General features: G+C 65.9%; 53 protein-coding genes (1 of these 53 cut by a window edge). 31 read left to right on the plus strand and 22 right to left on the minus strand.

The window, feature by feature from the left end; translation table 11 throughout:
- Positions 1-135: 135 nt before the first annotated feature.
- Positions 136-603 carry a hypothetical protein gene (locus IG178_RS02540; protein ID WP_193210931.1) on the minus strand — a complete coding sequence of 156 codons (468 nt, stop codon included), beginning with the start codon at positions 601-603 and terminating at the stop codon, positions 136-138.
- Positions 604-719: 116 nt separating this feature from the next.
- Here IG178_RS02540 and IG178_RS02545 point away from each other — a divergent pair, with 116 nt between their 5' ends.
- A complete protein-coding gene (locus tag IG178_RS02545; protein ID WP_343225916.1) occupies positions 720-1058 on the plus strand; it encodes a DMT family protein in 339 nt (112 codons plus the stop codon).
- 9 nt (positions 1059-1067) lie between these two features.
- Here the strand turns inward: IG178_RS02545 and IG178_RS02550 are convergent, their stop codons facing one another.
- Complete coding sequence (locus IG178_RS02550) at positions 1068-1841, minus strand: C1 family peptidase (RefSeq protein ID WP_193210932.1); 774 nt, start codon at positions 1839-1841, stop codon at positions 1068-1070.
- A gap of 160 nt (positions 1842-2001) precedes the next feature.
- Between IG178_RS02550 and IG178_RS02555 the strand changes: the two genes are divergently transcribed.
- The 3 genes from IG178_RS02555 to IG178_RS02565 all read left to right on the plus strand — a co-directional run bounded on the left by IG178_RS02555 (position 2002) and on the right by IG178_RS02565 (position 3704).
- On the plus strand, positions 2002-2628 hold the full coding sequence (locus IG178_RS02555) for a hypothetical protein (RefSeq protein ID WP_193210933.1): 627 nt from the start codon (positions 2002-2004) through the stop codon (positions 2626-2628).
- A gap of 17 nt (positions 2629-2645) precedes the next feature.
- Positions 2646-3113, plus strand: coding sequence for a GNAT family N-acetyltransferase (locus tag IG178_RS02560; protein WP_193210934.1), 468 nt, complete (start codon positions 2646-2648; stop codon positions 3111-3113).
- A gap of 75 nt (positions 3114-3188) precedes the next feature.
- Positions 3189-3704 carry a tetratricopeptide repeat protein gene (locus IG178_RS02565; protein ID WP_193210935.1) on the plus strand — a complete coding sequence of 172 codons (516 nt, stop codon included), beginning with the start codon at positions 3189-3191 and terminating at the stop codon, positions 3702-3704.
- A 19-nt stretch (positions 3705-3723) separates the two neighbouring features.
- Here IG178_RS02565 and IG178_RS02570 read toward each other — a convergent pair whose 3' ends face one another.
- The 4 genes from IG178_RS02570 to madL form a co-directional block, all read right to left on the minus strand.
- Positions 3724-6816, minus strand: a complete 3093-nt coding sequence (locus IG178_RS02570) for a GDSL-type esterase/lipase family protein (RefSeq protein ID WP_193210936.1) — start codon at positions 6814-6816, stop codon at positions 3724-3726.
- Between the two features lie 772 nt (positions 6817-7588).
- Complete coding sequence (locus IG178_RS02575; protein WP_193210937.1) at positions 7589-9103, minus strand: AMP-binding protein; 1515 nt, start codon at positions 9101-9103, stop codon at positions 7589-7591.
- Between the two features lie 33 nt (positions 9104-9136).
- A complete protein-coding gene (gene madM, locus IG178_RS02580) occupies positions 9137-9922 on the minus strand; it encodes a malonate transporter subunit MadM (protein ID WP_193210938.1) in 786 nt (261 codons plus the stop codon).
- Position 9923: 1 nt separating this feature from the next.
- Entirely contained in the window at positions 9924-10295 is a 372-nt protein-coding gene (madL, locus tag IG178_RS02585) for a malonate transporter subunit MadL (RefSeq protein ID WP_193210939.1), read from the minus strand.
- 122 nt (positions 10296-10417) lie between these two features.
- On the opposite strand from madL, the gene IG178_RS02590 reads away from it, so the two are divergent.
- Genes IG178_RS02590 through IG178_RS02600 form a run of 3 tightly spaced genes read left to right on the plus strand, consistent with a single transcriptional unit; the run spans position 10418 to position 13543 of the window.
- Positions 10418-11086, plus strand: a complete 669-nt coding sequence (locus tag IG178_RS02590; protein WP_193210940.1) for a GntR family transcriptional regulator — start codon at positions 10418-10420, stop codon at positions 11084-11086.
- A gap of 38 nt (positions 11087-11124) precedes the next feature.
- On the plus strand, positions 11125-12858 hold the full coding sequence (locus IG178_RS02595; RefSeq protein ID WP_193210941.1) for a metallophosphoesterase family protein: 1734 nt from the start codon (positions 11125-11127) through the stop codon (positions 12856-12858).
- 46 nt (positions 12859-12904) lie between these two features.
- On the plus strand, positions 12905-13543 hold the full coding sequence (locus IG178_RS02600; RefSeq protein ID WP_193210942.1) for a hypothetical protein: 639 nt from the start codon (positions 12905-12907) through the stop codon (positions 13541-13543).
- 6 nt (positions 13544-13549) lie between these two features.
- Here IG178_RS02600 and IG178_RS02605 read toward each other — a convergent pair whose 3' ends face one another.
- Complete coding sequence (locus IG178_RS02605; protein WP_193210943.1) at positions 13550-15001, minus strand: DUF1501 domain-containing protein; 1452 nt, start codon at positions 14999-15001, stop codon at positions 13550-13552.
- 17 nt (positions 15002-15018) lie between these two features.
- On the minus strand, positions 15019-18243 hold the full coding sequence (locus IG178_RS02610) for a DUF1553 domain-containing protein (protein ID WP_193210944.1): 3225 nt from the start codon (positions 18241-18243) through the stop codon (positions 15019-15021).
- A gap of 191 nt (positions 18244-18434) precedes the next feature.
- Between IG178_RS02610 and IG178_RS02615 the strand changes: the two genes are divergently transcribed.
- Both IG178_RS02615 and IG178_RS02620 read left to right on the plus strand, forming a co-directional pair.
- Positions 18435-19877, plus strand: coding sequence for an SLC13 family permease (locus IG178_RS02615; RefSeq protein ID WP_193210945.1), 1443 nt, complete (start codon positions 18435-18437; stop codon positions 19875-19877).
- Positions 19874-20422 (plus strand): hypothetical protein, encoded by a 549-nt coding sequence (locus IG178_RS02620; protein ID WP_193210946.1) that lies wholly within the window; start codon positions 19874-19876, stop codon positions 20420-20422. Before IG178_RS02615 ends, IG178_RS02620 begins: the two co-directional genes overlap by 4 nt.
- Before the next feature lie 10 nt (positions 20423-20432).
- Here IG178_RS02620 and IG178_RS02625 read toward each other — a convergent pair whose 3' ends face one another.
- Both IG178_RS02625 and IG178_RS02630 read right to left on the minus strand, forming a co-directional pair.
- Complete coding sequence (locus IG178_RS02625) at positions 20433-21209, minus strand: TatD family hydrolase (RefSeq protein ID WP_193210947.1); 777 nt, start codon at positions 21207-21209, stop codon at positions 20433-20435.
- 16 nt (positions 21210-21225) lie between these two features.
- A complete protein-coding gene (locus IG178_RS02630; RefSeq protein ID WP_193210948.1) occupies positions 21226-21684 on the minus strand; it encodes a RidA family protein in 459 nt (152 codons plus the stop codon).
- A 303-nt stretch (positions 21685-21987) separates the two neighbouring features.
- On the opposite strand from IG178_RS02630, the gene IG178_RS02635 reads away from it, so the two are divergent.
- Positions 21988-24240 carry a vWA domain-containing protein gene (locus IG178_RS02635; protein WP_226894654.1) on the plus strand — a complete coding sequence of 751 codons (2253 nt, stop codon included), beginning with the start codon at positions 21988-21990 and terminating at the stop codon, positions 24238-24240.
- A 72-nt stretch (positions 24241-24312) separates the two neighbouring features.
- Here IG178_RS02635 and IG178_RS02640 read toward each other — a convergent pair whose 3' ends face one another.
- Together IG178_RS02640 and IG178_RS02645 are read right to left on the minus strand one after the other, a co-directional pair.
- Positions 24313-25335 carry a M23 family metallopeptidase gene (locus tag IG178_RS02640; protein WP_193210949.1) on the minus strand — a complete coding sequence of 341 codons (1023 nt, stop codon included), beginning with the start codon at positions 25333-25335 and terminating at the stop codon, positions 24313-24315.
- A gap of 7 nt (positions 25336-25342) precedes the next feature.
- On the minus strand, positions 25343-25828 hold the full coding sequence (locus IG178_RS02645) for a SecDF P1 head subdomain-containing protein (protein ID WP_193210950.1): 486 nt from the start codon (positions 25826-25828) through the stop codon (positions 25343-25345).
- Positions 25829-25960: 132 nt separating this feature from the next.
- Here IG178_RS02645 and IG178_RS02650 point away from each other — a divergent pair, with 132 nt between their 5' ends.
- Positions 25961-27406, plus strand: a complete 1446-nt coding sequence (locus tag IG178_RS02650) for a nitrilase-related carbon-nitrogen hydrolase (RefSeq protein WP_193210951.1) — start codon at positions 25961-25963, stop codon at positions 27404-27406.
- A gap of 3 nt (positions 27407-27409) precedes the next feature.
- Here the strand turns inward: IG178_RS02650 and IG178_RS02655 are convergent, their stop codons facing one another.
- The gene (locus IG178_RS02655; RefSeq protein WP_193210952.1) at positions 27410-28321 is read right to left on the minus strand and encodes a nucleotidyltransferase family protein; all 912 of its coding nucleotides are present in this window, start codon (positions 28319-28321) and stop codon (positions 27410-27412) included.
- A gap of 97 nt (positions 28322-28418) precedes the next feature.
- Entirely contained in the window at positions 28419-28784 is a 366-nt protein-coding gene (locus IG178_RS02660) for an MGMT family protein (protein ID WP_193210953.1), read from the minus strand.
- A 120-nt stretch (positions 28785-28904) separates the two neighbouring features.
- On the opposite strand from IG178_RS02660, the gene IG178_RS02665 reads away from it, so the two are divergent.
- From IG178_RS02665 to IG178_RS02705, 9 genes are all read left to right on the plus strand, one after another.
- Positions 28905-29936, plus strand: a complete 1032-nt coding sequence (locus IG178_RS02665) for a thiamine pyrophosphate-dependent dehydrogenase E1 component subunit alpha (protein WP_343225917.1) — start codon at positions 28905-28907, stop codon at positions 29934-29936.
- Positions 29933-30901: an alpha-ketoacid dehydrogenase subunit beta gene (locus tag IG178_RS02670; protein ID WP_193210954.1), complete on the plus strand. Its 969-nt coding sequence runs from the start codon at positions 29933-29935 to the stop codon at positions 30899-30901. The genes IG178_RS02665 and IG178_RS02670 overlap by 4 nt, the downstream gene beginning before the upstream one ends.
- Positions 30902-31006: 105 nt before the next feature.
- The gene (locus IG178_RS02675) at positions 31007-32236 is read left to right on the plus strand and encodes a dihydrolipoamide acetyltransferase family protein (protein WP_343225918.1); all 1230 of its coding nucleotides are present in this window, start codon (positions 31007-31009) and stop codon (positions 32234-32236) included.
- A gap of 62 nt (positions 32237-32298) precedes the next feature.
- Positions 32299-32649 (plus strand): hypothetical protein, encoded by a 351-nt coding sequence (locus IG178_RS02680; RefSeq protein ID WP_193210955.1) that lies wholly within the window; start codon positions 32299-32301, stop codon positions 32647-32649.
- Between the two features lie 307 nt (positions 32650-32956).
- A complete protein-coding gene (locus tag IG178_RS02685; protein ID WP_193210956.1) occupies positions 32957-33886 on the plus strand; it encodes a hypothetical protein in 930 nt (309 codons plus the stop codon).
- Positions 33887-33962: 76 nt separating this feature from the next.
- A complete protein-coding gene (locus tag IG178_RS02690; RefSeq protein WP_193210957.1) occupies positions 33963-34583 on the plus strand; it encodes a redox-sensing transcriptional repressor Rex in 621 nt (206 codons plus the stop codon).
- 27 nt (positions 34584-34610) lie between these two features.
- Positions 34611-35207: an RNA polymerase sigma factor gene (locus IG178_RS02695; RefSeq protein ID WP_193210958.1), complete on the plus strand. Its 597-nt coding sequence runs from the start codon at positions 34611-34613 to the stop codon at positions 35205-35207.
- Positions 35204-36469, plus strand: coding sequence for a VWA domain-containing protein (locus IG178_RS02700; RefSeq protein ID WP_193210959.1), 1266 nt, complete (start codon positions 35204-35206; stop codon positions 36467-36469). Before IG178_RS02695 ends, IG178_RS02700 begins: the two co-directional genes overlap by 4 nt.
- 32 nt (positions 36470-36501) lie before the next feature.
- Positions 36502-36936, plus strand: coding sequence for a deoxycytidylate deaminase (locus tag IG178_RS02705; protein ID WP_343225919.1), 435 nt, complete (start codon positions 36502-36504; stop codon positions 36934-36936).
- Between the two features lie 13 nt (positions 36937-36949).
- On the opposite strand, the gene IG178_RS02710 is transcribed toward IG178_RS02705, so the two are convergent.
- The 4 genes from IG178_RS02710 to IG178_RS02725 all read right to left on the minus strand — a co-directional run bounded on the left by IG178_RS02710 (position 36950) and on the right by IG178_RS02725 (position 40404).
- Entirely contained in the window at positions 36950-37723 is a 774-nt protein-coding gene (locus IG178_RS02710; RefSeq protein WP_193210960.1) for a tetratricopeptide repeat protein, read from the minus strand.
- A gap of 56 nt (positions 37724-37779) precedes the next feature.
- Positions 37780-38364, minus strand: coding sequence for a nicotinate (nicotinamide) nucleotide adenylyltransferase (gene nadD / locus IG178_RS02715; protein WP_193210961.1), 585 nt, complete (start codon positions 38362-38364; stop codon positions 37780-37782).
- Entirely contained in the window at positions 38361-39104 is a 744-nt protein-coding gene (locus IG178_RS02720; RefSeq protein ID WP_193210962.1) for an AraC family transcriptional regulator, read from the minus strand. The genes nadD and IG178_RS02720 overlap by 4 nt, the downstream gene beginning before the upstream one ends.
- A 268-nt stretch (positions 39105-39372) precedes the next feature.
- Positions 39373-40404 (minus strand): glycosyltransferase family protein, encoded by a 1032-nt coding sequence (locus IG178_RS02725; protein ID WP_193210963.1) that lies wholly within the window; start codon positions 40402-40404, stop codon positions 39373-39375.
- 108 nt (positions 40405-40512) lie between these two features.
- On the opposite strand from IG178_RS02725, the gene IG178_RS02730 reads away from it, so the two are divergent.
- Entirely contained in the window at positions 40513-41547 is a 1035-nt protein-coding gene (locus IG178_RS02730) for a glycosyltransferase (RefSeq protein ID WP_193210964.1), read from the plus strand.
- A gap of 42 nt (positions 41548-41589) precedes the next feature.
- Here the strand turns inward: IG178_RS02730 and IG178_RS02735 are convergent, their stop codons facing one another.
- Positions 41590-41964, minus strand: coding sequence for an AlbA family DNA-binding domain-containing protein (locus IG178_RS02735; protein WP_193210965.1), 375 nt, complete (start codon positions 41962-41964; stop codon positions 41590-41592).
- Between the two features lie 63 nt (positions 41965-42027).
- Positions 42028-43614: a family 43 glycosylhydrolase gene (locus IG178_RS02740; RefSeq protein WP_226894657.1), complete on the minus strand. Its 1587-nt coding sequence runs from the start codon at positions 43612-43614 to the stop codon at positions 42028-42030.
- A 170-nt stretch (positions 43615-43784) separates the two neighbouring features.
- Between IG178_RS02740 and IG178_RS02745 the strand changes: the two genes are divergently transcribed.
- From IG178_RS02745 to IG178_RS02780, 8 genes are all read left to right on the plus strand, one after another.
- Positions 43785-45374 carry a glycosyl hydrolase gene (locus IG178_RS02745; RefSeq protein WP_193210967.1) on the plus strand — a complete coding sequence of 530 codons (1590 nt, stop codon included), beginning with the start codon at positions 43785-43787 and terminating at the stop codon, positions 45372-45374.
- A gap of 97 nt (positions 45375-45471) precedes the next feature.
- Positions 45472-46212 (plus strand): RDD family protein, encoded by a 741-nt coding sequence (locus IG178_RS02750; protein ID WP_193210968.1) that lies wholly within the window; start codon positions 45472-45474, stop codon positions 46210-46212.
- Positions 46209-47177, plus strand: coding sequence for a stage II sporulation protein M (locus IG178_RS02755; protein ID WP_193210969.1), 969 nt, complete (start codon positions 46209-46211; stop codon positions 47175-47177). The genes IG178_RS02750 and IG178_RS02755 overlap by 4 nt, the downstream gene beginning before the upstream one ends.
- On the plus strand, positions 47167-48600 hold the full coding sequence (locus IG178_RS26095) for a DUF4129 domain-containing protein (RefSeq protein ID WP_193210970.1): 1434 nt from the start codon (positions 47167-47169) through the stop codon (positions 48598-48600). Before IG178_RS02755 ends, IG178_RS26095 begins: the two co-directional genes overlap by 11 nt.
- Positions 48597-49703, plus strand: a complete 1107-nt coding sequence (locus IG178_RS02765) for a DUF4350 domain-containing protein (protein ID WP_193210971.1) — start codon at positions 48597-48599, stop codon at positions 49701-49703. Before IG178_RS26095 ends, IG178_RS02765 begins: the two co-directional genes overlap by 4 nt.
- Positions 49700-50689: an AAA family ATPase gene (locus tag IG178_RS02770; RefSeq protein ID WP_193210972.1), complete on the plus strand. Its 990-nt coding sequence runs from the start codon at positions 49700-49702 to the stop codon at positions 50687-50689. The genes IG178_RS02765 and IG178_RS02770 overlap by 4 nt, the downstream gene beginning before the upstream one ends.
- A gap of 7 nt (positions 50690-50696) precedes the next feature.
- Entirely contained in the window at positions 50697-52001 is a 1305-nt protein-coding gene (locus IG178_RS02775) for a DUF58 domain-containing protein (protein ID WP_193210973.1), read from the plus strand.
- A gap of 50 nt (positions 52002-52051) precedes the next feature.
- Positions 52052-53656, plus strand: a complete 1605-nt coding sequence (locus tag IG178_RS02780; RefSeq protein WP_193210974.1) for an esterase/lipase family protein — start codon at positions 52052-52054, stop codon at positions 53654-53656.
- Here IG178_RS02780 and IG178_RS02785 read toward each other — a convergent pair.
- Positions 53616-54233, minus strand: coding sequence for a hypothetical protein (locus tag IG178_RS02785; RefSeq protein WP_193210975.1), 618 nt, complete (start codon positions 54231-54233; stop codon positions 53616-53618). The genes IG178_RS02780 and IG178_RS02785 overlap by 41 nt on opposite strands.
- A gap of 98 nt (positions 54234-54331) precedes the next feature.
- On the opposite strand from IG178_RS02785, the gene thiD reads away from it, so the two are divergent.
- Positions 54332-55147 (plus strand): bifunctional hydroxymethylpyrimidine kinase/phosphomethylpyrimidine kinase, encoded by an 816-nt coding sequence (thiD, locus tag IG178_RS02790; RefSeq protein ID WP_226894658.1) that lies wholly within the window; start codon positions 54332-54334, stop codon positions 55145-55147.
- Here thiD and IG178_RS02795 read toward each other — a convergent pair.
- A complete protein-coding gene (locus IG178_RS02795; protein WP_193210976.1) occupies positions 55134-55997 on the minus strand; it encodes an endonuclease/exonuclease/phosphatase family protein in 864 nt (287 codons plus the stop codon). The two genes, thiD and IG178_RS02795, sit on opposite strands and share 14 nt — an antisense overlap.
- 94 nt (positions 55998-56091) lie before the next feature.
- Here IG178_RS02795 and IG178_RS02800 point away from each other — a divergent pair, with 94 nt between their 5' ends.
- Positions 56092-56932 carry the 5' portion of a ThuA domain-containing protein gene (locus IG178_RS02800; RefSeq protein ID WP_193210977.1) on the plus strand. Its footprint extends 56 nt past the window's final position, so only the first 841 of its 897 coding nucleotides appear in the window; its start codon is at positions 56092-56094; its stop codon lies beyond the right edge, outside the window.

The following is a 56932-nucleotide window of genomic DNA, read 5'->3' on the forward strand; positions in this document are numbered from 1 at the left end:
CCTTATGAACGCGTTCCGGGAGATTTGGGTTTAGTGAATTAGACGCGTGAAACGTAACCGTCACACTCCGCCCGCTTCACCGGGATGCAAGGAATCGATGGGTGTCGGGGATCCGGCCGATGTCGATGGCCCGGCCTATCGCTTCGTTATTCTACGCAGCCGGGACCTCACGACCGTGCCGTCCGCCAGGACGATCCGGTGAGCGGTCGTTCCGTCCACCGAGAGTTCGATCAGGTGAAAAGCGGGGGCCTTCCGGAGCTCCGGCGGCCTCGTGCCGGAAGGTTCGTTGTTCAGGACTTCGATGCGGACGACCTCCGCGACCTTGTTCCCGTATTCCCCGGCGACATCGGCCCTGGCCGCGGCGATCGCTTCTTCCGCGGACAGTGTTCCGGGCCGGCCGCTTTCGTCGAGTTTGTTGAACTTGCCCAACTTCCCAAGGTCCACCGCGAACTCCCGCACGAAGGTGATGTCGGGATCCTTGCCGAGGCCGTTCAGGCTTTCCAAGCCGGGGGTCGTGAATTCCGGACCGGTGTGGAGAATGACCTCGTCTCCGGCAAATGCGGCCAGGATTCCTGCCACCCACGCGCAAAGAAACCATTTCATTCTCCAGTCCTGTTGGAGCGGCCGGGGGACGGCAAGGTCTTTCGGGGGCCGTTCGCCGCGTGTTCGCGCGTTGCGATGGGGCTTGCCAGTGCCTGCGGCCGGGCTAGCTGTGCGGCGTGATCGGATTCAAAACGGTGCTCCTGTTGGCGATGTCGAACGTCTTCATGACCTTCGCGTGGTATGCCCACCTCCGCGAATTGCGGGCCAAGCCGTGGCTCGTGGCGGTCGTGGTGTCGTGGGGCATCGCCTTCTTTGAATATCTCATCCAGGTTCCGGCCAACCGGACCGGCTACCAGGTGTTCAATCTGGCGCAGCTCAAGATCCTGCAGGAGGTGATCACGCTTTCCGTCTTCGTGCCCTTCGCCATCTTCTTCATGAAGGAGAAACTCACCTGGAACTACGCGGGCGCTGCGCTCTGCCTCGCTGGGGCGGTCTTCTTCATCTTCCGCAAGTAGCCGGCGATTTCAGGGCTGCCAGCCGATCCACAGCGCGTCGTTCATGAATGCTTTGGCGAAGGCATAGGGCATCGCCCGGTCGACGCCGCTGGCGGAGTCGCGGATGAGGAAGACGCCGCCGCCCGCCTGCGACGGGTCGTCGCGGAAGCCGGTGAGCAACACGCTGTGGCCGTCGAAGACCTCGTCCGGGCCGCACATCCTCAGGATCCCGAGTTCCCACTTCGCGTGCTTGGGCCAGCGGAAGCCGCCGCAAACCGGCCAGCCGGCGGCGAGGGTCCGCTTGATCGACCGGAACTCGTCGCCGCTGAGCCCGGTGCGGGGATCCCACTTCTTCAACCAATGCCGGGTCAGCCCGAGCGAGAGATTCCTGGCGGCCGAGGCGGCGGCTTTTTCGTCCGGTCGGCGGTCGGCGTCAAAGGTCGCGCGATAGGGCATTTCATCTTCGGCGCATACCCCGTGACGGGCGTAGCCGCGCCACATGTCGGAAAAGAACCCGCCGTCCCGCGGGGGCTGGCGTTCTTGGTTGGCCGCCCAGTTCACGAAATCGACACTCAGGTGGCCCGCATCCTTGCGGGCCTGAGCGAGGGCGAATTCCAGTCCGCCGGTGAAGGTGAACACCGAACACGTGGGGCGCTTGCCTTGCGCGCGCGGGGCCAGTCCTGCCTCCGTCAGCCGCGGACGCAGGTCGGCCTCTGCGGGCAGGGGCGCCTCCTCCGCGGCGTGTGCGATCGACAGGAGGGTGCCGATGACGAGAAGGGGGAAGAAGCTGGACGCAGTGGACATGGCAGTCCGGATACGCGCGTCCTGCAGGGAGGGTTTCACCGGGATCCCCGGCGCCTGATGGGTTGTTAGATGAGGGGGGGCGCCGACGCTCCGGAGTGTATCGGGAAATGGCTCGCGGCGGCACTTTCTCCACCGTAGTTTTTCCAAGATCCTTGCCTCGATGAGAACCCTGCTCCTCCTCTTCGCCTTGTTCATGTCCGTGCTGCCCTCGCCGGCTGCCGACGGGAAGTTCATCAATGTCGCGCTCCTCACCTTGCCGCCGAAATACCTGGCCGACATTCCGTTGGAGAACCGGACGAAGTTGTTGCTGCAGTTGTCATCCTCGCCGGGCGAGGACCGCCGCCTCGACTATGCCGGCGGCTGGCTGCACTACTATTCGGACGGGCCGCCGGCAGACAGTCCGGGGGCGACTTCCATGTTCTGGATCAAGCTCCTCTCCCGTGGTGAATCCCGAACGCCGCTGGTCTTCGTCCACATGGCGAAGCCCTTCGCGGCGGGCGGGGAACCCGCGGTGGACCAGACCTTCGTGCTGGCTCCCGCCGGCAGGGGCGAGTGGGAGGACGTCACCGCCAGCGTGATGCCGGCGGGGATCGACCTGACGATGCATTTCCGGCCGCATGCTTCCGACGAGGTGATCGAGGCGGCTGCCTACGAGCGCTTCGAGCGCCGGGACGGGCGGGGATTCGCCTACCGCTTCGGCAAGCGCGAACTCGACCTGGTCTGGGAAAACGGCGGATTCCGGGCCGGGGCTCCACTCGGCAAGGAACTCTCTCGCGATCCCGGATGAGTGCCGGGCTGCCCACGGTGATCCGCCGTTATCGGCCAGGGGAGGAGGACCGGATCTGGGACGTCTATGCGACGACCACCCGCGAGTCGAACGGCCGCGACTATCACCCCGATCTGATCGAACGCTGGGCGCCGCGGAACAAGGACAGGAATGTCTGGCAGTCGCGGATCCGTGAGAAAAACCCCTTCGTCGCGGTGGTCGGGGAAGCGATCGTCGGAATGGCGGAAATCGACCGGAGCGGAGCCATCGATTACTTCTACGTGCTTCCCCGGCTGCAAGGTTGCGGTGTGGGCTCCGCCCTGATGGCGGCAGTGCAAGAGGAAGCCCGCCGCACCGGTGTCAGCACCCTGGTGGCGGATGTCAGTGTCACGGCGAAGGGCTTCTTCGAAGCGATGGGCTTCACGGTGACCGAAACGCGGGAGAACGTGATCCTCGGTCACCCTGCTCCGAATTTCGCGATGACCAAAGCGCTCGACGCCTTGTGAATCAACCCTGCGCTTCCCCGGTCCGGCATCTGTTTGATTGGCGGGACTCGAAATGAGTGTAAGATAACTTTCCGAATGACGGGCGAACAAGTGGGCTTCATCGGTAGTGTCGGCCTGATCCTGCTCATGATCGGCGGGGTGGCGGCGATCGGCATTGCAACGGGATACCCGGCGTCTTTGTGGATCAGCGCCCGGCTGGCGGACTTGCTGTCATTCCTGCCGCGCGAGCGGTTCGATGCCCCGCAGCCGCCGCTCGGGATCGGGGCGGCGAGGGCGGCCCAAGGCGATTTCGAAGGCGCGGTGGATGCCTACGAGGAGATGCGGGAGCGTCACCCGGAAGTGCGGGAGATTCATGTCCGGCTCCTCGAGATCGTTCTCGGGCCGCTTGATGATCCGATCCGGGGAGAGGCGATCCTTCAGCGGGGCTTGGCCGCACTCCAAAGTGAGGACGACCGGGCGGTCCTGCGGAAGGTCAGCGAGGCGATCCGCAGCGGGGATCGCCGGCCGTTCGCCTACTTGACGGCCGGCCCGCAAACCCGGCCGGCCGGCGTCAATCCACCACCCTTGTCGCAGGTGGTGGAACCGCGCTGAACGTCGTCACGGGTCCGGTTCAGGGAGCCAGTTCGACCTTGAGGCGGAGGAAGCGCTCCGGGTGGCCCACCATCGGGGTGGAAGCCTTGCGGATCTCGAAGCCGGCACCGGCCGAAAGGAGGGAGTCGGCGATGTCTTCGGCGAAGACGAGGTTGTTGCTGGCCTCGACCTGATAGTTGACATCGGTGGCCGCCAGATTCTTGCGATAGGTGAGGGTCAGGAAGCGGTCCGGACCGACTTGCTCGAGCTCTCCGGCCACCGTGCCGGCGTCGTGGTCGCGGGCCGCGGTGCCGGTCGCGTATTCCATCAGGTTGCTGCGACCGTCGGAATCGGGGTCGGCGTCGTTGCCCCACAGGGTGCTTTCCAGGGCGGCGTTCTCCAGCTCCTCCGGCGTGAACTCCCCCGCACGCCAGAGGTCGATCGCGGCGAGCTCCGCGGTCGCCGTGATCTCCATCGCGTTGAGGTAGGCGAATTGTCCCTGGATCGCGGTGATGTCGAGGAACAGCTGGCCGAAGCGGTCCGGGACCATCCCGGTCAGGACGGTGACCTCGTCGTCGTTGCCGTCGTAGGTGCCGTTGCTGCCGATGTCGGTTCCGCTGGTCTGCAGGTTCCGGGTGGTCGCGTTGAGGCCCGATAGGGCGTAGTCGGTGACGCGCGTTGCGGTGGTGTTGCGCGACCCGAAGAGCCGGATCTCGTAGGCCATCGAGGGATTGAGGCCTTCCAGCATCAGGCTGCCGGGGACATCGTCGCTGCCCAGGTTGTAGAGGTCGTCGCCCGTCGAGAAGAAGTAGTCTTCGGTCGCGGTCTCAACGGCGAGGTCGCCGAGCAGCGTGAAGTCCGGGCCGTTGGGGGAGAAAAGGCCGCCGTTCTGCTTGCCGTTGACCTGGAAGCCGCCGGTGATGGTCATGCGGATGCCGGACCCTGCGCCGGTGGTTTTGGCGAGGTCGGCGAGGTGCTCGCCGGAATTCACCGTGCCGCCGCCGTTGGTCGCGTGCCAGTTGTTCCAGGTGTGGCCCTGCGGATCGACCGCGTTGGTCGGATCGCCGTTGGTGCCGTCGTTCGGACCGAAGTCGAAAAGGATGCTCTCGCCCGTCGCCAGGGCATCGGGGTTGGCGACCACCGCCTTGTTCGGGGACAGCACGCTTTCAAGCTGCGGGCGGATGATCCTGGTCCACTCCGCGTAGCCCTTGCGGCTGAAGTGGGTGTCATCGACGTAGTAGGACAAGAAGTCGCCCGGTTGGTTGTCCTGGATGTCTTCGAAGAACGTGGGGAGGTCGACGAAATGCAGCGTGGCGTCGCCGGCGCAGGTGGCGGCAATCAGGGTGTTGGCCTCGCGGCGGCGGGTGTCCGCTCCCGGGTCGGCGCCGTAGCCGGGGGTGGGGGCGATGCCGAGGTAGAGGATGGGGACCGACGGCTGATGCGCCCGCACCAGGCCGACGAAGGTCTGGAAGTCGGCGTTGACCTGGGCGGCGGACTTGCCGGCGGCCTTGATGTCGTTGGTTCCTTCCCAGACGACGATCGCCGACGGGGCGTAGGGGTGGACGATGTAGTCGGCGACCGAGTTCAGCTCCGAAAGCTGCGACCCGCCGAAGCCACGCTGGGTGATGCGGTAATCGGCGAAATCCCGGGCGAGGCCTTCCCAACGGCGGATGCTGGAGCTGCCGACGAACAGGACCGAGCCGGGGGCGACCGGGTCGAGCGCATCCTGCTCATACCAACGCGACACGGAGCCGGGCGGCGGGGCGAGGATGGGCGGGACCGAGGCTCCTTCGGTGATCTCCATTGCCCCGAGGTAGCCGAAACCGCCTCCGCTCACCGTCAGGTCAAGCTGCACCGAGGTGGAGGCGTCCGCCTGGATGTCGTTCAGGCTGACGATGGTGTTGTCGTTGCCGTTGTATGCACCGTTTTCACTGATGCCGGGGCCGGAAGTCTGGAGTGCCACGGAGGTCGTGCCGCTGGCGGCGATGATCTTGTAGGTGCTCTCGCGGACGTCGGTGGTCGCGCGGGTGCCGAAGAAGCGGAAATCGTAGAGTTTCCCCGGGTTGAGGCCGCTGATGGTCATGCTCACGGTGGCGCCGGCGCCATTCACGAAGAAGTAGTCCTGGGTGGCGGTGTTGATTGCGAAGTCCCCGAGCAGGGCGGGATCCGGGGCCAGCAGGCCGCCGTTGAGAATGCCGTTGGCCTCCCAGCCGCCGCCCATCGTCAGGCGGATGCTGGACGGGGCGTTGTCACTGGTGACCAGGTCGGTGGCCGAGAGTCCGTTGGGAAGGGTGGCGGTGCCGACGAAGTTGTTCCAGTGGTTGCCGTTGCCGTCCGGATTGGAGGTCAAGTTGCCGTTCACACCGTCGGTGCGGCCGAAATCGATCAGCACCTTGCCGGTCGTCGTCACCGGCGCCTCGATCACCGGCGCCGCGGGGCCTTCGATGATCTCCATCACGCCGAGGTAGCCGAATCCGCCCGCGCTCACCGACACTTCCAGCTGGACGGTCGTGGTGGTGGTCGACTGCACGCCGGTCAGTTCGGCGAACGCGTCGTCGTTGCCGTTGTAGATGCCGTCGTTGCCGGTGCCGGGGCCCGAGGTCTGCAGCGCGACGGAGCTCACGCCGCTGCCGGCGGTGATCTTGAAGGTCGTTTCGCGGACATCGTTGGTCGCGCGGGTTCCGAAGAACCGGAAGTCATAGAGCTTCCCCGGATCGAGGCCGCTGATCGTCATGGTGGCCTTGGCCGCGGCGCCCTCGACAAAGAAGTAATCCTGGGTGGCGGTGTCGACCGCCGCATCACCGAGGAGGGCGGGATCCGGGGCGAGGAGGCCGCCGGTGTTGATGCCGTTCGCCTTCCAACCCGCCTGAACCTTCACGCCGAGCGTGGTCGGGCTGTTGTCGGTGGTGACCAGGTTGGTTGCGGCAAGTCCGGCCGCGACATCGAAGTCACCGCTCAGGTTGTTCCAGTGGTTGCCGAAAGCATCGGGGCCGGTGGTCGGGTTGCCGTCGGTGCCGTTGTTGCGGCCGAAGTCGATGCGGATGGTGCCGGCGAGGAGCGGGGCGGAGACCTGGAGCGCCAAGACGGTGAACAGGGCGGCCCCGGACAAGGAGGATGATTGGGTTCGGAACATGAAACGGGTTGGGTTCAGGGATGGTCGGCTGCCGTGGTGCGGCGAGCGGGTTGGGTTGTGCCCGATCAGCGGTGCGGGTGGTCTTCCGCTTGGGCGGCGGGGTCGGGGACGATCGCTGTTTGGCGCGATTGACCGCCCTGCATCGGGTTTTCGAGGGTCTTGGCCGGACGATGGTGGAACCTGGGAAAGCGTCAATCTAATTGTATACAACAAAGGGCGAGCGGGCGAAATTCTGCGGATTGGTGGTGTGCGATCGAACCCGGCTTCGTGGAGAGGATCGCTCTAGAATTGAGTTTTATAGGGATATTCCAGGTGGGATCTGGATTGGAGATGCCCGGTGTGATGAACCGGAATGCGTCAAAGTGTTTGCATACGAAATCGCAAGGGATTGCGTCGTCCCGTCCTGAGACGAACCATCGGAACGACCATTTACGGGCGATGTCCGATGGTCTCGGCCGTCCGGTGCCTGGCCCGATCCCGACCCTCCGGGTTGGGGGAGCCGGCATCACGACGATCCTCCGGCCTCAAGCCTTGAATTGCGCCGCTTCCAGGGGAATCCAGAGGTCCGTATAGCCTGTTCTCTTACGGCGAGGAGAGAACATTGGGGGGTGGAGGAGATGGAAACAATTTGGATGCTTCAACGAACAATCGCCGATGTCTTGAAATCCAGGTATACAAAAAGAGAATGGAAACAGGTGTCCAATTTGCTCTCCGAAATTGCCGGCATTCTCCCCCCTCTGGCCGGGGCTGAGAAGTTGCGTCGGGTGGCGGATCAGGACTGCAGGCTCGTCTGGAAGAGGGCGCCGAGGGCGGGTTTGGTGACCTTGCCCATGGCGTTCCGTGGCAGGCGGTCAATCGTGACCATGCGCCGCGGCAATTTGTACGGGGAGAGCCGTCCTTTCGCCCAATCCTGCAGGTCGGCCAATGAGAGGGACTCCGATCCGGACTCCGGGACGACGACAACCGCCACCATTTCCCCCCAGGTCTCGTCGCTGATTCCGACCACCGCGCATTCGCGGACTGCCGGATGCTCCAGCAGCGCGGCTTCGATCTCCAGCGCGGACAGCTTGTAACCGCCGCTCTTGATGATGTCCATGGAGAGGCGGCCCATGATGCGGTAGTAGCCGTCCTCGATAACCGCCATGTCGCCGGTGCGGAACCAGCCCTCGTCGAAGGACTCCGCGGTGATCTCGGGGCGCTTCCAGTATTCGCGGAAGACGGTGGGGCCCTTCACCTGGATTTCTCCGGGCTCGCCGGGGATCAAGACGATGTCACCGGTCTCGGATTTCAGGCGGATGTCCACGCCGGGAAGCGGTTGTCCCACCGCGCCCGGGCGGCGTTCGCCGTGGTAGGGGTTGGAGATCATCATCGCGGTTTCGGTCATCCCGTAGCGCTCCAACAGACGCTGGCCGGTAAGCTCCGACCACTTGTGGTGGATGCTCGGCGGGAGTGCCGCGGAGCCGGAAACCATCAGGCGCATCGAGGCGAAGCCGTCGAGGATCCGGCGGCGCTGCTGCCCGGGAAGTTCGTCCGATTCCAGCGCCTCGATGAGTTTCACGTAGATGGTCGGAACCGCCATGAAGACCGAGTAGGCTCGGGCGGCAACCTGTTCGAGGATCGTCGACAGCTCGAAGCGCGGGAAGGTTTCGACGCGTGCTCCTGACCACAGGGCGCAGGAGGCGATGTTGATGATCCCGTGGATATGGTGCATCGGGAGGAACAGGGGGATGCGGTCGTCGCGGTGCCACTCCCAGGCTTCCACCAGGGTCTCGATCTGCGCCTGGATGTTGGCGTGGGTCGTCACCACACCCTTCGGCCGGCTGGTGGTGCCGCTGGTGTAGAGGATCATCGCCCGCCGTCCGGGATCGATTTCCGGCAGGTTGCGGTTCACCTGCGGTTCGATCTCATCAAGCACGAGCAAGGGAGTAACGGCCTCACGGCAGGGCTCCGCGAGCTTGTCGGCGTGGGAGCGGGGAACGATCACTTGCCGGGCATCCGCATCGGCGAGCGCATAGGCGAGTTCCGGGGTCGTGGCGGAATTCGAGAGCGGCAACGCGATGCCGCCCGCCCGCCAGATGGCCCACTGGATGACGAAATAGTCGAAGCCGGCGGGCGCCATGAATGCCACGCGGGCTTCAGCGAGATCCGTCGCGTCATCTAACAGGGCCGTGGCAAGTGATTCCGACTCGCGCAGGAGATCTGCGTAGGTGAACTCCCGGCCGTTCGACCCGATGGCGGTCCGGTCTTGGTGCAGTTTGGCGCGGGCAATGAGAGGCAGGTCAGGCACGGTGGTCGTGGGTCGGCAAATCAGGAATTGAGCTCAGGCGAACTGACGGATGATGAAGAAGATGACGGAGGGACCGAGCAGGCAACCGATCCCGGTGTAGAAGGTCGCGGTCATCGCCCCGTACGGCACGAGTTTCGGATCGGTGGCCGCGAGTCCGCCGGCGACGCCGCTGGTGGTGCCCAGGAGGCCCCCGAAGACGAGCGCGCTGCGCGGGTTGTCGAGGCCGATGGATTTCGCCACGAAAGGAGTCGCGATCATCACCAGGATCGACTTCACCAGGCCGGCCGCGACGCTGAGCGCCATGACCTCGGAGCTGGCGCCGAGTGCCGCACCGGTGACCGGGCCGACAATGTAGGTGGCGGCGCCACCGCCGATGGTGGTCATGCTGACGGCGTCGCGATAGCCGAAGGCGAAGGCAACCGCGGCGCCGATGGCAAAGGAAACCAGGACGCCCGCGAGGAGGGAGATCAAGCCGCACAAACCGGTGTTGCGGAGTTCTTCCATGCGGACGCCCATGGCGGTGGCGACGATCGCGAGGTCGCGCAGCATGGCGCCGCCCAGCATGCCGATGCCCGCCAGGGCCGGGATGTCGGCGACGCCCTTCTCGCCGTGGAGGAATCCGCCGTCCGGTCCCGGGGCGAACTCGCCCGCCAGATAGGCGAACACCAGGCCGAGGAAGATCGCGATCGCGGAGCCGTGGATGCGGCCGCGGGTCAGCCGGGCCGACAGGACGTAGGAGATCCAGACCGTGATCCCGACTACGGCGAAGGCCGTGACCAGGGAATACTGGACCAATAGTGATTCGATCAAATCTGCCATGTCAGCGGCGGGGTGGAGCCGTCCCGCCGATGCGGGTGATGGCGGGAACGAGCGCGAAACAGACGACCACGGCGAGGATTCCGGCGAGGATGGCGGCGGTCCCGCCATGAAGCGCTGCCCGCACGTTCTGGGTCGCCGCGATCGCCACCACGATGGGGATGTAGATCGCGTTCCAGTAGGCGATCCCGGTTTCGTCCTGCGGCCCGAGGCGGCCACTCTTGCGCAGGCGGTGGGTGGTGAAGATCAGCAGGATCATGGCGATGCCCACCCCGCCGACGTTGGCGTCCATTCCTAACAGACGTCCCAGCAGCTTGCCGGCGATCGTGCCGATGATCACGCAGATCGAAAGGAGTGCGGTTCCGTAGATGGCCATGGGTTTTGGGTTTTTCGGGCCGGTGAAAGCCTGAGAATGGCGATCTCAACCCTTATCGCAATGTTTTGTATACCAAAATTCACTGCTGGAGTGGTGGCCGGGCAGTCGATACAATCGCTCCGATGAGAAGCCGCAGCGTGGACAAGATTCGGGAGAACCTGGAGCAGCTGATCATCGAGGGAGGGTTCACCGATGGCGAAAGGCTCGACGAGGTGCGGTTGGCGGCACGCTTCGGCGTTTCGCGGACGCCGCTGCGGGAGGCGCTGCGGTTGCTCGCCGGGTCCGGTTTGGTCGAACTCATCCCGCGCCGCGGGGCCTTCGTGGTGCACCCGGGCATCGTCGAGTTGGTGGAGATGTTCGAGGTGATGGCGGAACTCGAGGCGCTTTGCGGCCGGCTGGCGGCCCGGCGCATGTCACCGGGTGACCTTGCCGAGCTGACGGTGGCCGCGCGCGGCTGCGAGCAGGCGCTGGCGGAGGAAAGCCCGGACGACTACTACCATCGGAACGAAGACTTCCATCAGCTGATCTACAAGGCGGCGGGCAACAGTTTCCTGGTCGGCGAAGCGCAGCGGCTGCAGCGCCGCTTGCGGCCGTTCCGCCGGATGCAATTGCGGGCGAAGGGGCGGATGCGGCAGTCGATGGAGGAGCACCGGCGGATCCTGACGGCGCTTGCCGAGGGCAATCCGACCGCAGCGGCGGATGCGCTGCGCGACCACGTCATCGTCCAGGGCGAGAAGTTCCACGACCTGCTCGCCGGATACGAGAAGCTGCCGGCGGGAAGGCAGGGATAGCTTGAAAGCATCCGGGCCGGCCGGCGGGTATCAGGGCGATGAAACGGGCTTGGACGAAGTGGATCTGGTGGCTGCCGGGCATGGCCGGTGCGGTGGGCTTTGATCACGGGCCGCTGGTGCAATGGACCGGCGACGCGTCGACCACGGCCAGCATCCGCTGGATCGAGCGGGCGGAAGCGAAGGCGGTGGAAGGCCGGTGGGCGGAGGGACCGTCGGGATTCGGGTATGGTGACGGGGACGACCGCACCTTGATCCCCGGCCTGGAGGGGAAGGATGCCGGGTTGGTGATCCGGCGGAAGGTTCATCGGCCTTCCTCGGTCCCGGCCGACGCCCGGCTGTATCTGCGGGTGAACTACGACGACGGGTTCATCGCCTGGCTGGCTGGCAAGGAGCTTGCCCGCGGGAACGTTGAGACCCGCGACGGCAGGCATCGGGTGCCGGCGACCCACGAAGCGGGACGATGGGAGGAATTCCTCCTGGGCCGCGCCGGCGAATTGCTCGGCGAGGACGGGGCGGTGCTAGCCCTGCAGGGATTCAACGACCGTCCGACGAGCAGCGATTTCACCCTCGATGTCGCCGTGGTGGCAAAGTGGTCGGGAAAATCGGTGCCGGTGGTCGCGGAAGGCGAGCACTGGCAGTATCTCGCCCTGAAGACGCCCGAGGGCGATTGGAAGACCGAGGGCGGAGAGGTCGCGGCGGTGGCGGGGAAGGAGCCGTCGCCGGTGCAGATGGAATTCCGCGAGCGCGGCGCGGCGGCTTGGCGGCGGGCCAACGTGGCGTCGGTTCCGTTTGCGGGTACCCGGCACCGGGTGCGCTCCGCGGCCTTGTCAGGACTGCCCGCCGGCCGCGAGATCGAGTTCCGCCTCGCGGGGGGCGATGGCGGTTTTTCCGATGCTTTCGTGTTCAAAACCGCGCCCGCGGACGCCACGGCGGTGAGGTTCGTGACCGGGGGCGACATGTTCCACACGCGGCCGGCGCTCGACGCGATGAACCGGCGGGCCGGTCTCGAGGATCCCTTGTTCGCTTTGCTCGGCGGGGATCTGGCCTACACCAATAATGCCAACCCGCCGCGCTGGTTCGAGTGGATCGACTCCTGGGTCGAGAATGCCCGCAGGCCCGGCGGTGCCCTGCTGCCGATGGTGCTGGTCATCGGCAACCACGAGACGACCGGCGCCGGCTACCGGCCGCTCGACGCGCCGGGGCCGAGGGCGGCGACGGAGTACTTCAGCCTCTTCCACATCCGCAGCGAGGGGCTGGCGTACGACACTTTTGACCTCGGCAAGGACCTTTCCTTCGTGCTGCTCGACTCGGGCCACTCGGCGACGATCGACAGCCAGACCGGCTGGCTGGAGTCGGCGCTGCGGCAGCGGCGTGCGGTGAAGCGGCTGTTCGTTTGCTACCACCGCCCCGCGTGGGGGCCCGGGGTCAAGGAGGACTCGATCGACATCCAGCGGGCCTGGTGTCCGCTGTTCGAGAAATTCAGGGTCGATGCGGTCTTCGAGAACGACCACCATGCGTTCTCCCGCAGCCATCCGCTGACGGCCGGAAAAATCGACCGCGAACGGGGCATTCCCTACCTGGGCGCGGGCGCCTGGGGCGTTGGGGTGAGGGCGGTGGATCCCGCCGAGCTGAAGAAGCGGCCGTGGATCGCCAAAGCAGCGGGCGTGAACCACCTGTACGTGGTGGAAACCGGCGAGCGCGGCTGGTCGGCGGCGGCCAAAACCGCGGACGGCAAGACCTTCGACCGGATCGAGCGCCGCTGGCGGCGTTGACTTCCAGGTTGCGATCGGGGCGCGGATTTGCCAGCGTGCGCGCCCGATGCCACCCGTTTCACGCTTTTTTCCACTGCTCCCGGCCCTGTGCCTGGCGGCATGCTCGGGGACCGGCGGCGAGGCCGATGTCGTCACCGGCAGTCCTGATCCGGTGGCCCTGAACCGGATCAAATCCGGCGATCCGCTGACCGGCGACCACGACCAGCGCAAGATCGAGGAGAAGTTCGGATCCTACAGCCAGTATACCAAGGGCAAGGACGGCAAGCCGCTCGGCGAAGGCAAGCAATTCGCCGGATTCGATCGCGAGAACCCCGAATTCAAGGGTAATTGGCAGGGCAAGGATTACAAGGGCGGCGACTACAAGAAGGCGTCCGCCTGGGGCGACAAGGACTACGTTACCAAGGTTTACGGTGGCAACACCGACGCCAGCTCCCTGCGCAAGGACTCCCGCTTCAGCAAACGCAAGGCCGGAGAAGGCGGGGTCGCGGCAAGGGGTGCCGGGAAGGATTACCAGACCGCCAGCTACGACACCGGTTCCGCCCGGGAACAGGGCCGTGACGGAATTGCCAAGCCGTCCGATGCCGAGACCGACGTGCGTCGGCGGGTCTTCACCGAACCTGACATCATCCCGTGGAAATCGCAGGGGATGACGGTGGAAGACACCAACCGGATGATGGGTCGCTGAACCCGGTCAGGCGAGGATGTCGGTCACGACCTTGGCCGGTTCGACGCCGGTCAGCCGCTGGTCGAGGCCCTGCGACTTGAAGCTGAGCTTCGCGTGGTCGAGCCCGAGTTGATGGAGGATGGTCGCGTGGAGGTCGCGGATGTGGACCGGGTTCGCGGTGATGTTGTAGCTCATTTCGTCGGTCTCACCGTAGACCTGGCCGCCCTTCACGCCGCCGCCCGCCATCCACAGCGAAAAGCAGCGCGGATGGTGGTCGCGGCCGTAGTTGGTCTCGCTCAGACCTCCCTGGCAGTAGACGGTGCGCCCGAACTCGCCGCCGAAAACGACCAGCGTGTCTTCCAGCATGCCGCGTTGCTTGAGGTCCTGGATCAGGCCGTAGATGCCCTGGTCGACGTCCTTGCACTGCGAGCGCAGGTCGCGCGGCAGGTCGCCGTGCTGGTCCCAGCCGCGGTGGAAAATTTGCACGAAGCGGGTGCCGCGCTCCAACAGGCGGCGGGCCATCAGGGCCGAGCTGGCGAACGTGCCACCGACCTTGCTGTCCTCGCCGTAGAGCTGGTGGATGTGCTCGGGTTCGCCGGACAGGTCGGCGAGTTCCGGCACCGACGCCTGCATCCGGAAGGCCATCTCGTACTGCTGGATGCGGGTCTGGATCTCGGGGTCGCCGACGGCTTCATACGACCGCTGGTTCATCGCGTTCAGCCCGTCGAGCATGGTCCGCCGCAGCTCGCGTGAGATGCCGGGGGTATCCTTGAGATAGAGCACGGGGTCGCCCTTCGAGCGCAGCGCCACGCCGGCGTGCTTGCCGGGGAGGTAGCCGGCGCTCCAGAGGCGCGAGGAGATCGCCTGGACGTTGGCATACGGCGATGAGTGCGTGGCGTGGAGGACGACGAAGGTCGGCAGGTCCTCGTTCATGCTGCCGAGGCCGTACGAAAGCCAGGAGCCGATCGAGGCCTTTCCGGATTGCATTGAGCCGGTGTAGACCAGCTGGTTGGCGGGCTCGTGGTTGATCGCCTCGGTGTGCATCGACTTGATGATGCAAAGGTCGTCGGCCATTTTCGCGGTCCACGGCAGGAGCTCGCTGATCCACGCGCCGGACTGGCCGTGCTGGTCGAACTTGAAAATCGTCGGCGCCAGCGGGAAGGCGGCCTGGCCCGAGGTCATGCCGGTGAGGCGCTGGCCTTCCTTGGCCAGCCAGTCCTTGAGGTCCTCCTTGAAGCGGCTCTTGAGGTCGGGCTTGTAGTCGAAGAGGTCGAGCTGGGAGGGCGCACCGATCAACGAGACGTAGATCGCGCGCTTGGCCTTCGGCGCGATGTGCGGGAGGGCTTCTTCCATTGCCTCGGGGAATGCGCGGCCGCTGCCGAGCAGGGACGACAGCGCGGCGACGCCGAGACCGGTGCCGTTCTTGCGGAAGAACTGCCGTCGGGTGACGGCGGAATTGAAGTCGGAGATGGAGTTCATGGGCGCGGTGTCGACCTTCACTTGTTCAAGGTCTCGTCGAGGTTGAGGAGTTGGCTGGCCACCAGGGTCCAGGCGGCGAGTTCGGCGGGATCGAGGGCGGGATCGGGCTTGGTTTCGCCGGTGGCAACCAGCGAACGGGCCGCTTCCGGGTCGGCCTGATAGGCGGCGAGAGAGGCGGCGAGGGTGTGCTCCACCAGTTCGCGTTCGTCCTTTTCCAGGAGCCGCGAGAGCAGGCGCGAGGAGATGAAATCGATCCTTTCGCCGGTGCTGGCGGCGGACCCGATGGCGTGCCCGGCGAGCGTCCGCGAGGCCTCCACGAACTGCGGGTCGTTGAGGGTGACGAAGGCTTGCAGCGGGGTGTTGGTCAGGTCGCGGCGGACGCAGCTGACCTCGCGGCTGGGCGCATTGAGGATTTCCATCGCGGGGTGCGGCGCGGTGCGCTTCCAGAAGGTGTAGAGCGAGCGGCGGTAGAGCGCCTCGCCCTTGTCCTGGCGGTAGTTGCGGGTGTTCGACTGCGGCATGGCGACCGCTTCCCAGATGCCCTCCGGCTGGTAGGGCTTCACCGGCGGGCCGCCGACCTTGTCCGAAAGCAGCCCGGACGCGGACAGCGCCAGGTCGCGCAGTTCCTCGGCATCGAGCCGGTAGCGCGGGCCGCGCGAGATGAGGCGGTTGTGCGGGTCGGTCTCGAGTTTCACGGGGCTGACTTCACCCGACTGGCGGTAGGCCGACGAGGTGACGATGAGTTTCAGCATGTGGCGGTAGTTCCACTTCGATTCGATGAACTCGGCGGCCAGCCAGTCGAGCAGCTTGGGATGGCTGGGACGGGCGCCCATGATGCCGAAGTCGTCGTTGGTTTCGACGATGCCAGTACCAAAGAAGTAGTACCAAGTGCGGTTCATCGTCACCCGGGCGGGCAGCGGGTTCGCGGGATCGTTCAGCCAGCGGGCGAGGCCCAGGCGGTTCTTGGGCGCGTCCGCGGCCATCGGGGGCAGCACGGCGGGGGTCGCTGCGGGGACCTTCTCGGCCTTGTCGGAATAAACCCCGCGGGTGAGCACGTGGGCGAAGGGTTCGGCGGGATTCTCCTTCATCACCAGTGACACGGAGCCGCGCTTGCGCAGGTCGCCCTGCTCGGACTTCAGCTTGTCCATGCGGGCCCGGAGCTCGCGCGACGGCTGGTCGACGTTGGCGAGGTAGTATTTGAAGAGCGACTCGACCTGCTTGTCCGAGCGTTCACCGGGCGGCAGGGCGGCGATGTGTTGCAGCAGCGAGTTCTGGGCGAGCGTCGCGATCTCGTCCGGCGGGAGCAGGCGGCGGTAGAAGCGGAAGTCCTGGAGGGCGACCTTGCCGTTGAGTTTCGAGTCGTTGTTGTGGCGCGAGCCGAGTCGCAGGGGCACCGGGGTTTCGATCGCGCCGCCGACGGTGTTCGGATACAGCTTGCCGCCGACCTGCTGGCCATCGACGTAGATCGCGCTGGCCTGGTGGCCGGCGGTAGTGCCGTCGAAGGTGATCATGACGTGGTGCCATTCGCCGGGGCTGAGCGGGGCGGGTGCCACGATCTTGTTGGCGGCCTTGTCCCACGAGTCGATGACGTGGGCGGCCGGCCGCCCGCCCTGCAGGTAGAGGTCCCAACCGCGGAACGATTCGTCGGGATTCATGCGGGCGACGACCGCCCCGGTCGGGGTGCCTTCGATGCGGATAAAGCCGCCGTAGGTGACCTGATCGCCGCGGGAGAAGCTGCCGATGTCGCCCAGCTCGACCGGCGATTCACTGACCACCGGGGCGGAGCCGAGAGGCGCCTCGATCCGCGACAGGCCTGCCTGCCACTCGCGCGGGTCGCCGTCGACCAAGCCGCGAAGCGGGCCTTCCGACTCGGTGAGCGGAAGGTGGATCGCGAGGGTGGAATCGATTTCCTGCGGTGGCGCGATGGTGGCGTTGGCGAGCCAGGACTCGAATTCGGGGCGGGCCGATGCCGCCCGGTCGGAGATTTGTTTTTCGACGGCAGCGATGTCGCCGGCCACCGAGGTCCAGCGCTCGCGGTCGCCGGGGAGCGGGACGAAGATGTTCGGCGGGTGCTCGGCGTTGTTGCCGTCGAGCGCGGACATCGGGGTGTTCCGGAAGAAGGCGGTGAGGGAGTAGAACTCCTTGGTCGAGATCGGGTCGAACTTGTGGTCGTGGCAGGAAGCACAGCCGGTGGTCAGGCCGAGCCAGACCGCGGACATGGTGTCGACGCGGTCCTTGGCGTAGATGGCATTGTATTCCTCGGCGATGGCGCCGCCTTCACCGGTGGTGGCGAGGCAACGGTTGAAGCCGGTTGCGACCAGCTGGTCGAGGCTCGGCTCCGGCAAGAGGTCGCCGGCGATTTGTTCGGTGGTGAATTCGTCCCACGGCATGTTGGCCTCGAAGGCCCTCACGACCCAGTCGCGGTAGGGCCAGATCGCACGGTAGTTGTCGATGTGAATGCCGTGGGTATCGGCATAGCGCGCCGCGTCCAGCCAGTGGCGGGTGAAGTGCTCGGCGCTGGCGGTGGTGGCGAGCAGGCGGTCGACCTCGGCGTCGAGGCGATCCCAGGTGAAGCTTTCGGTTTCCTCCGGTGACGGGGGCAGGCCGGTGAGGTCGAGGTGCAGGCGGCGGTAGAACCGGTGAGGATCTTCCTGCGGGTTCGGGGCAAGCCCGGCGGCGTCGAGCCGGGCGGCGACGAAGCGGTCGATCGGGTTGCTCGCCCATTTTTCCCCGGCGGCCGGCGGCTCGGGCCGTTTGACCGGGATGAAGGACCAGTGCTCTTCGTAGCCGGCGCCGTCCTCGATCCACTTCTCGAGGATCGCGATTTGCCGCGAATCGAGGGTTTTGTGGGAGGCCGGGGGCGGCATGATCTTGTCCGGATCCTTTTCGTGGATCAGCTGGACGAGGAGGGATTCGTCCGGCTTGCCTTTCACGATCACCGGCTTGCCGTCCTCGCGGGCCGCGAACGCTTCTTCCTCGATATCGAGCCGGAGCGGCGCGGCCTTCGGTTCGCGGGTGCCGGAGTCCGGGCCGTGGCAGTGGTAGCAGTACTCGGAGAGGATCGGCTGGACGTGCTCGTTGAAGGAGATGGTCTCGGGCAAGGCGGCAGGTGCCGGTGCCGCGGCCTCCTCGACGGGGGCCGGATCGGTGGGCGCGGCGGGTTTCGTGTCGCACGAAGGGAGGCCCGCGAGGATCGGGGCGGCGAGGGCGACCTGAAGCAGGGATCTGGACCGGAAATGCATCTCGAGATTCTTTGGAAATCGTCCCCGAGCGGGACACGATGAGGCTCCAACGCCGAGCGTTGCATGGAGCTTTCAAGATGGACACCTAGGAAATTACCTAGTTCTGCGGATTCACGAAGCTGGACCGGGATAATGCGCATCGCGCGGGAATTGCGCTTGAGGGCGCGCAGCGACTGGCCGGGAATGCCGTCATGAATCTGGATACTCGGGCGGAGGCGGGCCGGGCGATGGGCCGTTTCGACCGCCGGGCCTGGCGGGCCGTCGCCAAAACCCTCGCCTGCGTGTTGCTCGCACTGACCGTGGTATTTGGTCCGGGGCTGATCGGCTGGCAGACATTTGACGGGCTGTCGCCGGCTGGACGGGCGAGTCTCGGGATTATGGTGCTGGCGGCGGCGCTGTGGGTGAGCGAGGCGATGCCCGCCTTTGCGGTGGCCTTGCTGGTGATGGGGCTGCAGATCGCGGTGCTCGGCCGGCCGGGCGGGGTGTGGGCGGAAGCCGGCGACACCAAGGCGTGGACGGTTTTCGTCGCCGAATGGGCGTCGCCGACCATGTGGCTGTTCCTTGGCGGCTTCGTGCTGGCACACGCCTGTTCCAAGACCGGGCTGGACCGGTGGATGGCGTCGGCCTTGTTGGGGCGGTTGGCCGGTAGACCGGCGGCATTGTTGGCCGGGGTGATGGGGCTGACCTTCGTGTTCAGCATGTTCACGTCGAACACCGCGACGGCGGCGATGATGATGGCGGTGCTGTCGCCGCTGACCCTCGCCTTGCCGAAGGGCAGCCGCCTGGCGCGCGGCTTGATCTTGTCGGTCGCCATCGCGGCGAACCTGGGGGGGATCGGGACGATCATCGGGACCCCGCCGAACGCGATCGCGGTGGAGCGGTTCCCGGAGGGTCATCGGGTCGATTTCTTCGGGTGGATGCTGCTGGCACTGCCGCCGGCGCTGCTGCTGGCCGCCGCTGCCTACGCGTTCATCTGGCATCATTGGGTGAAAGGGGAAGAGGGGCTGGCCGGGGGGCTGGCGCCCGGCGGGCGGGAGACGGAGGATGACGGGAAGAAGCGGTGGCACCGCTGGATCGTGATGGCCGTGTTCGCCGTGACCGTCTCGTTGTGGCTGGGGGAGTCGCTGTTCAAGATCCCGTCGCCGGTGGTTTCGTTCGTCCCGATCGTGGTGCTGGCGGTGACCGGGGTGATCGGCAACCGGGACATCCGCGAGTTGCCGTGGGACGTGTTAATCCTGCTGGCCGGCGGATTGTCGCTGGGAACCGGCGTGCAGAAGTCGGGTCTGGCGGAGTGGCTGGCGGCGCAGGTGCCGGGCTCCTTGTCTCCGGTGGGCATGGCGGTGGCGTTCTGCATGACCGGGGTCGTGCTCTCGAACCTGATGAGCAACACCGCGGCGGCGGCCTTGTTGATTCCCCTGGGGTCGGGGATCGTGGGCCCCGAGGATGCGCCGCTGCTGATTTTCGGTGTGGCAATGGGCTGCTCGGCATCGATGGCGCTGCCAATCGCGACGCCGCCGAACGCCATCGCCTACGCGACCGGCCGGGTCACCGCGCGGGATTTCCTGGTGCCGGGGATCATCGCTGGGATCGGCATCTTGCTCGTGTTTCCGTGGTTCAAGCTGGTCGGCCCATGAGTGAGTCTTTCCGATTGCCCGGCTGCCCGCTGTTACCGGAAGTGAACCATGTCCACGGGCACATGGTGACCCGGGTGCACGCCCCGGAAAGGCGCGATCGCTATTATTTCGCCGCGTTGTGCTACGCCCAGTCGCTGTGGCGGGAAGGCAAGCCGGCGCAGGCGATCCTCCAGCTCAACAAGGCGTTCATGGCGGATCTGCGGGGAGACGAGGAGGTGCTGGCAAAGCATCCGCCGCCGTATGCCGCCCTGTGCTGGATCCTGGCGCAGCGGCCGGAGGGCGCTTTCATCGGCAACCCGGTGAGGCATTTCCAGCATCTCGCCACGCGGGTCAGCGGGGTCAGGAAGGAGATCCGGTCGTGGCGGGCGTGGGCATGTTTTCACCTCTCCCGCGAGATCCTGCCGGCCGAAGAGTTTCCCCCGGACCGGGAGCAGGTGGAAAAGGACACGCTCGTGTTTCCGGCATGGGATCGCGTGGTGACGGAAATCCGGCGGGCGGGCTGGGACGGCGAGTCGCAGGTCTTGCTGGCGTCGCGTCCGTCGTGAACCGCGGTGCTCAGGTCGCGCCGAAGAACCTCAGGTGGTTCGCCGCGGTGCGCTCCGTCAGGCTGGCCGTGTCGGTTCCGAGCGCCTCGGCCAGGCCTCCGGCAATCCGCGGGAGATTCGCCGGATGGTTCTGATCCTCCGGCAGGGGATGCCCGATGAATTCCAGCGGAGGGAGCATTTCCGGAGCGTCCGTCTCCAGCAGCAAGCGGTCCGCGGGGACGGCCCGGTAGGCTTCCAACACCTTAGCCTTCCGCGGGTGGAGGAAGTAACCGGAGAAGGAAAACCAGGCGCCGAGCCCGGCCAGCCGCTCCGCCAGTTCCGGCGAGCCGCCGAACGAATGCAGCAGGAAGCGCTCGACCGGTTCGGCGGCGAGGCCCTCCAAGAGCGGCTCCCAGGCTTTGAGTGCGTGGATCGTGACCGGCCGCTTGCGATCGCGGGCGAGCGCAAGCTGGGGCAGGAACACTTCCCGCTGGACTGCCGGGGACGGTTCGTTGACCCAGCCGTCCACCCCGATCTCGCCGATCGAGCTGTCAGGGAAGCGGTCGAGGAAGCCTTCCAGGACCGCGTGCCAGCGGGCGGAGCGCCGGTGGGCGAACCACGGGTGCAGCCCGAAGGCCGGCCGGACGAAATCCGGGAAGGCTTCGGCGAGACGTGCGACCGCCTCCCAGTCGTCTTCGGAGGTGCCGTTGACGATGCAGCCGGAAATGCCCGCCGCCCGCATGGCGGCGATGATGCGCGCGGGATCGGCGAACTTCTGGAGGTGGTTGTGGGAATCGAAAAGAGCCACGCCGGAAGCTAGCGCCTCACTCGACTTCCACCACCAGGTTGATCTCGACGGCGACGTTCAGCGGCAAGGCGGCGGCGCCGAGGGCGGTGCGGGAGTGTTTGCCCTTGTCGCCGAAGATTTCGATCAGCAGTTCGCTGGCGCCGTTGACGACCTGCGGGTGGCCGTAGAAGTCGGGAGCGGAACTGACGAAGCCGTTGAGGGCGACGATCTGCTTCACCTTGTCGAGCGATCCGATCTCCTGCTTCACGACCGCGAGGCGGTTGAGAATGATGATGCGGGCGCCTTCCTGCGCTTCCTCGATCGAGACGTCGCGCGGCACCTGGCCGATGACCTTGCGCTCCCCGTCGATCGGCAGGCCACCGGAGAGGAAGAGCAGGTTGCCGCTGCGGACGCAGTTGACGTAGGCGGCGACCGGTGCCGGAACTTCAGGGAGCTTGTAGCCGAGGGATTCGATGCGGGCGAGGATGTTGTCCATGCCGGAGACTCAAGGCTTCAAGACGGGCGAGGCAAGACTTGATCGAATCCGGAGTGTTGCCGCCCGCTTTCAATCAAGAACCCGGTTGCGGCAATCCATTGAACCTGAGCCGTGGATCGCCGTTGCGCGGGTCTTTGCATTCCATGGCTGGAAATGGTGACCGGCAAACATGAGAATAATCTCCCTCTCGGCGTGATGGCCCGGGAACGTGACGGAACGAGTCTGAGTCGTTGACTCCGGCGCGCTATGACTCCATCCCTAGGAGCTGGATGCCGCCAATCCGGCAGATTCTTTGAAGTCTCCATGAATCGCCTCGTTCCCATCTTCAGTCTGTTCGCCAGTGCGATGGCCGTTGCTGCTCCCATCACACGCACCGAACTCACCGCCATCCCCGTAGGTCCCGTTTCCTATAACAATACCAGCCTGCGCGGCGTTCTCCTTGAGGCAAAGAAGATCGCCGCAGGGCACGACATCCAGCTCTCTGCCGATGCCCCGGCCCAGCAAATTGCCGATGAAGAGCGGCTTTCGCTCGATGCGGAGGGACTCACTCTCGACGGCCTTCTCGAACTTGCCATCCAGGGAAACGGATTGGAGTGGAAGATCGAGGGCCGCCAGATCCTCTTCTACAGCGAGCCAAAGAAGCGAGTCGAACATCGCCGGCGTCTGCAGTCGAAAGCCTGTCAGAAGCTCGGCGAAATCATCGTTCCCGAGATCATTTTTGAGAATGCTTCGATCCCCGAGGCCTTCGAACTCGTGAGAGAACAGGCCATCAAGATCGCCGGGATCGGCTCCGTCCCGAAGGTCGATGCCAGCTTCGTCCCAAGTGTTCCGAAAACGGTCAGCCTCAAGGTCAGGAAGGCGTCCGTCCTCAACCTGTTCGACCTCCTCACCGCGGTCTCCGCCAGTTCCGTCGCCTGGGACCTGGATGGCTCGAAGATCCTCGTTTTCGACGAAGCCAAACGCCGGGAGGATCTACGGCGCCGGAAATCCGCCGCGCTGGCCCGTCGACGCCAGGGCAGCGGCGGGGACGACCCGTTTTCCGCTCCGGATGCCGGAGCACGTATCAGGGTTCCGGGCCCCGAGATTCAGCAACGCCCGCGGGCCGCCCTGGAAACCGAATCGTATGACTACTTCGGGGACAACCCCTTCTTCTCCCCGCAGCAGAAGCCCCTCTCCACCTTCTCCATCGACGTCGACACCGCCAGCTACTCGAACGTCCGCCGTATGATCAAAAGCGGATCGCGGGTTCCCGTCGACGCCACGCGGATCGAGGAATTCCTGAACTATTTCACCTACGACTACGCCCCTCCCGCCACCGGTGAGGCCGGCAAGCCCGTCGAAGGACCTCCGTTTTCGGCAAACATCGAAGCGGCTTCCACGCCCTGGGCACCGGCTCACCGCCTCGTTCGCATCGGTTTGAAGGGCTATGAGAACGATTGGGAAACCCGCCCTCCCTCCAACCTCGTTTTCCTCCTCGACGTCTCCGGGTCCATGGGCAGCGACAACAAGCTCCCCCTGGTGAAAGAGTCCCTCCGGCTTCTTGTCCGCCGGCTAGACGAACGCGACCGCATTTCCATCGTCGTCTATGCGGGCAACTCCGGCCTTGTCCTCCCCCCGACCCCTGCCAACAAGCGAAAGAAGATCCTGCGGGCCATCGATCAGCTCGAAGCCGGCGGCTCGACCAACGGGGGGGAAGGGATTTCGCTCGCCTACAAGACCGCGCGGGAGCACTTCAACCAACTGGGCAACAACCGCGTCATCCTCTGCACCGATGGCGACTTCAACGTCGGAACCACCGATCAAAGCGCCCTTGTCAAGCGGGTCGAAGAGCAGGGGAGAACCGGGGTCTATCTCACGGTCCTCGGTTTTGGAATGGGCAATCTCAAGGACGACATGCTCGAGATCCTCTCCAACAAGGGGAACGGCAACTACGCCTACGTCGATTCCAGGGAGGAAGCTCGCAAGGTCTTTGTTCAGGGAGTCAGCGGCACCCTCGTCACGATTGCCAAGGACGTGAAAATCCAGGTCGAATTCAACCCGGCGAAAGTCGGCGCCTACCGACTGATCGGCTACGAAAACCGCCTTCTCGAAGCCCAGGACTTCGACGACGACACCAAGGACGCCGGAGAGATCGGCGCCGGACACAGCGTCACGGCTTTCTACGAAGTCATCCCCGCCGGAATGGAAGCCGGGATGCTGAAACGCATTTCCCCGCTCAAATACCAGAAGGTCGAACCGCGGGCAGAGACCCCCGGAGCCGGTGATGAACTCTTCACCCTCAAACTCCGCTACAAGGAACCCGAAGCGGGGAAGAGCCGCCTGATGACGATCCCGTTCACCGATGCCGGAGGCGGCTTTGCCGACGCCTCGGTCGATTTCCGCTTCGCGTCATCAGTGGCCTCTTTCGGCATGATCCTCCGTGACTCGGATTTTCGCGGCGATGCGACGCTTCCCGCGGTAATTGAGATGGCCGCTGGAGCTCTTGGTGAGGATCGCGATGGCTATCGCAAGGAGTTCCTCGAACTCGTCGAGACATACAGCAGGGGAGACCGCTGACGCGGGGCGCCCCGCATTCTCTCTCGATGGACCGCAAGGGTGGTCAACAGTCCCCGCTGGAAACTCTTCGCCTCAGTGCGGGAAGTCGTCGGTCAGCAATGTGACCAGCTGCTTGCCGGAACGGGTGAGGTTGGCGGATGTGCCCTTGCCGTCGACCAAGCCGCGGGTCAGATAGCGGTGGGAGATGCGGGAATTCCGCACGGCGGTGACGATCGGTTCGTGGACCTGGCGTTGGCTCGGGGCGATGCCGGTGACCAGACCGGTGGCGGTGAAGCTGACTTCCCACGAAGGCGAGGGCGTGCTCATGTCGCCCTTGACCATCCAGCGGTGGCGCTCGGCGAAGTCCCAGCTGCCCTCGCGGGGGAGGGTGACCTTGAAGTAGGCGGGATTGGCGAGGACGAAGTCCTGCAGGCGAAGTTCCGGATTTTTCTGGTGGGCGAGGAACAGGGCGGCGACGTCCATGCCGGCGAGATTCATGCCGTTGAACTTTCCATGGAAATTGGTGCCGCCGCAGAATGCCTTGAACCAGCCGTCGAAGTGCTCGCTCATCAGCAGGCACATCTCGAAGTGGAGGTGGGCACGGGTGCGGTTGAGGCCGGCGCCGGTGTAGCCCATGCGGCCGAGGACCGAGCCGGTTTTCACCGGATCGCCGGGCTTGGCGGTCGCCTCGGCGAGGTGGGCGTAGAGGCTGTAAAAGGTGTCGCCGTCGAAGTGGTGCTCGACCACGACGTACTTCCCGTAGTTTGAGCGGCCGGCGACATTGCTGGCATGGACCACGGTGCCGTCGCTGACGGACATCACCAGGTCGAGCGGGTTGCCGGCCTTGTCGCGGTTCACCGGCTGGATGTCGACGCCTTCGTGGAATTTGGTCAGGACGACGTCCTCGCCGACGCGGACGGGCGTGCGGACAAAGCCGAAACTGCCGCCTTCCCAGGGCTTGCTGACCTCACCCTCGAAGATGCGGTCGACATACATGTAGAACTTCTCCGGTTCGTCGGAGAGGAGGTGGTGGTTCTCCGTCGGGAGCTGGAGGTCCACGGCGGAGGAGGCAAGGGGGAGCAGCAGGGTGGCGGCGAGAGCGAGAGTGCGGAGCATGTCGGGATCAGCGTCGGGGCTTCTTTTCCCCGATGCGGGGAACCTTGGCGTCGAAGGCGTCGATTTCCGCCGCGCCAATGCCCTTCCAGATGACCAGGTAGCCGTCGTCGACCTGCTTGTCGATGATCACGGCATCGACCACCCGGCCGTTGACCATGGCGATCATCCAGCGGTTGACGTTGGCATTGGTGACGGCGGCGAGGCGGTTCTTCGCGGAGTTCTTGAGCTGGAGCAGCACGCCGTAGCCCTCGCCGTCCTGGGACGGGAAGGGATTGAAGGCGACGATGTCCTTGGTGGAGATTTCGGGGACGCGGCGATAAAACACCTGCTGCCCGTTGGTGAGCTGCGGGAAGATCATCTTCGGGTTCTCCGACTGGTCGGTCTGGATGTGGAAGGAGATCCCCGACTTTTCGCCCTTCTTGCCGCCGGCATGGGCGGTCAGCCCGGGACACAGGGTGAGCAGGGCGATGGCGATCAGGCGCGGCAAGGTCATGGCCGCGTAGCTTGCCTGTGGGGCGGCCCTTTGAGAATCGAAAAATCCCCGGGGCGGCGCGGGCCTTGTAGTGCCAATGGATCGGGGCGATGTCGTCCTTGGCGGATCGGGGAAGTTTTGCCAGAAGATGTCATGATCGTGGAGGAACATGCCACCGACAACGCGCTGGATGCGGTGGAGATCCGCCGTGGCAGCAGCTGGCGGCAGTGGGGGACGGAGATCATGCTGTCGGTCGGCTTTTTCCACGCGGCGCTCTTTTATCCGGCGCTGGCGGGATGGCTGGTGCTGCTGTCGCTGGTGTTCCTGCTGCGCTTGCGCCGCGCGGCGACGGTGCGGCGGGCCTTCTACGGCGGGCTGCTGGTCGGGATGGGAATCATGGGGCCGCAGTTGTCGTTCTTCCTGAAGATCTTCGGGCCCTTCGCGGTGGCGCTGTGGTTCCTGCTGGCGATCTGGCTGGCGATCTTCGTGGCGGTGGGGAAACTGGTCGAACGGCGCTTCGGCCGGACCTGGGGAGTGGTCAGCGCGCCGTTCCTGTGGATGGGCCTAGAATACACGCGCTGCGAGTTGTGGCCGTTGAAGTTCACCTGGCTGACCCCGGGCTTCGTGCTGCCGGCGGAGCAGTGGGCGGGGAGTTTCCATTTTCTCGGCATCTACGGCACCGGGATGCTGCTGGTGTTCGCCGCCGCATGGATCGCCGACCGCAAGCGCGGCTTGCTGAAGTGGGTGTTCCCGCTGGTGTTGCCCGGCGGCCTGATGGGATTGCCCCCGGCCAGCCCGGCGGGCACCCGGACCATCACGGTGGCCGGGGTGCAGCTCGAGGATGTGTTGTCGGACGAGATCATCGCGGGTCTCGACAAGGCGAGGGAGCTGGAGCCGGACGCCCAGTTGTTCGTGCTCAGCGAGTACACCTTTGCCTACGATCCCTCCCCCGAGGTGCTCGCGTGGTGCCGCCAGCATGGCTGCCATGTGATGGCGGGCGGCACCGACGTCCATCCCGCGACGGATCTCTCGGAGGAGAAGCAATACAACACCGCCTTCGTCGTGGGACCGGGCGGCGAGGTGATCCACAAGCAGGTCAAGTCGGTGCCGATCCAGTTCATGAACGACGGCCTGCCCGCCCGGCGCCAGCGGATCTGGGACAGCCCGATGGGCAAGATCGGCATCGCGATCTGTTATGACATGAACTACATCCGCGTGATGGACGGGCTGATCTCGCTGGACGCGGAGCTGCTGGTGATTCCCGCCATGGATGTGATGGGGTGGGGGGAACACGCGCACCGCCTGAGCGCCCAGCTGGCCGCGGTGCGGGCGGCGGAGTACGGGGTGCCGCTGTTCCGGCTGGCGAGCTCGGGCTTCTCACGGATCGCCACCCCCGACGGCAAGGTCGTGCAGGAAGCCCCGGTCCCGGGCCAGGGGGAAGTCATCCACGGCAAGATCAGTCTGCCCGGCAGCGGCCGGCGTCCGCTCGACCGCTGGCTGGTCTGGCCCTGCGTGGTCTTCACCGTCGGGATGATCCTTTTCCTGATCGAAGAGGAGATCCGCCGGATCCGGGCAAAGCGGCCGCCGCTGGATGCGTGAGCGTCAGCCCAGCGGGCTCGGGTAGGCGCCGTTTTGGATGAGGGTGGCGATCGAGTCGACGACGTGCGGCTTGTCGTCGGGGTAGGTCACGCCGAACCACGACGAGCTGGTGTCCAGCACGCGGCAGTCGGCGACCCCGCGGCGGATCAGGTCGTCCACGACCGTCGGGATGTAGCATTCGGACTTCAGTTCGCCGCCCTTCTCCTTGAGGAACTCGATGAAGTGCTCCTCGAGCTGGTCGAAGTAGGCGCGGGTGAAACCCCAGAAGTTCATCGACACCGGGGCCGCCTCGGCGATCTCGATGCGGCTGCCGTCGAGCGCCGTGCCGAAGACCTGGCCGCTGGCATCGCGGGCGATCTCGACGACTTCCTGGACGTCGGTCAGCAGGCCGTCGGCATCGGTCTGGCAGATGCCGCGGTTGACCGTGCCATGGTCGGAGAGGGTATTGCGGAGCGGGTAGCCGACCATCGAGTAGTGGTCTTTTCCGGCGTCGCCCGCGGAGGCGGCGAACCAGTCGGCGATCACCTGATAGGCATCGGCGCCGTAGAAATCGTCGGCATTGATCACCGCGAAGGGGCCGTCGGTCACATGGCGCGCGGCGCGCACCGCGTGGGCGGTGCCCCACGGCTTGACCCGGCCTTCGGGAATCGAGAATTCATCGGGAAGGTCCTCCAGTTTCTGGAAGGCATACTCGACCTCGATCTTGCCGGCGAAGCGGGCGCCGACGCTGCTCTTGAAGGCTTCTGCGAAGTCCTCGCGGATGATGAAGACCACCTTGCCGAAGCCGGCGCGGATGGCGTCGAAAACCGAGTAATCCAGCACGGTTTCACCGTTGGGGCCCATGGGATCCATTTGCTTGAGGCCTCCATAACGGGAGCCCATGCCGGCGGCGAGAACGAGGAGAGTCGGTTTCATCGGGTTCGGTGGTGGAATGCGGCGGGGTTATGGGGCAGCCCGCCCGTGCGGGCAATGCGGAATGGCGCAACCGGGGTGAGGAAAGGCGAAGCTTCCTTCACGGGCCGTCGCTCCAGTCGATGTCGCGCCGGAATCCGGGAGAATGGAAGTGCCGGCCGGGGTCGAGGATGGCGCCCTTGGTGTCGAAGCTCAGGCCCTCCGATTCGAGCAGGGCGCGCTGGCGGGCGGCGAGTTCGGGCTCCATCCCGCGGCTAATTCGGCCGTCGGCGGCGACCACCCGCTGCCACGGCAGGGCCCCGGCCTCCTCGTCGGTCAGGTGGGCAAGCACGGAGGCGACCCGCCGCGGGGTGACATTCATGTGCGCGGCGACCGAGCCGTAGGTCGTGAAGCGGCCGCGTGGGATCGCCGCCACCAGACGGATGACTTCGGCGCGGATGCGGGAACTGGCGGAGGATCTGGCCATCGGATTGCCGGGACAATCGGCGATGGGCGGGGGGCTGGCGAGGCCAAGCGGCAAAGATCGCTCCGGTTACGCCATGAAAGCGGTTGCGGGCTTTCACGGGGCTTGTTTAGCCTCTCGCCCGTGCCGGACGCCGAGGAAGCCCAGAGGACCCGTGTGGGATTGGATCGTGACTACGTGCGCGATGTTTTCAGGGCGATGCTCAAGGCGCGGCTGCTGGAAAACAAGCTCTCCAGCCTCTACAAGGCCGGCAAGATCGTTGGCGGCGTCTACCTCGGCAAGGGCCAGGAGGCGGTCAGCGCCTCGCTCGGGGCCTCGCTGGTAAAGGGGCGCGACATTTTCGCGCCGCTGATCCGCGACCAGGCCGGGCGTACCGCGTTCGGCGAGCCGCTGATCGACTGCACCCGCACCTACCTCGGCTCGGTGCTCGGGCCGATGAAGGGGCGTGATGGCAATATCCACCGCGGGCGACCGCAGGAGGGCATGCCGGCGATGATCAGCCACCTCGGCGCGGCGGTGTCGGTGGTCGGCGGCATGTTGATGGCCCGGCGCATGAAGGGCGAAATCGCCGGCACGGTCGGCGCCACCTGCGTCGGTGATGGCGCGACCTCGACCGGTGCTTTCCACGAGGGCGTGAACATGATCGCGGTCGAGCAGCTGCCGATGGTCATCGTCGTGAGCAACAACCAGTTCGCCTACTCGACCCCGACCGAGCGCCAGTTCGCCTGCGAGGACTTGCTCGACCGGGCCCGGGGCTACGGTCTGGGCGGCCATGCGGTCGACGGCACGGACGTGCTCGCTTGCGCGGAAGTCGTCGGCAAGGCGGTCCGGATGGCCCGCGACGGGGCCGGACCGCAGATGGTGGTCGCCAATCTCCTGCGGCTCAGCGGCCACGGCGAGCACGATGACGCCAGCTACGTGCCCGGGGAGCTTCGCGGCAGCCATTTGGGGCGCGACTGCCTGGAGAACGGGATCGCGCAGCTGATCGCCGATGGATTTTCGACCGCGAAAGAAATCGAGGACTGGAAGGCCGCATTCACCGACGAGGTGCAGGCGGCGGTCGCGCAGGCCCAGCAGGAACCGACACCGGATCCGTGGCACGAGGACTGGCGCGCCTGCTCGAGCGAACCGGCAACCGGGGAGGATTCACCATGAGCGTCACCTACGTCGATGCCATCCTGCAGGCCCAGGAGAAGCTGCTGCGCGACGACCCGCGGGTCTTCCTGTATGGCCAGGACATTTCCAAGTTCGGCGGTGCCTTCAAGGCAACCAAGGGCTTGGCGGACGAGTTTCCCGGCCGGGTGCTGGATTCGCCGATCAGCGAGGACGCGATGATCGGCATGGCCGTCGGCGCGGCGATCGAGGGCATGCGGCCGATCGTCGAGATGCAGTTCGCGGATTTCTCGTCGATCGCCTTCAACCAGATCGTCAACCAGGCGGCGACCCACTTTTACCGCACCGGCGTCCCGGTGCCGATCACCGTCCGCCTGCCCTCCGGCGGCACGCCCGGCTCCGGGCCCTTCCACAGCCAGAGCATGGAGGCGATCTATTCGCACTATCCCGGTCTGGTGGTGGTCACCCCGGCGACCGTCTCGGACGCCTACTCGATGCTGCTCGACGCCGTCGCGCTGGACGATCCGGTCGTCTACTGCGAGCACAAGTTCCTCTACCGCTGGCTGAAGGCGCCGCGCATCAACGGCGACGGCCTGCCGATCGGCAAGGCCCGCATCACCCGGCCCGGCAAGCACGCCACCGTGGTTGCCTACAGCGCGATGGTCCACGAGGCGGTGCGCGCCGCCGACCGGCTCAAGGAGGAGGGCGGCTGGGAGATCGAGGTCGTCGACCTGCGCACGGTCAAGCCGCTCGACATCGACACGGTGCTCGCAAGCGTGGCCCGCACCGGCCGCTTGCTGGCACTGGGAGAAGCCTTCCCATGGGGCGGGGTGACCGCCGAGGTCGTTGCCCGTGTGTGTGCCGACGGCTTTCACCTGCTCGATGCCCCGCCGCGCCGCCTGAACTCCCGCGACACGCCGGTGCCTTATCATCCGAAACTCTGGGCCGCCCATCGTCCCACCCCGGAATCCATCTGCATCGCCCTGCGCGAGTTGCTGTCGTTCTGATTGAGGAATGATTATTGAATATTGATTATTGAAACAGCCTGGCTGCTCCGCCCGACTCGATTTCCTCAATCCGCAATCTCCAAGCATCAATCCACCATTCCCGCCGTGCCCACCGTTCCCATCCTCATGCCGCAGCTCGGTGAATCGATCGCCGAGGCGACCGTCGTCCGCATCGGGATCACGCCCGGAGCCACGGTGGAAGTCGACCAGGAGGTCATCGAAGTGGAGACCAGCAAGGCGACCATGGGGGTGACCACCTTGTGCCGGGGCACGGTGAAGGAGATCATCGCGAAGGAAGGCGAGACCTACTCGGTGGGGACCTTGCTTGGTCTGCTGGAGGTCAGCGAGGAAGAGATCGCCAAGACCGGGGTCGATACCCTGGAGGCCGCCGCCGACCGCCGCACCGCCGCTGCCGCGGAGCCGGAGCAGGAGAAGAACCTGCATTTCGCGCTCGACGACGACAGCTATGAGGAAGCGCCGGCCGTGGTGCCCAGCGTCAAGGGCCTGCCGGTGCCCACCGGGGTGATGGGCGCCCACTACATCTCGCCGCGGATGCGCGCGCGGATGGACGAGATGGGTCTGCGCGAGGCCGATATTTCCGCCGTGGTCGGTACCGGTGCCGGTGGCCGCGTCACCGTCGAGGACCTCGAGAAGTTCCTCGACTACATCCAGTCCTGGCCGAGCAGCCACGCTTCGCCGATGCGGCTGGCAGTGGCCGATGCGATGCGCCGCAGCTGGACCCGTCCGCTGGCGACCGTCGGCATGCCGGTGCGGTTGGACCGGGTGCTCGACCACCGCCGCAACCAGGACCCCAAGCCGGGGCTGACGCTTTACGTTTTACGCGCCTTTGCGCTCGCGCTGGCGGAAGATCCCGCGAGCGCCGGCTTCCTGATCGGCCAGAAGGTCGTTCACCCGCGTGCCTTTGACATCGGGGTCGCGGTCCAGGTGGAAGACGGCGTGGTGGTCCCGGTGCTGCGCAAGGTCGACCAGAAGTCGCTCTTCGACCTGACCAACGAGTATGCCGAGATGGTCGAGCGCGGCCGTCGCCGGCGGCTTTCCGAGGACGATCTCAAGGGCGGCATCGCCACCGTCACCAATTTCGGCACCTTCGGCCTCACCAGCGGGACCCCGATCCCGCTGCCAAACGAAACCCTCATCCTCGGCCTCGGTGCCGGGGTGAAGAAACCGGTCTGGAGCGACCAGGTCGAGGCCTTCATCCCGATGACCGAAGCCGAACTGCTGGTGACCTTTGACCACCGCGTCGTCGATGGCGGCGGTGCCGGCATGCTCCTGAGCCGGGTTTGCGAGTTGTTGCAGGAACCGGGGAAACTCTAGGGGACCCAGGCGGCAGCGAATCGCGCTCGACTCCTGCCGCGGCATTCCGGGAGCGTCACTCCATGTGGGAATGTGATTACTGCCAGGCGGTCGTCGAGGACGACGATTGGAGCGATTGTTGGAGCTGCGCCCGCACCCGGGGGCCCGGCGATGGCCGGGCATCGCAGGAGATCCGGGAGATGCACGCGCTGCGGGAGTCGCTGAAGCGCTGCATGCGATGCACGGGGACAATGAAGTTCCATGGGTTTCGCGAGCTTCACCATGGGTACGCGCAATCCTTGTTTTCCGAGCACAACGGGTATGAGAAAGAGCGTCTGGTGCTCTATGCCTGCGACCGTTGCGGGAAGGTGGAGTTTTTCCTGCCGGAAGTCGGGCAATTCCTGCGCGGCGACCCGCCGGCAGCCGACGACTGACCCGGGGCCGCTGGCTGCTTTGTGCCCGGGTCGATGTTGAGCTGGGATACAAGAGGTTGAGTGTCGCGATCCCGAGTGAGAGCTTGCCGGCTGCTTCCCGGCTTGCGAGTGTCATGCCCGGTCCAATAAAGTCCCCATGACAAAGAGTTATGAATGGTGCTGGCGACGGTGGATTCCGGCGGTTGCGGGAATCGCTTATGGGCTGGGATTGGCAACGGCTTGGGTCTGGCATGGCGGCGGAACGTCGCCTGAGCCTGAGAAACCGGCGCTGGACCGTTCCGGGCGTCGGGATGTCGGGGCCGCCGGGGTGCCAGCCGACCGGCCGCTGGGGGATGCTTCGGTCAGCGGCCACCCTCACGGCGCGGCGATTCCCGCGGAACGGGTCCGCCGGGTCTTTCACAACAGCCACCCGGTGAGCCGGCAGATCGAGTTCGCCCGTTTGCTCGCCGAAGCCGATGCCTCGACCATCGCGGACATCCGCGCGATGTTCCTCGAGTTCGACCAGAGCGGGCTGCAGTATGACAACGAGTGGCGGATGCTGTGGCATCATTGGGGGACGCTCGATCCGGAAGGCGCGCTCGACCAGCTGCGGAAGGAGATTGCCAATGGCGGTGACTACGGACCCGGCCCGCAGGCCTTGATCTTTTCCGCATGGGCGGCCCGCGATCCCAAGGCCGCCGCCGCGGCAATGCGGGAGATCGGCGACCCCCGTGAGTTCGAGGCCTCGTACCTCGGTGCCATCGGCGGCATGCCGATGGCGGAGGCCACCCGTTTCGCGGAAGATTCCACCTTCGAAGACGGTGCCTTTGCTTCGCGGGTTGCCGAGAATCTGGCCGACCGGCAGCTGCGTGAATCGAACTCGATCCCCGACCTCAAGGTCTGGTACGAGGGCCTGGACGAATCCCTGCGGCGGGCGGCGCTCGACCACGTCTACTGGCGGGTGCGGACCGCGGACTTCGCCGACGCGGCGGACTGGATCCGCAACCGGGCGGAGGCAGGCGAGGACACGCGGAGAATCGCCGTGGAAATGACCAATGCCTATCTCAAGCGGGGCGACTTGACCGGACTGGACTGGTATCTCGGGTTGCCCGCCGCGGTGCGTGAGGACGACAAACTCCGTGAGTGGGCGTCGGGCCTCGACACCGGTTCGGTCTCCTATCGCGAGTGGGCCGCAGCCCACGCGGATGCCAGCCGCGAGCTGGAGGCGATCCGGTCGGCCGCGGACGGGGCTCCCTGAGGGCCGTTGCGGCAAGCCGGAGGAGCCACTCCCGGGCTTGACCCGGGGGGCATCCACGCGTTTCCTCCGGTCCCCCGTGGACAAGATCGATATTCCCAAGAAGGCCATCTATCGCCTTTCGATCTACCACCGTTGCCTCCAGCGTCTTCAGGACAACGGCCAGCAGACGGTGAGTTCCACCGCGCTCGCGAAGGCGGCCGGGGTGAAACCGTCCCAGCTTCGCAAGGACCTCGCGTATTTCGGCCAGTTCGGCACTCGCGGGCTCGGCTATCCGGTGGAGACGCTGGCGTCGATGGTGCGCGATGCGCTGGGCCGCGAGCGGCTCCAGCCGGTCGTGCTGGTGGGCGCCGGTAACCTCGGATCGGCCTTGCTGCGCTACCAGGGCTTCCAGAAGGAAGGCTTCGAGGTGGTTTGCGCCTTCGATGCCGATCCCGAAGGAGCGCGTCGCCGCGGCATCGGCATTCCGGTGAAGGGTGAGGAGGAAATCGACAGCTACATCCGAACGGAGGGCGTGAAACTGGCGATCCTTTGCGTTCCCGCGGGGGTCGCCCAGGCGGTGGCCAACCGTCTGGTGGCGGCGGGCGTCCAGGGAATCCTCAATTTCTCTCCGGTGATGCTCGAGGTGCCGCCGGAGGTGACGGTCAACAGCGTCGACCTGGCGCTGGAGCTGGAGCACCTGAGCTTCTTCGTCCGCTGATCCCCGGAAAACGCCGGCTCGCCCGCGATGAAGTTTTCCCAAGAAAATCCGGAACCGCCCGTTCCTCCCTCGAAGAGTGCGCCGCAAGGCAACATGGTCGAGACCCGGGAACAATTCGTCGAAAGGGCGCTGGCGGAATACGAGTCACCGCTCGTCGGCTACGCCTACGGCTTCGTCAACGACGTCGAGCGGGCCCGGGACATCGTGCAGGACACCTTCATCCGCCTGTGCCAACAGGATGTTGCCAAGGTCCGCGACGGTCTCAAGAGCTGGCTGTTCACCGTCTGCCGCAACCGCGCCCTCGACATCCTGCGCAAGGAATCCCGACTCACCACCCTCGATGAAAAGAAGCTGCTCGCCCGTGAAAGCGATGATGTCGTGCCCGACCAGGCGCTGGATCAGGCGGAGCGGATCGAAACCGTCATGCGCTTCCTCGACCGGCTGTCCGAAAACCAGCGCACCGTGATCCTGATGAAGTTCCGCGACGGCCACAGCTACCAGGAAATCTGCGACCGGACCGGCCTGAGCAGCGGGAACGTCGGCTTCCTGATTCACACCGGCCTCAAGCGGCTGCGCGACCTGCTGCCCGCCGAGCTGCTCGATTCCAACCCCGGAACGCGATGAAACTCACTCCCGACGATCCCCGCCTCAGTGCCTATTTGCTCGGAGAGCTCCCGCCCGCGGAGGCCGCGGAGGTGGAGCGTGCCATCGCCGCCGATCCCGCCCTGCAGCTGTCCTTCGGCGATTTGAAGAAAGTCGCCTCCTTTCTCGAGGGCTCGCTTTCCACCGCACCTCCGGCCTTGAGGCCGGCACAGCGCGAGGCGGTTCTCAAGGCGGGCCGCCATGCCGACTCGCAAGGCAAGGTGGTCGAGTTCGCCTCGGCCAGGCGCAGCTGGCGACCGTGGTTGGCCACCCTGGGGGCGGCGGCCGCGGTGGTGGTGGCGGTCACCATGGCGTCCCGCGTCGCCGGGCCGGGCAAGCGGACCGCTTCGACGCATGACGCCGTGTCCGAGGTCGCCCTCTTGCCTTTGCCCGGACCCCGCGTGTCCGAGGGCAATGCCGCAGTTGCCGCGGGTGGCCAGGATAGCACGGTCGAGAGCCTGCAGGCGCAGCGGCTCTCCGAGGATGCCGGGGCGTTCCTCGATGATGTCTCGCGGAGGCTCACACGGGATCCTTTGCCGGATCCGGCCAGGCTGCCGGCTTTGAAGCCGTTGCCGCCCTTGCAATCGTCGGTGGAAATCGGACTGCCGGTGGTGATCGGGCAGGCGAGCTACGGTTGGCTCCGCGGCTGGATCCGCGACCGGGCGGAGTTGCCGCCGCAGCGCGCGGTGCGCCTCGAGGAAATGGTGAACACCTTTCCGTTGCCTGCGCAGCCGGCGGCTAATGTCGTGTCCGAGATCCAAACCGCGGTTTGTCCGTGGAATCCACGGAACGTGCTGGTCGCCGCAACTTTGGTTGGACGGAAAGACATGCCGTCCACCGTCAGCTGGTCCTTTGAAGCCGCCGATGGAACCCGGGTTCGGATGCTGGCCTCGGCCGGATCGCAGTCCGCTCGATTGCCGAATCGACTGCCCGCGGGACGCTCGACGACGGTGTTGCTGGAGGTCGAACCTTCGCCGGGCTCCAGCCGCCTCGGGGTGCTCAAGATCGATGCCGACGGTGAATTCTCGGGAACCATCGTGGAGAAACCTGCCGGTGCGGCCTCTCCCGCGATGCGTCAGCTCGGTCTGGTCGCGGCTTTCGGGCTGTGGCTGGGTGACGCGGGGGTTGATGCCGCCGGGGTGGAGACGGTGCTGGCTAGCTCGGGATCCGACGAGGACCCGGGGCGTGCCGATACGCGCCATCTGGTTCGTCAGGCTCTGGACATCTCCGCGGCCGGGCGTTGACGGACGGGGCGGGCATGTTTTGAGTCGGCGCCGTGTCCCGAATCAGCATTCCCGAGTATGCGATGGCGCTGGCCCATGTCGCCAGCATGCGATCGGAAGACCCCTACCGGAAAGTCGGTGCGGCCGCCCTGGATGCGGACAACCGGGTGATCGGTACCGCTTACAACGGCCTCGCCCCCGGATTCAACGCGCCGGACGGATTCTGGGATGACCGCGAGGCGCGCCAGAAATTCATGCTCCATGCGGAGGTGAACCTTTGCAGCCTGTTCCGCCGCGGCGAGGCCAAGATCGTGGCCACCACGACGATGCCGTGCACCGCCTGCATGCAGACGCTGTGCGCCTACGGCATCAAGGAAATCTACTTCCGCGAAATCTACCACGCTTCCGACGCACCCGAGATCGCGGCGCTTTATGGCGTGACGCTGGAGCAGGTGGAGTTCACCCCGTTCGGCGAGGTGCCGGCATGAGTCGGGCGGTGTTCTACTCGGAGGCCGCCGCGGGCGTTTCCATGTCGCCGCCGAAGAAGCCCTTGATGTAGCCGAACTCGATCATCGTGTCCTGCCAGGGGGAGAGGACGGCGGGGTTTTGGAAAATCCGCGTGCCGCGGGCCATGGCCGACTCCGCTTTGACTTCATCGCCATTGGCGAAGGCGATCGCCGCTTCCGCGTAGTAGGGAAAGGGAGAATCGTCGAGGTAGTCGTACTTGGTCGAAAGCTTGGTGGCCTCTTCCATTTTGCCGAGCTTGATCTTGGTGAGCAAAAGCTTGAACTCGATCAGGCGAAACATCTGCAGTGCGCCGGGATCCGGTTCGCCTTCTTGCATCTCGAGCAACTTGTTCAAGCTGGCTTCCGCAGCATCCCAGTTCTTGGTCACGAAGTGGAGTTCTGCCAGGTTGAACAAGCTGTTCCTTTCACCCGGAGCCAGAGCATCGGCTTGTTTGAACAACTCGATGGCCTTGTCGAAATTGCGGAACTCGACCTGACATGCACCTTCCAAGGTCAGCAGCTCGGGACTGTCCTTGAAGATCGCTTTTGCTTCGTTGATTTTGTCCAAAGCCTCGAAAACGCGCTTCTGCCCGAAGAGTCGATGGGCCTCGTTGCCGAGCTTTGCGAAGTCGTTGCGCTTCTCCTCCGGCAGGTTCAGGAACTCCTGCTGAAACGCGGGGACTTCTTTGGCGGGTTCCTTCGGATCCTGGGCGTGAAGCACGGAAAGGGGAAGGAGGCAGAACAAGATCGCTCGGGGAAAGGCTTTCATGACAAGAGTTTCGAGTTGCAAGCTAGGGAGGCGGCCAGCCCGGTGCAAGCCGGGGTTCACGCATTGTAGAGCCCGCGCGCGCGGATGAACCCTTCGACGTCGGGATCGAGCCAAGGGATGCTTTTCTCCCCTTCGGCAAGGGCTCTCCGGATCGCCGTGGCCGACGCCGGATGGGTTCCCTGGAGGGAGTGCAAGGTCCAGCCGGGATGCGGTTCGGGCGCGCCGTCGCGGGCGAAAACGATGAATTCCACCAGCTCCGCCAGCCGGTCGGGCTCCTTCCACCCGGGCAGGGCCCGCCACTGGTCGGCGCCCATGATCCAAAACAAGCGGGCGCCCGGATCGCGCCGGGCCATTTCTTCCGCCGTCCGGAACGAATAGTTGGGCGGGGGGCTACGCAGGTCGGAATCGTCCACGACCGCCCAGTCGAGTCCGCGGGTCGCCAGGCGCGCCATCTCCAACCTATCGTCCCCGGGGGCCGTCTCCTTGCCGACCTTGTGCGGCGAGGTGTGGCAGGGGAGGAAGCGGACCTGATCCAGTGCCATCGCTTCGCGAGCCATGGTGGCGATCTCAAGATGCCCCCGGTGAATCGGATCGAAGGTTCCGCCGAAGAGGGCGATCCGCGACTGACGGGGGTTACTCATCCGCGCCGGCGTTTGACGTGGTCGCGATAGGCCGCCGGCGGCATCCCGACGGTGCTGCGGAATTGGCGGGTCAGGGCGGTCTGATCACCGTATCCGCACTCCAGCGCCACCTCGGCGATCGCCATCGGGGTTTCGCGTAACAAACGGGCGGCGTGCTCGATCCGCGATTTGCGCACGAACTGGGTGGTGCTCAGCTGGAAGACCCGGCGCATCCGTCGTTCGAGTTGGGTCGGGCTGAGACCCGCGATCGCCGCAAGTCCGGCCGCCCGCAGCGGTTCGTCGAGATGGTCGCGGACATGCTCCGCCACCTTCGCGATGCCGGCGAGTTCGGCGTCCCCCTCGCGCGGGGCGCGGAGGTCGCGCGACACCGAGGCCAAGCCGATGATCCGGCCGTCGCGGTCGTGAAGCGGCACCTTGGTGGCCAGGTACCAGCCCTGGCTGCCGTCGCGGTTGGTGGAGAGTTCGAGTTGGTCGACGATTTCACTGCCGCTGCTCAGGACCTGCTCGTCCTGCTCGCGGTAGACTTCGGCCAGGGCCGGAGGGAAGAAATCCTCCGCCCGGCGGCCGATCAGCCGGCGCTTGTCCTTGATCCCGGTGCGCTCGGCGAAACCCTGGTTGACCGCACGGTAGCAGCGGTTGGTGTCCTTGAGGCAGAACATCACGTCCGGCAACACGGCAAACAGCCGCTCGCAGAATCGAGGTGAGTCCACCCGGTCGATGAAGCCCACGTCAATCGCCATGCCCGCGGATTAAATCGACCTGCCCGGCCGCTTCAAGGGCGATTGCACGGTCAGCGGGTGCGCAAACGGAATGACCGGGAAAATGTCGCGGGGATCGCCGGAGGGGCGGGGAATAAGTCCCCGGACACTAGAGGGGGGAACCGTTCCAGTGTCCGGGGGCCCTTTTGGGGGGCTGTGCAACTATCCCTTACGGGGGAGACCATGTCCGATTTTCCCCAAGATGACCAGTACTGATTTTCGACGAATCTAAGTTTTCTCCGGACTGTTGCTATTTTGAGAAAACATGATCGGCCCAGGGAGCTCGTCTCCAGGACTCATCACCCAGGGTCAATGCGACGATGAAGCGGGCGATTTCAGTGCCGTTGTAGTCCCGGTGATTTCGCTTCCATCCCTTGGTCGCCAGTGAGATGCGTTGGTTCTGGTCGCCTGAGAGCCGTCTCGCGGTTTCGGCCAGTTCGTCGACGTCATCGAAATACACGATCTCGTCGTCCGCGTAGAGGTCCTCGAGTCCCGCACCGCGCGGAGTCAGGGTCAGGATGCCGTTTCCCATCAACTCGGCGATCCTTGAAGATGAGTAGAGTTCCACGTCCGAGCGCCGCGATAGGTTCAGCGCCATTTTCGAGCGCCGGATTACCTGCTCCTTTTCCCAGCCGAAAATCCCCGGCTGGCCGAGGCAGCCGTAGTAGCCGACTCGCAGGTCCGGCAACCTGGCCTTCAGTTCTTCCAGGAATGCCCGGCGTCCCGGTTCTCCCTTGTCGCGGCCGAAAAACAGGACGTCGTGGAGGATTTCCGACTCGGGCGTCTCGAAGGCACGGTGACACTCGATCCCGGCGTCGACCGCGCTCGGGATGAAGCCGGCGGGACAATTCTCCCGCGCCAGGGCTTGCAACAGCGGACCGCCGGTCGAGCAAAACAAGGCGTCGAGGACGTCGAGCCGCTCCCGCAGGTGGAGCGTCTCGGCTTCGTCCCACAGGGGATCGACGTACCACAGCCCGATCCGGATCCGCGGCAGGATCCGCCGGATCTCCCGCAAGGTCGCGGCCGTGATGTACTGGGCATGTCCGAGGATCAGCAGGTCCGGATGCACGTTCCGGCAGGTTTCGACGAGTGCCTTGTTGGCCTTGCCCTTGCCGAAGGTCTTGCTCTTGGTCGGCGACAGCATCCGCGCCCGGTCGTTGATCGAGAACGGGTAAACGAAGTGGCCCAGGCGCACCAGGCCATGGTGGATCTTCTGGTCCTGGTTCCACAGATGCGCGCCATCCTTGTCGAGCTGGAGGTTCGCGGCGTGAACGATGCGCATGGGCGGAGGCTAGGCTTCCGAAGATCCAAGAAAAAAGTTCCAAGTCCCAAAAAGGCGGCCGGATTTGGCACTTGGAACTTTCTCGGTTGGAGCTTCAAGCTCCTCCCCGTGATTCGCATTTGCCACGTCCTCGCCAGTGTTGGTGAAAAGGGCGGCTTGGAAAAAAACGTCATCGAGCTCGCCAACCACCAGGCGTCGCTCGGACATCAGGTCAGCGCGGTGGCGGACGAGACGATGCGCGCTCATTTTTCGCCCGGGGTGCAATTCATCGCCCATCCCATGGGCGGTGGACGTTTGAATCCCTTCAACCTGCTGGCCTTGCGCAAGGCGATCCAGTCCGCCCGGCCGCAGATCGTCCATGCCCACGCCAACAAGGCGGGCGCGATGGTGCGCACGCTGCGGGGCTCGCTGCCGGGCATCAAGCGCGTCGCCACCGTCCAGAACATCAAGCGCAGCGCGAAGCCCTTCCGCGACTACGACGCGGTGATCACCGCATCCGCCCAGGTGCGGGATTCGCTCGGCGGCATCCCGGCGACCGTGATCTGGAACTCGATCGCCCCGCCGCCTGCCGGGACGAAGGAGGCGGCGCTGGCAACCGGCCCGCCCTTCCTCGATGGCCCGGAGCCGGTTTTCTGCACCGTCGGCCGGTTGGTGCCGGCGAAGGGGATGGATTTGTTGTTGGAAGCCATGGCGCAGGTGCCCGGCTTCAAGCTGTGGCTGGTGGGTGAAGGCCTGCAGCGGCCCTTGCTGGAGGAACTCCTCGACCGCCACCAGCTCCGCAACCGGGTGTGGATGGCCGGTCACCGCGATGACGCCGTCGGGCTGATGGGGTGCGCGGACCTGTTCATCGTTGCCTCGCGCAATGAAGGCGGCCCCTACACCCTGGCCGAAGCGCTGCACATGGGAGTGCCGAGCATTTCCACCAAGGTCGGTTTCGCCCCCGAGTTCCTGCCGTCCGAAGCGCTGATGGAGGCCCACTCGGTGCCGGAACTGGTGCGCGGCTTGAAGTTCGCCCTCGCCGACGTTCCGGGTCTCAAGTCCCTGTTGGCACCTTCCTTCGAGCTGGTCGCGAACGAGGTCACGTTGGATGCGATGACCGCGAAGGTGCTCAAGGTCTACCGTGGTGTCCTGGATGGGATCTAGCCTGTCCCGCCGCGGCCGCGCAGCCGGTGAATGGCCGCTGTATCAGAAGTAGCCGACCCGTCCGACGCAGTTGGCGTAGCGCTCCAAGGGATCGACGTGACGGGCGATGGTGTTGAAGACCAGGAAAACGACGGTTTTTTGGCCCACAGTGAGCGTTCCGATTTCCACCCGGGCTTCGGACGACTCGCCGCAAAGTCGCTCGAAGCGCTCGAAGATGGCATCGATGTCGCCCGGATCGATGCCTTTGACCCTGCCGTCGTTGGCCACGCCGAGCAGTAGCAAACCTCCACGGGACCAGCGCATGGTGGAGAACGCCTTCGCGACCCGGAAGGCGTTCGGAACGGACTCCTCGAACACCACGGCCTTTTCGTAGGCCCTGATGAGGGCGCAGAGGGTGGTGCTGTCGTGAACGGTCATGGCGAGAGCGTGATCCCGGGGATCACCGTTTTCCTTAGAATGGATCGGCGCCGAGGCCCAGCACTATTGCCGGTCCGGTGCCGGCAGGATCTTGAGGTCGGAAAACCGCGCGTGGGTGTCCACGACGCGCAGGCCGACGCTGCCGCTCGGATAAGTTTCATCCTTGGCGGTGAGGACCGTTTTCCCGTCCAGCGAAACGGTGATCTCCGGGCCAATCGCGGTGACGCCCAGCTTCAGGCGGGCGCCGGGCTTGAATGACACCGGCTGACGGGCAATCTCGGTCCAGCCCTTGCCGTCGGTCTTGCCGAGGATGACGCTTTGGGCGCCCGGGATCAGGCCGGCGAAGTAGCCGTGCTGGGCGTCGAAGCCCACCGATGGCGCGGTGACGCGGAACAGCAAGCCGGCGTCGCGGTTGCCATCGACGAAGCTCAAGGTGGTGCTCGCCGTGAAGTCGCTGAAGCGGCCGCCGTCGAGGACCAGCTTCTCCCCGCAGCGATAGGTGTTGACCGGCTCGGAGGGCTTTTTCCCCAGGTCGAGGCCGCCTTTGCCAGAGTCGATGAACTGAAGATGCCCGAAGTAGGAAAACCCTGCCGGGAAAGAACGGGTGAAATCCACGGAGTAGGGCAGCTGGATCTCGGGAGTCTTCTCGCCGGACGGGCGGGGCAACGAGGAGCCCGGCGCCACCGGCCGGCCGAAGTCGGGGAATCCCTTGGCGTCGAAGGTGAAGGGCTGGATGAAGACGGCCCGCTGCCAGCCGGCGTCGCGGCTGCGCTTGGCATGGAACACATGCCACCACTCGCGCTCGTCGGGGCTCTTGACGAAGCAACTGTGGCCGACGCCGAAGGTCTCGCCGTTCGCCTGGAAGACCGGCTCGGGGTGTTTCGTCCACGCCGCCGGATCGAGCGGGTCGCTGCCGGTGAGCTCGAGGAGGCCCAGTTTGTAGGTCGGAAGCCACGACGCGGCGGTCGAGTAGGTGACGAAGGTGCGGCCGTCGTGCTGCAGGACCTGGGGTCCCTCGGCGAGGCCGCGGGACTCGGGTTTCTCCTCGGTCCGCTCCCACAGGTGGCTGTCGTTCCGGCAAATCAGGACCCGCGGTCCGGCGAGTTCGGACGGCGATTTCATCGGGGCGATGTAGAGGAACTGGCGGTCGGTGCCGGGCGCGTCCCATCCCGACCAGAGGGCGTAGCGCTTGCCGCCGTGCTCGAGGACCGTCATGTCGATGGCCCAAATGTTGGGCGATTTGCCGTCCTTGCCGTCGCCCGTCGCCAGCGGTCCATGGAGGGTGTAGGGGCCGAGCGGATCATCGTCGCGGGAGCTCAGGACGTAGGCGAGATGGTTGGCGTTGTTGCCGTCGGAAGCCGCGACGTAGATGTGCCAGCGGCCATCGAGGAAGTGGAGCTCCGGCGCCCAGACTTCCTTCGCGTAGGGGCCGGACTCGGGGGCGGTCCAGACCTGATGGCGGGTGCCGAGCGAGGTCAGACGGTCGGAAACCCACAGCGACACGCCCCGGTTGCCCTCGGATGCGCACCAGATGTACTGGTCGCCGTGCTTGGTGACCCACGGGTCGGCACCTTCGGCGATGGGGTTGACGAAGGGGTCGGCGCTGAGGTGGGAAACCAGCAACAGGGAGGCAAGGAGCGTTCGGAGCATGGGCATGTGGGGTCGGGGAAGTGCTTCCCTAGCCGCTGGCGACGTGGTGTGCAAGGGAAGCCGCCTGCTGCCCGTTTCCGGCCTTGCGGAGGTGACGCGGGGCATGAATCGTGAGCGACGGAAAGATTCGATTCGTGGCGGAGTGGAAACCCGCCCGGTCGCCGGTTCTCATGAAAGTTCCCAAGCTTCTCCCTGCTCCCCGTCTCCTGCCGGTTCGTGCGGGCGCCGTCCTGCTGATGATCGCCTCGGCGGGCGATCTGGCGGCGAAGTCGTGGACCTTCAAGGGGATCCCGGATCCGGTCGAGGCGACCTTCGTGGCGGAAAAGAACGGCTACGTGGTCCTGACCGGGCCGAATGACAAAAGCTTCGAGATCCCGCTGGTGAACTTCAGCAAGGCGGACCAGGAGTTCATCGGGCTGCTCGCCGGGGATCCGGCGAAGAAGCAGCCCCTGATCCAGCCCGGCAAGCCGGTGACCCGGCTCCGCGACTACAAGTCGAGCAAGGTGGAAACTATCACCGGCCAGTTGGTGAAACCCGGGCCGGCCAGCGAGTTGCACGTCACCGGCAGTGGCGATCCCTTGCCCGGCAGCTCGTTCAATTTCATCGCGGCCGACGGCTGGGTGTTTCTCGATCAGATCCCGCCATCGGTGGTGGCTGCCAAGTTCCTGGACCGCTGCCTGGTCAATGGCGTCCCCGCGGAACTCGACGTCAACGTGCGGGTGGTCAGCCATGGCGCGGGGGCGGTGATCATTCCCCAGGGACCCGACTTTCCGGCGCTGACGGTGTTCGACGGCAAGTCGCTCGGTGGCAAGCCGAAGGCGCTGAAGGCTTATGGGAAATACGGCGGCGACGAACTCGACGGTGTCGCGTCGTTCGTGCTCAAGCGCGGCTACATGGCGACCCTGGCGGAGAACGAGGATGGCACCGGTGGCAGCGTGAACTATGTCGCTCAGGACCACGACGTGGTCGTCAATGGCTTGCCGGGAACACTGGCGGGCGGCGTTCGCTTCGTGCGGGTTTTCCCCTGGCGCTGGACCAGCAAGAAAGGGATCGCCGGGGGCATCCACCAGCCTCTGCATGCCGGGTGGTTCTACGACTGGAACATCGGTGCCCGGTCGTCGCTGGACCTTGATTACGTGGCGATCCGCCAGAAACGCGATTGGCCGGGGCTCGATCAGGACTGGAAGGAGAAGGGGATCAATCATCTGTTGGGCTTCAATGAGCCGGACCGCCCGGACCAGGCGAAGATGAGCGTGGATGAGGCGATCAAGATGTGGCCGGTGCTGCTGAAAACCGGCCTGAGGGTCGGCTCGCCTGCGACCTCGGACGGCGGCTTGGGCTGGCTCTATGAATTCATCGACAAAGCGGACCGCGCCGGCCTGCGGGTCGATTTCGTCGCGGTGCATTATTACCGGGCGGTCGCCGATCCGGGGGACGAGAAGGCGGCGGCGGCGCAGTTCCGCGGTTATCTCCAGGGTATCTACGACCGGGTGCAGCGGCCGATCTGGATCACCGAGTGGAACAACGGCGCGAACTGGACGAATGCGCCGGACCCCAATGACCGGCAGCAGCAGGCGGCGATCGAGGCGATGATTGAAATGCTCGACGAGACGCCCTTCGTCGAACGCTACGCACCGTATAACTGGGTGGAAGAATGCCGCGAGCTGGTCCGCAAGGACGGCTCGCTGAGTCCGGCGGGAGAGCTGTATCGCGATCACCGCGCGCCGGTCTTCTACACCCAGCCGAAGCCGGGCCGCTGACCGCGGGAGCACTTGGGCGCGTCGATTGACCGCTTTGGCGGTGATGGGGGCTTTACGGGTCGGGGCGAGCGGGTAGCTTCGGGACGAAATCGGAGATATGGAAGACACCGTGAGCCGGATCGACACCTTGCAGGCCATCGAGCTGGCGGAAGGGGTGGAGGTGCGGCTGCGGATCGCGGGACCATTGCCGCGGGGGATGGCGCTGGGGATCGACATGCTGATCCAGGGCGTGATCCTGGTGGTGGTGACCATCGTCCTGGCGATTTCCGGGATCGGCCTCGGCTGGAACGTGGCGAGCGGGCTGATCATGCTCGCGTGGTTTTTCATGAGCTGGTGGTTCCCGGTCTTCTTCGAGGCCGGCAAGCGCGGGGCGACGCCGGGCAAGCGCTCGATGGGCCTGCGGGTGGTGCAGACCTCCGGTGCCCCGATCACCTTCGGACAGGCGGTGGTGCGGAATTTCCTGCGGGTGGTCGATGGCATGCCGATGATCCCGTGGCTGCCGATACCGACCATGGGGTTCGGGCTGGCCGCCTGTCTGGCGACGAAGCGATTCCAGCGGCTGGGTGATCTCGCCGCGGGGACGGTGGTGATTTATGACAAGGTCGCGGCGGAGCCCGCCGTGCCGGCGCCGCCGCCGATGGATGCCGCACGGCCGCTGGTGGTGCTGCGGCCGGAGGAGGTGCAAGCCGTGGTGGCGTTCCGCGAGCGGGCGGGACTGTGGTCGGAAGGACGCCGCGCCGAGATTGCGGATCATGCGCGGGAATTGACGGGCGACCACGGCGCTGCCGGGGTGTCGCGAATCATGGCGATGGCCCACTGGTTGCAGGAGAAACGATGAGCCCGGGATCATTCGAGGAACGCCGCGGATCGGAGTGGGTCGAGCTGGAGCGGCTGATCTCCAGCGTGGAAAAGGGCAAGCCGGAGGAGGGCGTGGACGAGTTGCCACGGCGTTTCCGCGAGGCTTGCTCCGACCTGGCGCTGGCCCGGCACCGGATGTATTCCGGGCATTTGATCGAACGCCTGAATTCGCTGGTCATCCGCGGCTACAAGTTGCTCTACCGCAGCCGCCGCAGCGGCTGGGAGGCGGTGATGCGCTTCGTGGTGGCCGGGTTCCCGCAGGCGGTGAGGAAGGAGTGGCGCTTGTTCTGGCTGTGCAGCGCGTTGTTCTGGCTGCCGTTCTTCGCGCTGCTGGCGTCGGCGTGGTGGGACATCGACTGGATCCGGGCCTCGCTGGGGCCGCAGGAAATGGCGGCGATGGAGCAGATGTACGGCGGCCAGGAGGAACAGCTCAGCCACCTGCGGTCGGAACACGGGTCGAACTTCATGATGTTCGGCTTCTACATCCGAAACAACGTCGGCATCGACTTCCAGATCTTCGCCGGCGGGATCGCCGCCTGTCTGGGGACCATCTTCTTCCTGGTCTACAACGGCATCCACATCGGCGCCGCCGCGGGCTACGTCCACTACGCGTGCAACCCGCAGTCGTTCTGGACCTTCGTGGCCGGGCACTCGTCGTTCGAGTTGCTGGGCATGGTGGTCGCCGGGATGGCCGGGATGCGGCTCGGTCTGGGCATTTTGAAACCGGGACGGCTGCCGCGCGGGCGGGCGATCGCGGAGGCGGGCAAAAGCGCCCTGCCACTGCTTTACGGCGCGGGAACGATGACCGCGCTGGCGGCGGTGGTGGAGGGATTCTGGTCGGCGCAGCCGATCCCCGCGGAAGTGAAGTACGGGGCCGGTGCCACCCTGTGGGTGCTGCACATCGTGTATTTCCTGTGGATGGGAAGGGGGCGCCGTGCGGCTTGAAGACATGACCGCGGAGCTGCGGCCGCGCAGCGACTGGGAGGCGGTGGACCTCGGCCTGGCCTTGGTGCGGCGGGACTTCTGGCGGCTGTGCGCGTGCTGGTGGCTGGGTTTGTCGCCGATGGTGATCCTTTCGTTCGTGTTCCTGCGCGAGCTGCCGGTGCTGCTGGTGCTGGCGTGCTGGTGGTGGATGCCGGTCGGGTCGCGGCTGGTGTTGTTCGTGTTGAGCCGGCGCTTGTTCGGCGAACTGCCGGACTGGAAAAGCGTGTTGCGCGAGTGGCCGCGGGCCTGCGTGCGGCGCTTCGGCTTCCGGATGATCTGGGCGCGGTTTTCGCCGTGGAGGCCGCTGACGATGGCGGTGGAGGATCTAGAACGGCTCCGCGGCAAGGCCTACTCGGCTCGGGTCCGGCTGCTGTTGCGGCGGGGCGATTCCACGGTGGTGCTGCTGGCGATGTGGCGTGCCGCGCTGACCTTCTGGCTGGCGCTGGCGGCGGTCTACACCGCGGCCATGTTCCTGCCGGCCGGCGAGGCGGAGAAGTGGAGCGTCTCGCTCGACGAATGGTCGTCCGACTCGTGGTCCAGCATGCCGCCCTCGCTGGCGATGACCGGAACCCTGTCGTTCCTGCTGGCGATGTCACTGGTTGATGTCTTCTCGACCGGCGCCGGGTTCGGGATCTATGTGAACCATCGTACTTGGATCGAGGGTTGGGATGTCGAACTGGCGTTCCGCCGCCTCGGGAACCGGCTGCGTGGCACGGCGGGAGCCGTGCTCACGGCGATCCTGCTGGTGGCCGCACCTTCCGCCGCGGACGCGGAGACGACGCCCGGGGATGTGATCGCCGAGGTGAAAGCGGACCCGGATTTCACCGTGCACACCGAAACCTACCGGGTGCCGAATTCGAGCGGCGGCAGCGGCTGGAGTGGCTCCGGTGAGTTGCTGGCGACCCTGGGACAGCTGGTGTTTTACCTGGCGATCGCCGCGGCGATCGCGTTCGTGGTGTGGATGATCTGGCGCTTCCGCCACCTGTTCGGCGGTGGCCGGGCCGGTCCTGCGGGACGGAGGGTCCCGCCGCCGCCGCGGGTGGTGATGGGGATGGATGTCGCGCCGGAATCGCTGCCGGACGACGTTCCCGCGAAGGCCCTGGAATTGTGGGGTGTCGGCCGGCGGCAGGAGGCGATGAGCCTGTTGTACCGCGGCGCGATCTCGAGGTTGATCGAGAGCGGCGGGGTCGAGATCGCGGAGTCGGACACCGAGAGCGATTGCCTGCGCCGCGTGGCGGCGGAAGCGGAACCCTTCGCTGCGTATTTCAGCGGGCTGACCGAGGCGTGGATGCGCCTGGCCTACGGGCGCAGCGCGCCGGGCGACGAGCGGATCCGCGATCTTTGCGCGGGCTGGCCCTTTGCCCTGAAAGGAGGTCCGCGATGAGATGGCTCGCGCTGATCCTGCCGCTGCTGTTCCTGGCCGGCTGCGGCGGGGGCACCGTCAAGACCCGTGAGACCGGCTACAAGGGCAAGGCGAGGCTGGACGCTTATCTCGCGGCCACCCGCTTCCTCGAGCGGATGGACTACAAGGTGATCAACCGGCCGGGCTGGCCGGACCTCGACTACGATGCGGCGATGCTGATCGTCCCGGCGTCGGTGCTTTCGACCGATGCCTACGTGCGGGAAGTCGCCGGATGGGTATCGCAGGGCGGGCATCTGCTCTGTCTGGTCGAGCACGCGGAGTCGTATCACAACGATTGGTTCAGCGGGAGCAAGCGGCGGTTGACGAAGGACGACGATCCTTATCCCGAGGCGCTGGAGAAGTGGCTCGGCAACGTCGGCCTGAAGCTCACGCTGGAGGATGACAAGCGTTTCACCGAGGATCATCTCACCGTGGACGGCGGGCGCTACGAGGTGTTCACCGAAGCGACGGTGGGGGTCCGGGTCGGCAGCCGCTCCCGCCACGCGCTGGGCCAGACGAAGGTGGGGGAGGGATTGGTCACGGTGATGACCGATGCCCGGCCGTTCCGGAACCGCTACATCGACGAACACGAGCACGCCGCCCTGTTGCTCGCGCTGGCCGACGCCTCGCCATACGAAGGCTGCGTGATCATTGTCCGCGACGCCGGGCTCTCGCTGTGGACCCTGTTGTGGGAACATTTCCGGCCGGCCCTGTTCGGCTTGCTGGCGGTCACGGTGTTCTGGCTGTGGAAGAACATGCCGCGCTTCGGTCCCTTGCGGCGCGAGGAGTCGCGGTCGAATCTCCGCGACTACGACCATCACCTCGAGGCGCTCGGGGACTTCCAATGGCGGCTCGACCGCGGGGCCGCGATGCTGCGGCCGCTGCGCGACCTGATCCTCGAACGGGCGCACCGACAGGCCGCGTCGCTGCACCGCGACGGTGACTTGTTCGAGTGGATCGGCCGGCGCGCCGGCATTCCCCGCGAGCGGGCGGAGCGGGCGATGACGCATCAGAACCCGGGCGATCCCACGTCCTTCACCCGACTCGTGACCGACTTGCAACTCATCCACCATTCCCTCTCATGACCGAAGAAGAAGCGATTTTTGATCAAGGCCCGCCGTCCCCGGACGCCTCCGCACTGGTTGCCCGCTTGCGGGCGCAGGTCGAGCACGCGGTGTTGGGCCAGCGCGAGGTGGTCAGCCAGGTGCTGGCCGGCTTGCTGGCGGGCGGCCATGTGCTGCTGGAAGGGAAGCCGGGACTGGGCAAGACGATGCTGGTGCTGGCCCTGGCGCGAGCCTTTGGCGGCGAGTTCGGGCGGATCCAGTTCACGCCTGACCTGATGCCCTCGGACGTGACGGGCTTCCGCTTGTTCGACATGAAGAGCCAGACCTTCCAGCTCCGCCGCGGGCCGGTGTTCTGCAACCTGCTGCTGGCGGACGAAATCAACCGCGCCCCGGCGAAAACGCAGGCGGCGCTGCTGGAGGTGATGCAGGAACGGCAGGTCACCATCGATGGAGAGACGCTGAAGCTCGCGCCGCCCTTCATGACCCTGGCGACCCAGAACCCGGTCGAGCACGAAGGCACCTACCCCTTGCCGGAAGCCCAGCTCGACCGCTTCGTGATGAAGATCCTGATCGACTACCCGGAGCAGGAGACCGAATCGGACATCGTGTCGCGCGCCGCGGCGGAGGTGCCAGGCGAGATGGGCGGCGGTGGCCTCGAGGTGGTGGCTTCCCCCGAGGACGTGGTGAGGGCCCAAGCGGCGACCGCCGCGGTGCAGGTCGTCCGCGAGGTGGTCGACTACGCGGTGGCGATCGTCCAGGCGACCCGCGAGAACAAGGCGGTGTGGCTCGGTGCGGGGACCCGCGGGGCGATCTCACTGGTCCGGATCGGCAAGGCGATCGCGCTGATGCACGGCCGCCAGTTCGTGATCCCGGACGACATCAAGGCGGCCTCGTTGCCGGTGCTGCGCCACCGCGTGCAGCTGGCGCCGGAAGTGGCGATGGGCGGACAGACGATGGATGAAGTGCTGAAGACGATCGTCGAGTCGGTGCCGGCGCCGCGGCAGTGAACGCACCATGAGCCCGACCGGGAGAGCGCTGTGGATAGTGGTGGGCTGGGCCTTGTTCGGGCTGGCGGCCTCACTGTGGACCGAAGCGTTGGCAGCGTGGCAGTTCGCGGGCGTGGTCCTGGCGGTCATCGGCCTGGCCGACGCGGTGGTGCTGTCGCGGCTGGCGAAGGTGACGGTCGGGCGGCGGCTGCCGGGCCGATTTGCCGTGGGCGAGGCGGCGGATGTCCGGCTGGAGATCCACAATCCGGGACGGGTGCCGGCGGAAGTCGCGGTGTTCGACGGGATTCCGCCGGGCTCGCAGGCGGAGTCGATGCCTTGGCAGGGGATCATCCCGCCCGGGGCCCGGGCGAAGGTCACCCACGAGGTGCGGATCCTGGAGCGGGGTGTGGCCGGATTCGGAGCCGTCCACGTTTGCCGGGTGTCGATGTTAGGCTGGTGGCGCCGGAAGTATCTGGCCGGTGAGTCCGCCACGGTGCGGGTCTATCCGGACTACGAGCCGGTGTTGAAATTCGCGCTGCTGGCGATGCAGGCGCGCCAGGAACAGATGGGGATCGTGCGCAAGTCCTTCGCCGGCAGCAGCCGTGATTTCCACCAGCTGCGCGAGTACCGCGAGGGTGATCCGATGTCGCAGATCGACTGGAAGGCGACCTCGCGGCGGGTGCAGCTGATCAGTCGCGAGTTCCAGGAACAGCGGAACCAGATCGTGATCTTCCTCACCGACACCGGCCGCCGGATGCGGGCGATGGACGGCGAGCTGCCGCAGTTCGACCACTGCCTGAATGCGATGTTGTTGCTGTCTTACGTAGCGCTGCGGCAGGGCGACCAGGTGGGCGTGCAGGCCTTCGGCGGGACCAACCGCTGGCTGCCTCCGGTCAAGGGATCGCATTCGATGTCGGTGCTGTTGAACCACCTGTTCGACTACCGGACCACCCCGGAACCGAGTGATTTCGCGGCCGCGGTGGAGCGGCTGCTGGCGGTGCAGAAGCGCCGGGCGCTGGTGGTGGTGATGACGAACCTGCGCGGCGAGGATTCGTCCGAACTGGTCCCGGCGCTGCGGATGCTGCGGTCGAAGCATCTGGTGATGCTGGCGAGCCTGCGCGAGCGCTCCGTCGAGGACGCCCGGGTGACGCCGGTCGCGGATTTCGGGGGGGCGTTGCGGTTCGCCGCGGCGGAGCGTTACGACGCGGAGCGGGCCGAGGTGCTGGCGACCTTGCAGGGCTTCGGCATCCTGACCCTGGACGTGCCGGCGCAGCAGTTCCCGGTGGCATTGGCGAACCGCTACCTCGACATCAAGGCGGCGGGCCGCTTGTAGGGCCGGGGCCTTGCGGTCGGATGCCCGGCGGGTTATGGCAAGAATCACTTATGAAAGGACTCCGGGTCGCGGCGGGTGCCGTCGCAATCATCTTGTGCCAATGCGGGACGCCGTCGCCGCCGCGATGCCACAGCCTGCCACGCGAGTCGCGGGGTGAGGCGTCGGTCTATCTCGGCCAGGCCCGCCAGGCGTGGCAGGTGCTGTCTTCCACGGACAACGCGGAGGTCCGCGGCCAGGCGATCGCAACCTACAACGATGCGGTATCGAAGTTGTTCGACCGCCTGCACTGCGGCCGCGGCACGGTGCACGAGAAGGCGGCGGCGATGGGGTGCACGATCGATGAGACCCGCTCACTGGGTGCCGGCATCCGGCTGGCGGACCTCGACGCCCTTTTGCCGGCGGACCGCATTTCGACCAAGGCGGTCGGCGAACGGCACGTGGTCGCCGGGCTGGGGGTGCCGGTGGTCGGCTGGAAAAAGACCGCGGAGGAAGGCAACCGCCGTTGGGAATTCGAGCCGCCGACCGGGATCCCGCTGAACCTGACCGCCGTGTTGCGATTCCCTCCGGGGCAGGCACCGCAATGGGCCTTCCTCTATCCGGGGCGGGCGGAGACGGTCCAGGTGGGCCGGCGCGAGGTGGCGACGGCGGCGGACTGGTCGGCGCCCTCGGCGTTCTACTGGCAGATGAGCAACCTCGATGACCTCGACCTCGAGAAGGTCCTGTTGCCCAGCCGGTTCTCCGACGAGACGGCGCTCTACGTTTCGTCCCCCTATGACCCGAAGCGGATCCCGCTGGTGCTGGTCCACGGCTTGTATTCAAGCCCTGGAACCTTCAAGCGGATGTACAACGAGCTCAACCGCGAGCCGTGGTTCCGCGAAAACTACCAGGTGTGGTTCTACAGCTACCCGACCGGCAACAACTGGACCTACAGCGCGGCGCGCTTCCGCCAGGAGATGGCCAAGGCCGACAAGTTCGCGCGCGAGCACGGTCCTGTGGACCAGTGGGAGCGGATGGTGATCGTCGGCCACTCGATGGGCGGCGTGATTTCCCACGCCTCCCTGAAAAGACCGGGAGACGCGATGTATCACGCTTTCCAGAAGCGGCCGCTGGAGCAAGTGACCCAGAACCGGGAAACCCGGCAGGCAATTGAACTGCTGACGAAGTACGAGCCGCTCCAGCCGCCGGACCGGGTGATCTTCATGGCTGCGCCGCACCGCGGGTCGCCGATGGCCGACCGGTTCTTCTCGAACCTGATCCGCAAGCTGATCCGCCTGCCGAAGAAGCTGACGATCGACCTCGTCGATTTGACCTTGAACGATTTCTCCAGCGTCCTGACGACCGGTGAAACTTCGGACGACGGCTGGTTCACCAGCATCGGGTCGCTGTCACCGTCCTACCCCGCCTATGGGGCCCTGCGCGAGGTGCCATTCCGTGACGGGCTGAAGGTCAACTCAATCATCGGCGACCGCGGCAAGGGCGACACGCCGGACAGCTCGGACGGCATCGTGCCCTACTGGTCGGCGCACCTCGACCACGTGGAGAGCGAAAAGATCGTGCCTTCCGACCACAGCGTCCCGGCCAACCTGGAGGGCGCGCTGGAAGTGAAGCGGATCCTCAAGCTGCATCTGGGGAATTCCGCCGGCACCATGCCTTGACGTTGGGCCGGGAGAGGAAAAACAGCGCGAGGGCGGGGTAGAGGCAGGAAAAGACCGGGGTCGCGATGGTGCCGATGGCCGACGAGAAGCGGACCACGGTCATGGTGGTGTTGTCCGTCTTCCCCGACTCGGTTTTCACGACCTCCCCGACCATCCGGTGGGTTGCGGGCAGGACGAAGACGACGGCCACCACGATCGAGGCCATTTTGGTGGCGATCGAGCACCAGGCGTAGCGGTTCGACCAGCGGACGCCGTCGGGGCGGGAGCGGATCATTTTCACCCCGGCGGCGATCAGCAGGCCGGCGAGCAGCAGTTGGAAGCCGCCGGTGAGCGCGCTGACCCAGCCTAGTTCCTGCTGGAATGCCAGCTGGGCCTCGTAGCCGGGGGTCTTGGGATTGAGGAAGGGGTTCCCGGTCACCAGGACGACGAAGTACCAGCATCCCATCAGCACGCCGATCCCGGCCATCGCCAGATGAAGGATCCCGAAGACCTTGATCGCCGAGGGTTCGGTGGCACCGGACACGGGAACCGGCGGCGGGCCGGCGGCGGGAGGCTGGTAGGGAGAGATGCTGTCCATTTCCAGACGCCATGGGACGCCAGCCGGTGGCCGGCTGTCGATGCCGGAGTTGGCGCATTGGGAATTGCCGGAGACGGTGGAAAGGTTAGGTTCCCATCATGATGAACTCCCCCCCGATCACCCTGACCATCGCCGGTTCCGATTGCTCGGCGGGTGCCGGATTGCAGGCCGACCTCAAGACCTTCCAGCACTTCGGCGTGTTCGGTTTGACCGCCGTGACCTGCGTGGTGGCCGAGACCCCGAACGTGGTGCGGTCGGTGCACGCCGTGTCGCCGGCGATCCTCCAGGACCAGTTGAAGGTGTTGCTCGATGCCTTTCCCGTGGCCGCGATCAAGACCGGGATGTTGTTTTCCAAGGCGCACATCGTCGCGGTCACCGAGATCCTTTCCGGCTATCCGGACGTCCCGCTGGTGGTGGACCCGGTGATGATTTCATCGACCGGGGATCCGCTGCTGGAGACCAGCGCGGTGGCAGCCTACAAGGGGCGGCTGTTCCCGCTGGCGCGCTTGATCACCCCCAACCTCGATGAGGCGGAGGTGTTGTGGGACGGCGAGGTCCGCGACGAGGCGGCGATGGAGCGTTGCGCCAGGGAGCTTTCGTCCCGTCACGGATGCGCCGTGCTGCTCAAGGGCGGGCACCTCGGCGCGGCGGAATGCGCGGACCTGCTGGTGGATGGCGGGGGTGCATCGTGGTTCCGCTCTCCGCGTATCGACACCGCGGCGTCGCACGGGACCGGCTGCACCCTTTCCGCGGCGATCGCCGCGAACCTCGCAACCGGAGCGAATCTTCATGACGCGGTGGCGGCCGCGAAAGATTATCTCGACCGGACTCTCGCGGAGTCGTTCGCGTGGGGCGCGGTGGCTGCCTTGAACCAGGGGACGACCCTGACGAGGGAGGGCCTCAAGGCAACTTGAAGCTGCGGACCACCGCCATGTGCTGCATCATCTTCAGCGCGCTGTCGCCCGCGCGGGCCGGCGCGACCTGGTCGAGCGGCTCGAACACCCGGGTGTCGAAGACCAGGCCATGGGGGAATTCGCGGCCGGCCAGCCGGAGCGGGACCGCATGGCGGTCGAGGGCGGGGCTGGCGATCACCCAGTCATAGGGGCGGTTGCGCGGTGAGTTGGTGGAGGCGTTGCCGTGCCGGTCGACCGGCGGCTTGGCGGGGAGGACGAAGGATTTCCCCAGCATCCCCAGCATCCCCAGGCAGGGTTCGTCGCTGGTCCGCGTGTTGAAGTCGCCGCCGAGGACCACGAGGGCTCCCGCCGGCACGTGCTGGCGGACCGATTCCAACAGGGCGGCCGCCTGGGTGGCGCGGGAGGTCGCGCCTTTCGAGTGGAGATGGACGCTGATGGCCCACAGCTCGCGGTGACCGGGCAGCTGGATCCGTGCCCAGGCGAACTCGCGGTTGTCCAGAACCGGGTCGTCCCACTGGCCCGAGGCGACGATGGGGTAGCGGCTGATGATGCCGTTGGGGATGCCTTTCGGGTCCTCCCGCATGAAATGATAGCCGCGGCCGAAGGTGGCGTTCACCCACTGCCGGACCGGGACGGTGGTGTTGAATTCCTGGATCAGCACCAGGTCGGGCTGCAGTGCCCTGAGGATCCGGGCGCCGGCTCCCTCGGGGTTGCTGTGGTTGCCGTTGTCCGGGGAATAGGTCTGGTGCTTGTCCGAGGTCAGGTTCGCCGCGACCACCCGCAAGGCCAGCGGTTCCGCGCCGAGCGGTCCGGCCATGAAGAGGAGCAAGAGGGCGAGTTTCACAGCCACCCCGCGATGCTAGCGGGATCCCGGGGCGTTTGGCATCCGGAAGTTGGGAATTCGGCGTCCTTGATTCGCCGCAGCCGCCGGATAGCGTGCACCCATGATCCGATCCCATTTTCTCCGGCTGGCCACGGGTGTCGCGCTGCTGGGTTCCCTCGGCGCGGAGACGCCCCACCGCCTGCTGTTCTTCACCAAGTCGAGCGGGTTCGAGCACGACGTGATCTCCTGGAAGAAGGGCAGGCCGAGCGTGGCGGAGAAGGTGTTCCTGGAACTGGGCGGCAAGAACCGGTGGGAATTCGAGTTTTCCAAGGACGGCTCGAAGTTTTCCGCGGACTATCTCGCCGGTTTCGACGCGGTGATTTTCTACACGACCGGCGACCTCACGACTCCCGGCACCGACAAGCAGCCGGCGATGACGGCGGCCGGCAAACAGGCGCTCTTCGACTACGTCAGGGGCGGCAAGGGCTTCATCGGCCTGCATTCGGCCAGCGATACCTTCCATACCGCCAATGAGTCGAAGAAGGGGCCGGACCGCTACAAGAACCACGGCAAGGACGCGGATCCCTATGTCTGCTTCCTCGGCGGCGAGTTCATCATCCACGGCGCCCAGCAGGTCGCCACCAACAAGGTCATCGACCCGGCATTCCCGGGGTTCGGGGAGGCGGGGGACAGCTTCGCCTTCCACGAGGAGTGGTATTCTCTGAAGGACTTCAACCCCGACATCCATGTGCTCACGGTCATCGATGCCCCGAAGATGAAAGGCCCGATGTACCGGCGTCCACCGTACCCAACCACTTGGGCGCGGCAAGAAGGCAAGGGGCGGGTCTTTTATACGGCGATGGGGCATCGCGACGACATCTGGACCAACCCGACCTTCCAGCAGATCGTCAGCGGGGCGATCCGCTGGGTGACCCGCGACGTCGATGCCGAAGTACCGCCCA

Origin of the sequence: Neoluteolibacter marinus, from assembly GCF_014904755.1 — a bacterium.
Classification (GTDB): Bacteria; Verrucomicrobiota; Verrucomicrobiia; order Verrucomicrobiales; family Akkermansiaceae; genus Haloferula; species Haloferula marina.

Coding starts and splice junctions, on each gene's coding strand:
- IG178_RS02655 (WP_193210952.1), bottom strand. CDS start 28,321: ATGAAACCGACTCTCCTCGTTCTCGCCGCCGGCATGGGCTCCCGTTAT.
- nadD (WP_193210961.1), bottom strand. CDS start 38,364: ATGAGTAACCCCCGTCAGTCGCGGATCGCCCTCTTCGGCGGAACCTTC.
- IG178_RS02740 (WP_226894657.1), bottom strand. CDS start 43,614: ATGCTCCGAACGCTCCTTGCCTCCCTGTTGCTGGTTTCCCACCTCAGC.
- IG178_RS02785 (WP_193210975.1), bottom strand. CDS start 54,233: ATGGACAGCATCTCTCCCTACCAGCCTCCCGCCGCCGGCCCGCCGCCG.
- madM (WP_193210938.1), bottom strand. CDS start 9,922: ATGGCAGATTTGATCGAATCACTATTGGTCCAGTATTCCCTGGTCACG.
- IG178_RS02750 (WP_193210968.1), top strand. CDS start 45,472: ATGGAAGACACCGTGAGCCGGATCGACACCTTGCAGGCCATCGAGCTG.
- IG178_RS02605 (WP_193210943.1), bottom strand. CDS start 15,001: ATGAACTCCATCTCCGACTTCAATTCCGCCGTCACCCGACGGCAGTTC.
- IG178_RS02630 (WP_193210948.1), bottom strand. CDS start 21,684: ATGGACAACATCCTCGCCCGCATCGAATCCCTCGGCTACAAGCTCCCT.
- IG178_RS02680 (WP_193210955.1), top strand. CDS start 32,299: ATGTGGGAATGTGATTACTGCCAGGCGGTCGTCGAGGACGACGATTGG.
- IG178_RS02720 (WP_193210962.1), bottom strand. CDS start 39,104: ATGGCGATTGACGTGGGCTTCATCGACCGGGTGGACTCACCTCGATTC.
- IG178_RS02550 (WP_193210932.1), bottom strand. CDS start 1,841: ATGTCCACTGCGTCCAGCTTCTTCCCCCTTCTCGTCATCGGCACCCTC.
- IG178_RS02555 (WP_193210933.1), top strand. CDS start 2,002: ATGAGAACCCTGCTCCTCCTCTTCGCCTTGTTCATGTCCGTGCTGCCC.
- IG178_RS02590 (WP_193210940.1), top strand. CDS start 10,418: ATGAGAAGCCGCAGCGTGGACAAGATTCGGGAGAACCTGGAGCAGCTG.
- IG178_RS02635 (WP_226894654.1), top strand. CDS start 21,988: ATGAATCGCCTCGTTCCCATCTTCAGTCTGTTCGCCAGTGCGATGGCC.
- IG178_RS02725 (WP_193210963.1), bottom strand. CDS start 40,404: ATGCGCATCGTTCACGCCGCGAACCTCCAGCTCGACAAGGATGGCGCG.
- IG178_RS02770 (WP_193210972.1), top strand. CDS start 49,700: ATGACCGAAGAAGAAGCGATTTTTGATCAAGGCCCGCCGTCCCCGGAC.
- thiD (WP_226894658.1), top strand. CDS start 54,332: ATGATGAACTCCCCCCCGATCACCCTGACCATCGCCGGTTCCGATTGC.
- IG178_RS02745 (WP_193210967.1), top strand. CDS start 43,785: ATGAAAGTTCCCAAGCTTCTCCCTGCTCCCCGTCTCCTGCCGGTTCGT.
- IG178_RS02645 (WP_193210950.1), bottom strand. CDS start 25,828: ATGACCTTGCCGCGCCTGATCGCCATCGCCCTGCTCACCCTGTGTCCC.
- IG178_RS02775 (WP_193210973.1), top strand. CDS start 50,697: ATGAGCCCGACCGGGAGAGCGCTGTGGATAGTGGTGGGCTGGGCCTTG.
- IG178_RS02660 (WP_193210953.1), bottom strand. CDS start 28,784: ATGGCCAGATCCTCCGCCAGTTCCCGCATCCGCGCCGAAGTCATCCGT.
- IG178_RS02670 (WP_193210954.1), top strand. CDS start 29,933: ATGAGCGTCACCTACGTCGATGCCATCCTGCAGGCCCAGGAGAAGCTG.
- IG178_RS02600 (WP_193210942.1), top strand. CDS start 12,905: ATGCCACCCGTTTCACGCTTTTTTCCACTGCTCCCGGCCCTGTGCCTG.
- IG178_RS02780 (WP_193210974.1), top strand. CDS start 52,052: ATGAAAGGACTCCGGGTCGCGGCGGGTGCCGTCGCAATCATCTTGTGC.
- IG178_RS02735 (WP_193210965.1), bottom strand. CDS start 41,964: ATGACCGTTCACGACAGCACCACCCTCTGCGCCCTCATCAGGGCCTAC.
- IG178_RS02640 (WP_193210949.1), bottom strand. CDS start 25,335: ATGCTCCGCACTCTCGCTCTCGCCGCCACCCTGCTGCTCCCCCTTGCC.
- IG178_RS02540 (WP_193210931.1), bottom strand. CDS start 603: ATGAAATGGTTTCTTTGCGCGTGGGTGGCAGGAATCCTGGCCGCATTT.
- IG178_RS02615 (WP_193210945.1), top strand. CDS start 18,435: ATGAATCTGGATACTCGGGCGGAGGCGGGCCGGGCGATGGGCCGTTTC.
- IG178_RS02595 (WP_193210941.1), top strand. CDS start 11,125: ATGAAACGGGCTTGGACGAAGTGGATCTGGTGGCTGCCGGGCATGGCC.
- madL (WP_193210939.1), bottom strand. CDS start 10,295: ATGGCCATCTACGGAACCGCACTCCTTTCGATCTGCGTGATCATCGGC.
- IG178_RS02620 (WP_193210946.1), top strand. CDS start 19,874: ATGAGTGAGTCTTTCCGATTGCCCGGCTGCCCGCTGTTACCGGAAGTG.
- IG178_RS02765 (WP_193210971.1), top strand. CDS start 48,597: ATGAGATGGCTCGCGCTGATCCTGCCGCTGCTGTTCCTGGCCGGCTGC.
- IG178_RS02570 (WP_193210936.1), bottom strand. CDS start 6,816: ATGTTCCGAACCCAATCATCCTCCTTGTCCGGGGCCGCCCTGTTCACC.
- IG178_RS02710 (WP_193210960.1), bottom strand. CDS start 37,723: ATGAAAGCCTTTCCCCGAGCGATCTTGTTCTGCCTCCTTCCCCTTTCC.
- IG178_RS02565 (WP_193210935.1), top strand. CDS start 3,189: ATGACGGGCGAACAAGTGGGCTTCATCGGTAGTGTCGGCCTGATCCTG.
- IG178_RS02755 (WP_193210969.1), top strand. CDS start 46,209: ATGAGCCCGGGATCATTCGAGGAACGCCGCGGATCGGAGTGGGTCGAG.
- IG178_RS02700 (WP_193210959.1), top strand. CDS start 35,204: ATGAAACTCACTCCCGACGATCCCCGCCTCAGTGCCTATTTGCTCGGA.
- IG178_RS02650 (WP_193210951.1), top strand. CDS start 25,961: ATGATCGTGGAGGAACATGCCACCGACAACGCGCTGGATGCGGTGGAG.
- IG178_RS02695 (WP_193210958.1), top strand. CDS start 34,611: ATGAAGTTTTCCCAAGAAAATCCGGAACCGCCCGTTCCTCCCTCGAAG.
- IG178_RS02610 (WP_193210944.1), bottom strand. CDS start 18,243: ATGCATTTCCGGTCCAGATCCCTGCTTCAGGTCGCCCTCGCCGCCCCG.